This is a genomic window from Citricoccus sp. CH26A (assembly GCF_000224415.1).
Taxonomy (GTDB): domain Bacteria; phylum Actinomycetota; class Actinomycetes; order Actinomycetales; family Micrococcaceae; genus Citricoccus.
Map to the genome: position 1 here is coordinate 113,612 of NZ_AFXQ01000005.1, position 47,180 is coordinate 160,791.

45 protein-coding genes, 1 tRNA gene and 1 pseudogene (1 of these 47 cut by a window edge) are annotated in these 47,180 nt (G+C 71.7%); 10 read left to right on the forward strand and 37 right to left on the reverse strand.

Going from position 1 to position 47,180, the window contains the following annotated elements; all coding sequences use genetic code 11:
- From CITRI_RS0105160 to CITRI_RS0105175, 4 genes are all read right to left on the reverse strand, one after another.
- Positions 1 to 157: the 5' end (the start) of an ABC transporter permease gene (locus tag CITRI_RS0105160; RefSeq protein ID WP_010143587.1), read on the reverse strand. Its footprint begins 872 nt before the window's first position; 157 of the gene's 1,029 nt are visible here — the first part of the coding sequence; it begins with the start codon at positions 155 to 157; the stop codon falls past the left edge of the window.
- Positions 154 to 1,158 carry an ABC transporter permease gene (locus CITRI_RS0105165; RefSeq protein ID WP_010143588.1) on the reverse strand — a complete coding sequence of 335 codons (1,005 nt, stop codon included), beginning with the start codon at positions 1,156 to 1,158 and terminating at the stop codon, positions 154 to 156. The genes CITRI_RS0105160 and CITRI_RS0105165 overlap by 4 nt, the downstream gene beginning before the upstream one ends.
- Before the next feature lie 77 nt (positions 1,159 to 1,235).
- Positions 1,236 to 2,921: an ABC transporter substrate-binding protein gene (locus tag CITRI_RS0105170; protein ID WP_010143589.1), complete on the reverse strand. Its 1,686-nt coding sequence runs from the start codon at positions 2,919 to 2,921 to the stop codon at positions 1,236 to 1,238.
- Positions 2,922 to 3,137: 216 nt separating this feature from the next.
- Entirely contained in the window at positions 3,138 to 4,082 is a 945-nt protein-coding gene (locus CITRI_RS0105175; protein WP_010143590.1) for a glycerophosphodiester phosphodiesterase family protein, read from the reverse strand.
- A 95-nt stretch (positions 4,083 to 4,177) separates the two neighbouring features.
- Between CITRI_RS0105175 and CITRI_RS0105180 the strand changes: the two genes are divergently transcribed.
- Positions 4,178 to 5,533 carry a DUF445 domain-containing protein gene (locus CITRI_RS0105180; protein WP_010143591.1) on the forward strand — a complete coding sequence of 452 codons (1,356 nt, stop codon included), beginning with the start codon at positions 4,178 to 4,180 and terminating at the stop codon, positions 5,531 to 5,533.
- Positions 5,534 to 5,544: 11 nt separating this feature from the next.
- Here the strand turns inward: CITRI_RS0105180 and CITRI_RS16410 are convergent, their stop codons facing one another.
- On the reverse strand, positions 5,545 to 6,531 hold the full coding sequence (locus tag CITRI_RS16410; RefSeq protein ID WP_010143592.1) for a hypothetical protein: 987 nt from the start codon (positions 6,529 to 6,531) through the stop codon (positions 5,545 to 5,547).
- Positions 6,532 to 6,664: 133 nt separating this feature from the next.
- Here CITRI_RS16410 and CITRI_RS0105190 point away from each other — a divergent pair, with 133 nt between their 5' ends.
- Positions 6,665 to 6,919 (forward strand): DUF6458 family protein, encoded by a 255-nt coding sequence (locus tag CITRI_RS0105190; protein WP_010143594.1) that lies wholly within the window; start codon positions 6,665 to 6,667, stop codon positions 6,917 to 6,919.
- Here CITRI_RS0105190 and CITRI_RS0105195 read toward each other — a convergent pair.
- The 3 genes from CITRI_RS0105195 to CITRI_RS0105205 form a co-directional block, all read right to left on the reverse strand.
- Positions 6,913 to 7,653, reverse strand: a complete 741-nt coding sequence (locus CITRI_RS0105195) for an alpha/beta hydrolase (RefSeq protein ID WP_010143595.1) — start codon at positions 7,651 to 7,653, stop codon at positions 6,913 to 6,915. The two genes, CITRI_RS0105190 and CITRI_RS0105195, sit on opposite strands and share 7 nt — an antisense overlap.
- Before the next feature lie 7 nt (positions 7,654 to 7,660).
- On the reverse strand, positions 7,661 to 9,001 hold the full coding sequence (locus CITRI_RS0105200) for an endonuclease/exonuclease/phosphatase family protein (protein WP_157998903.1): 1,341 nt from the start codon (positions 8,999 to 9,001) through the stop codon (positions 7,661 to 7,663).
- A gap of 349 nt (positions 9,002 to 9,350) precedes the next feature.
- Positions 9,351 to 9,423, reverse strand: a tRNA-Lys gene (locus CITRI_RS0105205).
- A gap of 208 nt (positions 9,424 to 9,631) precedes the next feature.
- On the opposite strand from CITRI_RS0105205, the gene CITRI_RS0105210 reads away from it, so the two are divergent.
- The 3 genes from CITRI_RS0105210 (at position 9,632) to CITRI_RS0105220 (ending at position 12,149) form a co-directional block, all read left to right on the forward strand.
- A complete protein-coding gene (locus CITRI_RS0105210) occupies positions 9,632 to 10,306 on the forward strand; it encodes a hypothetical protein (protein ID WP_010143597.1) in 675 nt (224 codons plus the stop codon).
- Positions 10,307 to 10,498: 192 nt separating this feature from the next.
- Entirely contained in the window at positions 10,499 to 11,125 is a 627-nt protein-coding gene (locus CITRI_RS0105215) for a hypothetical protein (RefSeq protein ID WP_010143598.1), read from the forward strand.
- Positions 11,126 to 11,129: 4 nt separating this feature from the next.
- Positions 11,130 to 12,149 carry an inorganic phosphate transporter gene (locus tag CITRI_RS0105220; protein WP_010143599.1) on the forward strand — a complete coding sequence of 340 codons (1,020 nt, stop codon included), beginning with the start codon at positions 11,130 to 11,132 and terminating at the stop codon, positions 12,147 to 12,149.
- 67 nt (positions 12,150 to 12,216) lie between these two features.
- On the opposite strand, the gene pstB is transcribed toward CITRI_RS0105220, so the two are convergent.
- The 4 genes from pstB to CITRI_RS0105240 form a co-directional block, all read right to left on the reverse strand.
- Positions 12,217 to 12,996, reverse strand: coding sequence for a phosphate ABC transporter ATP-binding protein PstB (gene pstB, locus CITRI_RS0105225; protein WP_010143600.1), 780 nt, complete (start codon positions 12,994 to 12,996; stop codon positions 12,217 to 12,219).
- Positions 12,997 to 13,028: 32 nt separating this feature from the next.
- The gene (gene pstA / locus CITRI_RS0105230; protein WP_010143601.1) at positions 13,029 to 14,213 is read right to left on the reverse strand and encodes a phosphate ABC transporter permease PstA; all 1,185 of its coding nucleotides are present in this window, start codon (positions 14,211 to 14,213) and stop codon (positions 13,029 to 13,031) included.
- The gene (gene pstC, locus CITRI_RS0105235) at positions 14,213 to 15,181 is read right to left on the reverse strand and encodes a phosphate ABC transporter permease subunit PstC (protein WP_010143602.1); all 969 of its coding nucleotides are present in this window, start codon (positions 15,179 to 15,181) and stop codon (positions 14,213 to 14,215) included. Before pstC ends, pstA begins: the two co-directional genes overlap by 1 nt.
- A 162-nt stretch (positions 15,182 to 15,343) precedes the next feature.
- Positions 15,344 to 16,429 (reverse strand): phosphate ABC transporter substrate-binding protein PstS, encoded by a 1,086-nt coding sequence (locus tag CITRI_RS0105240; protein ID WP_010143603.1) that lies wholly within the window; start codon positions 16,427 to 16,429, stop codon positions 15,344 to 15,346.
- A gap of 352 nt (positions 16,430 to 16,781) precedes the next feature.
- On the opposite strand from CITRI_RS0105240, the gene CITRI_RS0105245 reads away from it, so the two are divergent.
- Positions 16,782 to 17,942, forward strand: a complete 1,161-nt coding sequence (locus CITRI_RS0105245; RefSeq protein WP_010143604.1) for an aromatic acid exporter family protein — start codon at positions 16,782 to 16,784, stop codon at positions 17,940 to 17,942.
- 70 nt (positions 17,943 to 18,012) lie between these two features.
- Positions 18,013 to 19,419, forward strand: coding sequence for a DNA repair protein RadA (gene radA, locus CITRI_RS0105250; protein ID WP_010143605.1), 1,407 nt, complete (start codon positions 18,013 to 18,015; stop codon positions 19,417 to 19,419).
- 9 nt (positions 19,420 to 19,428) lie between these two features.
- Here radA and CITRI_RS0105255 read toward each other — a convergent pair whose 3' ends face one another.
- Entirely contained in the window at positions 19,429 to 20,154 is a 726-nt protein-coding gene (locus CITRI_RS0105255) for a hypothetical protein (protein ID WP_010143606.1), read from the reverse strand.
- Between the two features lie 106 nt (positions 20,155 to 20,260).
- On the opposite strand from CITRI_RS0105255, the gene CITRI_RS0105260 reads away from it, so the two are divergent.
- A complete protein-coding gene (locus CITRI_RS0105260) occupies positions 20,261 to 21,202 on the forward strand; it encodes an A/G-specific adenine glycosylase (protein ID WP_369732105.1) in 942 nt (313 codons plus the stop codon).
- Between the two features lie 59 nt (positions 21,203 to 21,261).
- Here CITRI_RS0105260 and CITRI_RS0105265 read toward each other — a convergent pair whose 3' ends face one another.
- The 8 genes and pseudogenes from CITRI_RS0105265 to panC all read right to left on the reverse strand — a co-directional run bounded on the left by CITRI_RS0105265 (position 21,262) and on the right by panC (position 30,607).
- Positions 21,262 to 21,774, reverse strand: a complete 513-nt coding sequence (locus CITRI_RS0105265; protein ID WP_010143608.1) for an amino-acid N-acetyltransferase — start codon at positions 21,772 to 21,774, stop codon at positions 21,262 to 21,264.
- Positions 21,775 to 21,957: 183 nt separating this feature from the next.
- Complete coding sequence (locus CITRI_RS0105270; RefSeq protein WP_029139061.1) at positions 21,958 to 22,146, reverse strand: hypothetical protein; 189 nt, start codon at positions 22,144 to 22,146, stop codon at positions 21,958 to 21,960.
- A gap of 198 nt (positions 22,147 to 22,344) precedes the next feature.
- Complete coding sequence (locus CITRI_RS0105275) at positions 22,345 to 24,882, reverse strand: ATP-dependent Clp protease ATP-binding subunit (RefSeq protein WP_010143611.1); 2,538 nt, start codon at positions 24,880 to 24,882, stop codon at positions 22,345 to 22,347.
- A 137-nt stretch (positions 24,883 to 25,019) separates the two neighbouring features.
- Complete coding sequence (locus tag CITRI_RS0105280; RefSeq protein WP_029139062.1) at positions 25,020 to 25,319, reverse strand: Lsr2 family protein; 300 nt, start codon at positions 25,317 to 25,319, stop codon at positions 25,020 to 25,022.
- Positions 25,320 to 25,556: 237 nt separating this feature from the next.
- Positions 25,557 to 25,820, reverse strand: coding sequence for a hypothetical protein (locus CITRI_RS16415; protein WP_010143613.1), 264 nt, complete (start codon positions 25,818 to 25,820; stop codon positions 25,557 to 25,559).
- On the reverse strand, positions 25,820 to 27,376 hold the full coding sequence (gene lysS, locus CITRI_RS0105290; RefSeq protein ID WP_010143614.1) for a lysine--tRNA ligase: 1,557 nt from the start codon (positions 27,374 to 27,376) through the stop codon (positions 25,820 to 25,822). The genes CITRI_RS16415 and lysS overlap by 1 nt, the downstream gene beginning before the upstream one ends.
- Before the next feature lie 18 nt (positions 27,377 to 27,394).
- The gene (locus tag CITRI_RS0105295) at positions 27,395 to 29,527 is read right to left on the reverse strand and encodes a M13-type metalloendopeptidase (RefSeq protein WP_010143615.1); all 2,133 of its coding nucleotides are present in this window, start codon (positions 29,525 to 29,527) and stop codon (positions 27,395 to 27,397) included.
- Between the two features lie 172 nt (positions 29,528 to 29,699).
- Positions 29,700 to 30,607: pseudogene (panC, locus tag CITRI_RS16420) on the reverse strand (pantoate--beta-alanine ligase).
- A 152-nt stretch (positions 30,608 to 30,759) separates the two neighbouring features.
- Here panC and CITRI_RS0105305 point away from each other — a divergent pair.
- Positions 30,760 to 31,293 carry a low molecular weight protein-tyrosine-phosphatase gene (locus tag CITRI_RS0105305; protein ID WP_010143619.1) on the forward strand — a complete coding sequence of 178 codons (534 nt, stop codon included), beginning with the start codon at positions 30,760 to 30,762 and terminating at the stop codon, positions 31,291 to 31,293.
- Positions 31,294 to 31,401: 108 nt separating this feature from the next.
- Here the strand turns inward: CITRI_RS0105305 and CITRI_RS0105310 are convergent, their stop codons facing one another.
- The 16 genes from CITRI_RS0105310 to CITRI_RS16440 form a co-directional block, all read right to left on the reverse strand.
- The gene (locus CITRI_RS0105310) at positions 31,402 to 32,034 is read right to left on the reverse strand and encodes a DUF3618 domain-containing protein (RefSeq protein WP_010143620.1); all 633 of its coding nucleotides are present in this window, start codon (positions 32,032 to 32,034) and stop codon (positions 31,402 to 31,404) included.
- Positions 32,031 to 32,564 carry a phage holin family protein gene (locus CITRI_RS0105315; RefSeq protein ID WP_010143621.1) on the reverse strand — a complete coding sequence of 178 codons (534 nt, stop codon included), beginning with the start codon at positions 32,562 to 32,564 and terminating at the stop codon, positions 32,031 to 32,033. Before CITRI_RS0105315 ends, CITRI_RS0105310 begins: the two co-directional genes overlap by 4 nt.
- Positions 32,561 to 33,274 carry a hypothetical protein gene (locus tag CITRI_RS16425; RefSeq protein WP_010143622.1) on the reverse strand — a complete coding sequence of 238 codons (714 nt, stop codon included), beginning with the start codon at positions 33,272 to 33,274 and terminating at the stop codon, positions 32,561 to 32,563. Before CITRI_RS16425 ends, CITRI_RS0105315 begins: the two co-directional genes overlap by 4 nt.
- 121 nt (positions 33,275 to 33,395) lie before the next feature.
- Entirely contained in the window at positions 33,396 to 34,301 is a 906-nt protein-coding gene (locus CITRI_RS0105325) for a Rossmann-like and DUF2520 domain-containing protein (protein ID WP_010143623.1), read from the reverse strand.
- Positions 34,298 to 35,971, reverse strand: coding sequence for a PH domain-containing protein (locus CITRI_RS16430; protein ID WP_010143624.1), 1,674 nt, complete (start codon positions 35,969 to 35,971; stop codon positions 34,298 to 34,300). The genes CITRI_RS0105325 and CITRI_RS16430 overlap by 4 nt, the downstream gene beginning before the upstream one ends.
- The gene (locus CITRI_RS0105335; protein ID WP_369732106.1) at positions 35,968 to 36,609 is read right to left on the reverse strand and encodes a PH domain-containing protein; all 642 of its coding nucleotides are present in this window, start codon (positions 36,607 to 36,609) and stop codon (positions 35,968 to 35,970) included. Before CITRI_RS0105335 ends, CITRI_RS16430 begins: the two co-directional genes overlap by 4 nt.
- Positions 36,539 to 37,102, reverse strand: a complete 564-nt coding sequence (locus tag CITRI_RS0105340) for a DUF3180 domain-containing protein (protein ID WP_010143628.1) — start codon at positions 37,100 to 37,102, stop codon at positions 36,539 to 36,541. The genes CITRI_RS0105335 and CITRI_RS0105340 overlap by 71 nt, the downstream gene beginning before the upstream one ends.
- Positions 37,099 to 37,677 (reverse strand): 2-amino-4-hydroxy-6-hydroxymethyldihydropteridine diphosphokinase, encoded by a 579-nt coding sequence (folK, locus tag CITRI_RS16435; RefSeq protein WP_010143629.1) that lies wholly within the window; start codon positions 37,675 to 37,677, stop codon positions 37,099 to 37,101. Before folK ends, CITRI_RS0105340 begins: the two co-directional genes overlap by 4 nt.
- Entirely contained in the window at positions 37,674 to 38,048 is a 375-nt protein-coding gene (gene folB, locus CITRI_RS0105350) for a dihydroneopterin aldolase (RefSeq protein ID WP_010143630.1), read from the reverse strand. Before folB ends, folK begins: the two co-directional genes overlap by 4 nt.
- The gene (gene folP / locus CITRI_RS0105355) at positions 38,045 to 38,986 is read right to left on the reverse strand and encodes a dihydropteroate synthase (RefSeq protein WP_010143631.1); all 942 of its coding nucleotides are present in this window, start codon (positions 38,984 to 38,986) and stop codon (positions 38,045 to 38,047) included. Before folP ends, folB begins: the two co-directional genes overlap by 4 nt.
- A 104-nt stretch (positions 38,987 to 39,090) precedes the next feature.
- A complete protein-coding gene (gene folE, locus CITRI_RS0105360; RefSeq protein ID WP_010143632.1) occupies positions 39,091 to 39,699 on the reverse strand; it encodes a GTP cyclohydrolase I FolE in 609 nt (202 codons plus the stop codon).
- A 64-nt stretch (positions 39,700 to 39,763) separates the two neighbouring features.
- Positions 39,764 to 41,860 (reverse strand): ATP-dependent zinc metalloprotease FtsH, encoded by a 2,097-nt coding sequence (gene ftsH, locus CITRI_RS0105365; RefSeq protein ID WP_010143634.1) that lies wholly within the window; start codon positions 41,858 to 41,860, stop codon positions 39,764 to 39,766.
- Between the two features lie 247 nt (positions 41,861 to 42,107).
- On the reverse strand, positions 42,108 to 42,659 hold the full coding sequence (hpt, locus tag CITRI_RS0105370) for a hypoxanthine phosphoribosyltransferase (protein WP_010143635.1): 552 nt from the start codon (positions 42,657 to 42,659) through the stop codon (positions 42,108 to 42,110).
- Positions 42,660 to 42,735: 76 nt separating this feature from the next.
- On the reverse strand, positions 42,736 to 43,701 hold the full coding sequence (gene tilS, locus CITRI_RS0105375; protein ID WP_010143636.1) for a tRNA lysidine(34) synthetase TilS: 966 nt from the start codon (positions 43,699 to 43,701) through the stop codon (positions 42,736 to 42,738).
- Positions 43,702 to 43,844: 143 nt separating this feature from the next.
- Positions 43,845 to 45,047, reverse strand: a complete 1,203-nt coding sequence (locus CITRI_RS0105380) for a zinc-dependent metalloprotease (RefSeq protein WP_010143637.1) — start codon at positions 45,045 to 45,047, stop codon at positions 43,845 to 43,847.
- A 105-nt stretch (positions 45,048 to 45,152) separates the two neighbouring features.
- A complete protein-coding gene (locus CITRI_RS16440; protein ID WP_010143638.1) occupies positions 45,153 to 45,623 on the reverse strand; it encodes a hypothetical protein in 471 nt (156 codons plus the stop codon).
- A gap of 157 nt (positions 45,624 to 45,780) precedes the next feature.
- Between CITRI_RS16440 and CITRI_RS0105390 the strand changes: the two genes are divergently transcribed.
- The coding region (locus CITRI_RS0105390; RefSeq protein ID WP_010143639.1) for a VWA domain-containing protein at positions 45,781 to 47,180 on the forward strand (1,400 nt) is incomplete at its 3' end.

Here is a 47,180-nt window from a genome sequence, read left to right on the forward strand (position 1 = left end):
TCACGGGACCGCCATCGTCCCGCCCGGGCCCCGCGGCCACGACCGTCCCGGTCGTCCCGGGCAGCAGGCCCCCGGACGCCGGGTCGGGAGCGGGCGAACCGCCGGGCGTCAGGTCCCCCGTGGGACCGCCGGCGGCGGGAGGCAGGTTCACGCTCATGAGACACGCACCCTGGGGTCGATGAGGCCGTACGAGACGTCCACCAGCAGGTTGATCAGGGAGTAGATGACGGCGATGAAGATGATGAACCCCTGCAGCACCGGGAAGTCGAGGTTGAAGATGGCATCCCACAGGAAGCTGCCGATCCCGTTGAACGCGAACACCGTCTCGGTCAGCACCGCCCCGGAGATCAGCAGGCCCAGCTGGAGGCCCAGCGTGGTGGTCACCGGCAGCAGCGCGTTGCGCATCACGAACCGGTTGCGGATCAGCCGGGGGGCCAGGCCCTTGGCCCGGGCGGTGCGCACGTAGTCCGCGTTCTGCACCTCCAGCACCGAGGCCCGGGTGATCCGGGCGATGATGGCCAGCGGGATGGTCCCGAGTGCCACCCCGGGCAGCACGAGGTGCGTCAGGGCGTCCCAGGCGGCGTCGTACTCCCCGGTGATCATCCCGTCCCAGACGAAGAAGTTCGTGTAGTGGGTGGCGTCGATCCGGGGATCCTGGCGACCGTCGGTGGGCAGCCAGCCCAACTGGACGGCGAACACCCACTTGAGAATGAAGGCCAGGAAGAACACGGGCACCACCACGCCCATCAGGGACAGCAGCACGGCGGCCTGGTCCTGCCAACGGCCCACGTTCCGCGCGGCCCAGTAGCCCAGCGGGATCCCGAAGCCGACGGCGAAGAGGAGCGCGAACGCGGTCAGTTCCAGCGTGGCCGGGAACCGGGCCGCGAACTCCTCCAGCACCGGCCGGCTGGTCAGCAGGGAGTTGCCGAAGTCACCGGAGAGGATCCGGCCCATGTAGATGAAGTACTGCTCCAGGATCGGGCGGTCGAAGCCGTAGGCCTCGTTGACCCGGGCCACCGCCTCCGGGGTGGCCTTGTCCCCCAGCAGGGCGGTGGCCGGCCCACCGGGCAGCGCCCGGACCCACAAGAAGAGCAGGACGGACAGTCCGATGATGGTGGGGGCCAGCAGCAGCAGTCGGTTGCCGATGAGGCGGAACACTCAGCGTCCCTTCACGGTGGGCGGACGGACCGGGGCGGGACCGGGGTGGACCCGGTCCCGCCCCAGGGACGGTCGGATCACTTGTTCAGTTCGATCTGGTTGTAGACCTCGTCGTTGACCGGGCTGGCCGGGTAGTCGTCCAGCCGCTCGGCGAAGGCCAGCGAGGGGGCCGGGTGGGCCAGCGGGACGGCGGGGACGTACTCGGAGACCATCCTGTTGACCTCCTCGTACATGGGCGTCTGCTCCTCCAGCACCGGTTCCTGCCGGGCCTCGCTGAGGGCCGTGAACAGCTCCGGGTTGTCGAAGCCGAACTCCGGCTTCTGCTGGCCGAAGAACACGCCCACGAAGTTGTCGGTGTCGTTGTAGTCACCGGTCCAGCCCAGCAGGTGGATGCCGTGGTCGGCGGTGCCGTTGACGCGGTCCAGGTAGTCCGGGCTCCACTTCTCCGGGACCGCGTTGACCTTGATCCCGACCTCGGCCAGCTGGCCGGAGAGGTTCGAGAAGACCTGTTCGGGGGTGGGCATGTACGGACGCGAGACGCCGGTGGGGTAGTTGAAGTCCACCGTGAAGCCGTTCTCGTAGCCTGCCTCGGCCAGCAGCTCCTTGGCCTTCACCGGGTCGTAGTCGTAGGTCTCCACGTCCTCGGTGTAGCCGTTGACCGAGTCCGGGATGAACTGGGTCGCGGGCTTGGTGCCCTCCGGCAGCGTCTGCCGGATCAGGGCGTCCTTGTCGATCGCGTAGGAGATCGCCTGGCGGACCTTGGGGTCCTTGAGCTCCTCGACCTCCTGGTTCAGGCCCAGGTAGAGGATGGTGAACGGGTCCCGGGTGAAGATCTTGAACCCGGCCTGCTCCAGGTCGGCGACGTCGGCCGGGGCCACCAGGTCATAGCCGTCGATCTGGCCGGCCTCGAGGGACTGGCGGCGGGCCACCGGGTCGTCGATCACCCGGAAGGTGATCTCCTGGACGTCACCCTGCTCGCCCCAGTAGTCCGGGTAGGCGCTCAGGGAGATGTCCTGGCCCACGTTCCAGGACTCGAAGGCGAACGGGCCGGTCCCGGTGGGGTGCGCGCGGGCGTACTCGCTCAGTTCCGGGGACTCGGCGGTGCCACCGGCCTCGTCCGCCCCGAACTCCTCCATCGCGGACGGGGACTGCATGGCGAAGGCCGGCAGGGACAGGGAGGCGATGAAACCGGCGAACGGCTGGGCCAGGGTGATCCTGGCCTGGTGCTCGTCCACCGCCTCGCAGGACTCGTAGACCGCGTCCTCGGGGGAGTCCGCGAACCCGCGGAACAGCTTGCCGTAGTAGTAGGACATCGTCTCGGCCTGCTGGATGCCCGTGAAGTTGTACCAGCGGTCGAAGTTGGCGCAGACGGCCTCGGCGTTGAAGTCCGTGCCGTCGTGGAAGGTCACGCCCTGCTTGAGCTGGAAGTCGTAGGTGAGCCCGTCCTCACTGGTCTCCCAGGACTCCGCCAGCAGCGGTGCCGGGTCCGGGGTGCCCGGTTCGGTGCCCACCAGGCCCTCGAAGATCTGGCGGGAGACCCGGAACGTCTCGCCGTCGTTGGCGAAGGCCGGGTCCAGGGACTTGGGGTCGGAGGAGGCGGCGAAGATGAACTGGCTGTCCACCGAGGACGCGTCGCCCTCGCCCCCGCTCGCCTCCGCGCCGGAGTCGTCGCGCTGGCTCTGCGCACAGCCGGACAGGACCAGGGCGACCGCGGCCCCCGCTGCGGTCACCGCGGCGATGCGTCGCCGGAGGAATGAGGACATGGCTGCTCCCGAGGGTGTCGAGTGATCATCGTGACAGGGATCACGTCACGAGGGATAGGGGAGAGCATAACCGCATCGCCCCAGATCATGCACACGTCCCGCGGGGCCGCGCCCCGCGGAGCCCCACCCGCGGACGCCCGCGAAGGCCCGCAGGCGCCCCTCATTGACGTCTCCACCACCCGCCCGCAGCGCGGTGGCGACCGGCCCGGACCCGCCTCAGCGCGCGGCGTACGCCGGGACGGGCGCGCCGCGCCGGGTCACCTGGGCCAGCACCGGTCCCGGCCGGTTCGTGGTGATCTCCTGGACGCCCACGGCCCGCAGCAGCTCCACGTCCTCGGGCCGGTCCACGGTCCACACCCGCAGGGTGCGGCCGGCGGCGAGCCAGGCCTTCACGTCCGCCAGGTGGTGACGGACGTAGTCCACGCCCGGGCCCGCCATCCCGGCCCGGCCCTCCCAGATCAGCCGCTCGGCGTCGGCCACGGCCTGGCGCAGGGTGGCCCGCAGTGCGGCCCGGCTCAGCGGCCCGAGGCCGAACCGGCCGGCCACCGGCGCGTGGGGCACGGTGGACACCAGCGGGCAGAGGTGGTCGGTGTCCACCACCGGGGCCAGGTACTGCAGGGACCCGGCGTAGAAGCTCATGAAGGAGACCTCCACCGTCCCGATCCGGGAGGTCTCCGGATCCCAGCCCGCCTGCAGCAGCCAGGACAGGGCGCGCTCCTCCAGCTCGTGGCCGAACGGGCTGGGATGCTTGAGCTCCAGGGCCAGCCGCACCGGGCGGCCGGCCGCCGCGAGCAGCTCGACCAGCTCCGGCAGCGTGAGCAATTGCGCCGAGGCCGGACCGTACTCACCGGGAAGGCGCGCCCCCTTCCAGCCATGGAAGTCCAGCCGGCGCAACTGGGCCAGCGTGTGGTCGGCGACCGGTCCGGAACCGTCGGAGGTCCGTTCCAGGGTCGGGTCGTGGAGGCAGACCAGGTGCCGGTCGCGGCTGAGGTGGACGTCCACCTCCACGCCGTCGGCCCCCTCGGCGAGCGCGTGCAGGAACGCGGCACGGGTGTTCTCGGCGAAGGCGGCGGAGGATCCGCGGTGGGCGATGACCAGGGGTCGGTGATCCGTAGGATGAGGGTGTTCCGGGCCGGTGACGTGCATCGAGGTGTCGGACACGGGCCCAGCCTAGGAACGGCGGGCACGCGCCGGCCCGCCAGCAGGCGACCTGCTGGTTAACTTGTGCTGACACCTTGACCCCGGCCGGAGGATCCATGGACCAGAACCTTCCCGACGCCGGCCTGCCCGCCTCCGCGCCCGGCCCCGCCCGGACACGGCACCGGGCCGACGTCGCCCCCGGGCCCGCCGTCACGCCGGGCCCCGCCGGGGCCGGTGAGGCCGAACGCGAGGCCGCCCTGAAGCGGATGAAGCTGGTGGCGACCGGGCTGCTGGTGGTCATGGCCGTGATCTTCGTCCTGGCCTTCGCGCTGCAGGAGAGCTATCCGTGGCTCGCCTACGTCCGGGCGGCGGCGGAAGGCGGGATGGTCGGCGCGCTGGCGGACTGGTTCGCGGTGACCGCCCTGTTCCGGCACCCGATGGGCCTGAAGATCCCGCACACGGCGATCATCCCGCGCAAGAAGGACACCATCGGCGAGTCCCTGGGGACCTTCGTGCAGGAGAACTTCCTGGCCGGGGACGTGGCCCGGGAGAAACTGGAGGGCCTGCGGGTGGCGGACCGGGCGGGCGCCTGGCTGCGCCAGCGCCCGAACGCCGAGCGGGTGGCGCGCGAGGTCTCCGCGACCGCGGAGGGCATCCTGGACGCCCTGGACGACGTCCTGGTCCGGGACGTGCTGGCCGGCCTGGTGCAGCGCCACATGGTCGAGCCCGACTGGTCCCCGACCCTGTCCACCGTGCTGGGCAAGGTGGTCTCCGAGCGGCACCATGACCGGGTGGTGGACCTGGTGGTGGCACGCACCGGGGACTGGGTGGCCCGCAATCCCGAGTTCTTCGTGCGCAGCGTCCGGCGCCGCTCCCCGCAGTGGGTGCCCGAGGTGGTGGACCAGCTGCTGGCCGAACGGATCCATGCCGAGGCCCTGAAGTACCTGGCCTCGGTGCGGGCCGAGCCGCAGCACGAACTGCGCCGTTCCGTGGACCAGTGGCTGGACGAGCTGATCCGGGACATGCGCGAGGACCCGCTTACGCGTGACCGGGTGGAGCAGGCCAAGCGGGACCTGTTCAACGACCCCAGGATGCGCGAGTGGGCCGGACAGGCCTGGGCGACCACGAAGGAGGCCCTGCTGGCCCAGCTGCGCGACCCCGCCTCGGACCTGCACCAGGCCATGGTGGCCGCCCTGCAGGACCTCGGGGGGCGGCTCCAGGAGGATCCCGCCCTCGCGGACCGGGTGGACGGCTGGGCCTCGGACGCGGCCCAGCACCTGGCCCAGGCCTACGGCCCCGAGGTGGTGGGCGTCATCGGGGAGACCATCCAGCGGTGGGACGGCCGGCAGGCCTCCCGGACCATCGAGCTCTACATGGGCAAGGACCTGCAGTACATCCGCATCAACGGCTCGATCGTGGGCGCGCTGGCGGGCCTGGCGATCTACACCGTGGCCCACGCCGTCTTCGGCTGAGGCGGGCCGCCCTACCGGTCCCCGCGGGCCCGCCGGTGGGCCTCACGGGCGGCCTCGACCTCAGCGGCGAAGGCCTCCGGGTCCTCGCGCCGCAGGTCCTCGAGCGTGCCGTCCGCCGTCAGCTGCTCGAAGTCGGTCTCGATGTCCTCCGCCAGCAGCTCGCCGAATTCCTCCGCGTCACCCTCGGGGCCGGCGTCGTCCCTGCGGCCCTTCCGGCCGGCCGGCAGGGCCTTGAGCTCGCTGGCCAGGGTCCCGGGGATCGTGGCCGGGAGCGGGCCGAAGAGGTTCTGCGCGGCCCTGACCACGCCCTTGCCCATGACCCGGTTGGCGAGGCCGCCGACGACGGCCCCCACCCCGAAGGGCACCACCCGTCCGAGCATCCCGGCCCCCTGCCGGACGATGAAGCGCTTGATGAACATCCTCTTCATCTGGTTGAACAGCACCTCGGAGACGCCGGCGGAGCCGCTGACCAGCGAGAGCGGCCCGGCCAGCGGGCCCATCCCGCGGCCGTTGGCCTGGCTGGAGAAGTCCCGCAGCATCCGGCGGCCGTCCTCACCGAGCATGACGGCCATGACGAGGGTCTGCGCCCGCTGGGGGTCGTCGGTGGGGATCCCCATCAGCTCGGCCACGGACTGGGCGTAGAGCGCGGTGGCCTCGAGGAAGCCCACGGTCGCGGCCGCGGAGAGTCCCAGCGCCGCGGCCGTTCCCACACCGGGCACGACGGCGGTTCCCCCGACGGCGGCCCCGCTACCGGTCACCGCCGCCAGGTACTGCCTCCCCAGCCGTTCCGCCAGCTGGGCGGGGGTGTCCTCCGGGTGCTGGCGGCGCAACCGGTTCAGGTTGCGCAGCACCAGCGGCCGCTGCACGTCGAGGGCCTTGAGCACCACCTTCTGGAAGGCGGGCGTGGGGTTGCCCTGCTCGTCGACGACGCGCTGGATCGCGAAGTCGGCGGCCTTCTGGCCCGCCACGCCGGCGATGATGGACTTCTTCTTAACCATGGCTGCCTCCTGCACGTCGGTGACACGATGGGCTGCGCGATCTGGTCCCGCGCGGCCGTGGTCCTCCATGAAACACTACGCTGACAACGTCCGACCGCGCCCGCGTCCGGACGACCGACTGGAGGAGACCCCCATGCGCTTCGGCACGTCCATCGCCCTGATCGCCATCGGCGCGATCATCGCCTTCGCCGTCCAGGACGTGATCCCGGGGATCGACCTGACGATCGCCGGCTACATCCTGATGGCCGCCGGGGCCCTGCTGCTGGTCCTCTCCCTGGTCCAGATGGGCGCCTCCGGTTCCGCCAACCGTCGGGTCACCGAGTCCCGCAACATCCAGGACCCGCACACGGGTGAGTCCATCTCGCGCAAGGAGACCCGCGACTACTGACCTCGGCTCATCGCCAGGGCGTGCTTCAGGAAGATCCGCACGTCCCGGGCCTCCTCCGCGCTGGTGCCATGGCCCATGCCCTCGTAGGTCCGGGCCGTCAGGTGCGTGTGCTCCTGGAGCCAGGCCGCCGTGTGGGCGATCGCGTCCGGGTTGATGACCAGGTCCTCGACGTCACGTCCCCAGAAGAACGGACGCGGCCCGGGGCCCTCCGGCGGGCTGTCCAGGGTCGCCAGCAGGGGATTGGACAGCACGAAGCCGCTGAGCCCCACCACGCAGTCGAAGGCCTCCGGACGCAGCCGGTACACCGTGGAGGCCATCGCCATCCCCTGGGAGTGGCCGAGCAGCGCCACCGAGCGGAATCCCGCCCCGGTGACCTCCTCGGCGTCGAGCACGTCGAACACCCGGTGTGCCGAGGCCACCACCTCGGCGAAGTCGTTGGTGAGGAAGTAGTCCAGCAGGAACCAGCCCCACGCCCCCGGGTCCGGGCCGCCGGGGCCTGAGCCCAGTCCGTCGACGCCGTCGGCCACCGGGTAGGCGCCGGCGTCGATCTCGAAGCCGCCGCGCACGGCCAGGCCCGTGGTCCCCTCCGGAAGCATCCCGAAGTAGGCCTGGGCGGCCCTCACCTCGTTCGCGCCGTAGCCGTGGATGACCACCACCAGGTCGGTCCCCCGGCGTTCGCGAGCCGGACGGGACCAGACGACGTGATGGCCGCTGGAGAGGGTCTGTCGTTGCACGGCGGGGTCAGTCCATTCCCAGGTCGGTCCACACCAGGCGGCGCTCGGTGACCCGGTGGTCCTCCCCGTCCCCGGCGGAGTCGGTGATCCGGGTCAAGTGGGAGCCCAGCTGCCCGTTGGCGGGCCAGAACACCCCGGCGGCCGTGGCCTCCAGCGTCGCGGACGGCAGCACGTAGTCGGAGCGCAGCAGTTCCACCCCGTCGCCGTTGCGGGCGGCCCGGGTGGCCGTCGCGGCATCCGGGTCCGCGGCCAGGGCGCCGGCGGACCGGGGCGCGGGGTCCTGGATGACCTCCGACTCCAGCAGGGAGGCGATGGCCGCGGGATGGTCGCCGTCGAGCGCCCGCTCGGCGCGCGGGCCGAAGTCCCCGACGAGCACGAAGTCACTGCCGGCGGGCAGTCCACCGGCACGTCCCTCGTCGTCCTCGAGGTACCCGGCGTCCCCGGCGATGTAGTCGGCCCAGAAGCGCATCTCGTCGTGGTGCCGTTCGACCGGGGCGGTCCCGGACCCGGGATCCTCGGACTGCGCGGCGAGGACGTGCACGGTCCGGTCACCGACCCTCACGGGGATGTCCCAGTGGGCGGTGGAGGACAGGCGCAGGACGGACCGCTCCAGCTCCGTGTACCTCCCCTCCGGGATCGCGTTGCCGGGCACCGTGTCCCAGCGCAGGTCGCGGAACGTCCGGATCCCGTCCTCCTCCAGCGGGTGCCGGGAGAACAGGACCATGCCGTGCTGCCCGGCGAACTCACCGGGACCGAACGAGTCGCCCGGACCGCCGATCACGCCGTCGTTGTCCAGGTCGGCCCCGGTGTCCACGCCGTTGTTGACCTCCGCGGTGTAGACGTACGGGTAGTCGATCCCCTCCTGCCCGCCGGTACCGACGGCCAGGTAGTTCGTGCGGAAGGAGCGCGCGGCGGCCTCGCCGCTGTCCACGTCGAAGTCCGTCAGCAGCACGACGTCCGGGGCGGCACGCTGCACGGTCTCCGCGACCCGCCGGGCCTGGACCGAGCCGGGTGCGGAGAGCTCATCGGCCAGCAGGCCCGGGGCGGACCGGGTCAGCCCGGCGGAGAAGGTGGCCACGCGCAGGTCACCGGCGGTGGCCGCCGGCACCTTCCCGGAACGGGACCACAGCATGTGCCGCAGCAGGTCGGGGTTGGTCGGCAGGGACTCGTCGACGCCGAACAGGGCCATCGGCCCCACCCTCGAGTGCATCGCGGCGTGGGTGGCCAGCCCGCCGGCCGGTGCCGCCGACGCCGCGGGTACGCCGATGACCGCTGCCACGACGGCAGCAGGCACGAGGGCGCCGCCACGCAGAAGTCGCTGACGGAGCGCCCGAGGGGAAGCACTCATGCCTACCAGCGTAGGCAGGGGCCCGCGGTCTACGCAGCCCTGTCCGGATGACGGCTGGAGGACCGATGCTCCGCCGCCCGTCCCGGCGCCAGGTCGGTGGGGACGCCGATCGCGGCGGGGAATCCGCGCGGTCACGCGGGATCGGGGCACCATCACGGCCTGCCCCGAGGGGTGCTTGGGGCCGAGGACGCCGCCCCCTCGGGTTATCGAATCTTGATCATCCGTGGGGGCTCGAGACGTTCCTGAGACCAATTCGGCTCGGCGAGGTTCCGTTCCCCGGGCCACCGGGTCCACGGTGGAGACGGCGAAGGCCCCCGGCACGCGTCCCGGCGCCGGGGGCCTTCCCAGGTGGGCCCTGTGGGGATCGAACCCACGACCCGCGGATTAAAAGTCCGATGCTCTGCCAACTGAGCTAAGGGCCCACGGCCTGCAGGAGGCCGCAGTCCATGCTAGCGGACGGCGGCCGTGGGTTCAGGGGGATCCACCATCGCGGAGCGAGGTTCCACCGGCCCGGGCAGCGGGCCCGCGCCGCACCCGGGTTCCCCGGACGCCCCGCACGCGCGCCCGCTCAAGGCGTACCGTAGAAGGGCAGCATCTTCCCTTCCCCTTTCTCCAGAGAGGCACCCCGCCGTGACGTCCCCCCGGAGGCATTCCGGCCGGTCCCCGAGCTCGACGGCGGCCGGCACCGTCCGCCACCATCGGCCTCGCCAGTTCGCCCCCGAGCAGTTCGCGGCCTTCGAGGGGGGCCCGGACCCGGCGCAGACCGCGGAGGGCGCGGCCCTGCTCGCCCACGCCCTGCTCGACGGCGGCCGGTCCGGTGCCAGCGAGGCGACGGTCGGGCGGTTGGTCGCACTGGTCGAGGACGCCGGCATCGACACGGTGGCCCGGCTGTGGGCCGACGCTCCCGCCGTGTCCCTCGGCGGTGCCCTGTGGCGCCTGTATGCCCTGCGGACGGCGACCACCCGCAATGGCCAGCTCTGGGCCTCCTGGTACCGCTCCGGTCATGACGCCCACGTGGCCCGCGCCATCGCCGGGGCGATCGAGCCCCCCGGGGCGCGCGAACTGCAGCTGCTCACGGACCACATCCTCACCGGTGCCTTCACGGGGGACTTCGGCGTGGCGCTGGAGCGCGCGGCCGCCTACTGCCGCGTGGTCTGCCTGGGCCAGGCGCACCACGCGGAGGCGCTGGACGCGGCCCAGCCGGCACAGGCCACGGCCCTGCTGCGCCAGGCCAAGCGGTTGCTGGGCACGGCCGAGGACCTCGAGGCCGCCGCCGCTGCCTGGCGGGCCGGAACCCTCGACTGAGTATTCCGCGTTCAGCGGCGGGCTGATCCCCGCGCCCGAGGTGGACAGCCCGGGGCCGGGGCGCGCACACTGGATACCGGTGCCGGACCGCGGTAACCCCGGGCTCCAATATTCTGCCGCCATGAGCGGCCACTCGCCGAGAGGCGTTCCCGGTCCGGCACCGCCCCACCCTTCGGGATATCCTGCACGGTGATGAACCTTTCTCTCTCGCGCCTGCTGGCACCGGACCCGGCCAGCCTCGAGCATCTCGCCGCCCTCGCCCAGGGGATGCGGGCCGCCGTCGACCGCGTGGCCCAGCTGATGGCCGCCCCCACGGCGCCCGCGGCCGGGGCCGACCAGGAGCTGACCGTGATCGACACGGAGGCCACGGCCCGGCACATGGCCCTGCTGACCAGCCTGCGCAGTGCCTTCATCACCCCCCTGCCCCGGCAGGACCTGTACCTGCTGGCGGACGGCATGAACGACGCCGTGGAGAAGTTCTGCAACGCCGGGACCCTCATCCTCTTCACCGAGCAGTACCGGCTTCCCGAGGCTCCGCTGGACATCCTGGAGATCCTGGGCCGGCAGGCCGACCTGTTCCGGGACGCCACCGGGCAGTTCCGTGACCTCGACGAGCTCGAGGAGACGTGGATCCAGCTCCAGCGGCTGTCCAAGCGGTCCGAGCGGCTCATGACCCAGTGGGTCGCCGGCATGAGCGACGACCTGTTGCAGCGCAACTACAACCGCCAGCGGGAGACCGCCCACGCGCTCAACGCCGCCCTGGCCAGCGTGCGCGGGATCATCGCCCATCTCGGCAGCATCCTCGTCCGGGAGTCCTGAGCCCGTGCCCACGGTCATGACGATCATGCTGGTCGTCGTCCTCGCACTGTCCGTCGTCTACGGGCTCGTCAACGGCATGCGTGACGCCCCCAACGCCGTCGCCCTCCCCGTGCGCCAACGGGCCCTGACCCCCGGGGCGGCCCTCCTGCTCGCCGCCGTCATGAACCTGGTCGGCGGGGTGCTCTCCGGGGGATTCATGACGGCCGCCTGGCAGGGCCTCCCGGAGGAGCTGCACGGGGGCGGGCAGGGACTGCTGCTGGCCGGCGTCGGGTTCCTCGTGGCGGTGGGCTGGGGCCTGTTCGCCTGGTCCCGTGGCATGCCGGTCTCCATGACCCACTCGATCATCTCCGCGGTCCTCGGCGGCAGCCTCGCCCTGGCGATCACCGGAGACCTCGGGCTGTACGCCGGCTGGTCGGCCGGGCTGCTGGTCGCCATGATGCTGGGACTGGTCCTGAGCGTCCTGTTGGCCTGGTTCCTGTCCTGGCTGCTCGTCACCCCGGCCACCTGGCTAGCGCGGGACGCCGCGCCCGGCACGGTGAACCACGGATCGCGGATGGCCCTGGCCGTCAGCGCGGCCGCCAACGCCCTCGGCCACGGCGTGCAGTCCGGGACGCGGATGACCTTCGTGCTGCTCCTGGCGTTCGCCGGCACCGGGGCACCGTCCGCCGTGGGCTGGTGGGTCCCCCTGTCCGTCGGGACGGTCCTGGCGGCCGGCACCCTGTTCGGGGGATGGCGCATCGCCCACACCCTGACGGAGCGGATCGTCGACCTCGATCCCCTGCGGGCCGGCATCGCGTCACTGGTCAGCGCCGCGCTCCTGTTCATGGGCGCCTATGCCCTCCACCTCCCGCTGTCCTCCACGCACGCCACGGTGGCCTCCATCGTGGGGGCCGGGCAGAACCAGCCCTACACCTCGGTGCGCTGGCCCGCGGTGTCCCGGATCGCGGCCTACTGGGTGGCCACGCTGCTGGTGTGCGCCGGTGCCGCCCTGCTGATCACCGCGGCCGGCTCCCCACTGCTCTGAGCGGCCGGCGGACGACGACGGGGCGGGATCCCTCCTGGGTCCCGCCCCGTGGCGCGTCGCGCCCGGATCAGCCGAAGCGGCCGGAGACGTAGTCCTCGGTCTGCTTGTTCGAGGGGTTGTTGAAGATCACCGAGGTGTCGTCGTACTCGATGAGCTTGCCCGGCTTGCCGGTTCCGGCGATGTTGAAGAACGCCGTCTTGTCCGCCACGCGCGCCGCCTGCTGCATGTTGTGGGTCACGATGACGACGGTGTAGTTGTCCTTGAGCTCGTTGATGAGGTCCTCGATCGCCAGGGTGGAGATCGGGTCCAGCGCCGAACAGGGCTCGTCCATCAGGATGACATCGGGCTCCACCGCGATCGACCGGGCGATGCACAGGCGCTGCTGCTGGCCGCCGGACAGACCGGAGCCCGGCTTGTCGAGGCGGTCCTTGACCTCGTTCCACAGGTTGGCACCGCGCAGCGACTTCTCCACGATCCCGTCCGCGGTGGACTTGGACATGCGGGTGCCGTTCAGCTTGTAGCCGGCCAGGATGTTGTCCCGGATGGACATGGTGGGGAACGGGTTGGGCCGCTGGAAGACCATGCCGACCATGGTGCGGACGGTGACCGGGTCCACGCCCGGGTCGTAGATGTCCTCCCCGTCCAGCAGCAGCCTGCCCTCGGCCCGGGCCCCGGGCAGGACCTCGTGCATGCGGTTGATGGTCCGCAGGAAGGTCGTCTTGCCGCAACCGGAGGGCCCGATGAACGCGGTCACGGACCGCGGCTCGATGTTGATGTTGACGCCCTCCACAGCCCGGAAGTTGCCGTAGTAGACGTTCAGGTCGACGGCGTCGATGCGCTTGGACATGTGTCTTTCCTTCTCCTTGTGGTCTGCTCGGCTCAGCGGCCGGTCTTCTTCGGCGCGAAGGCCTTGGCGACGATGCGGGCGATGAGGTTGAGCAGCATCACGATGACGATGAGGACCAGGGCCGCGGCCCAGGCACGCTCAGCGGACGGGTCGGCCGCGGCGGGCGCGGTGGGATTGATGAGCTGGCGGTAGATGTACACCGGCAGGGCGGTCATCCAGCCGTCGAAGGGGTTCCAGTTGGTGGTGGCGATGTACCCGGCCGTCACCAGGATCGGGGCCGTCTCACCGGTCACGCGGGCGATCGACAGCGTCACGCCGGAGGCGATGCCGGACATGGCCGTCGGCAGGACCACCTTGAAGATGGTCCGCCACTTGCGCACGCCGAGGGCGTAGGAGGCCTCCCGGAGCTCGTTCGGCACCACCCGCAGCATCTCCTCGGTGGAGCGGACGACCACCGGGATCATCAGCACGGACAGCGCGATGGCCGCGCTCAAACCCATCTTGACCATCTGGAGCTGGCGCGGCCCGTCCCCGATGAACGTGGTGATGACCAGCTGGACGGCCGCGAAGGCGAACAGGCCGGCCACGATGGAGGGAATGCCGGTCATGACGTCGACGAAGAACACGATGGCCCGGGAGAACCAGCCGCCGCGGCCGTACTCCACCAGGTAGATGGAGGTCAGCAGGCCGATGGGGACGGAGATGATGGTGGCCAGCAGGGTGATCATCAGGGTGCCGACCAGTCCGTGCAGGAACCCGCCGGCCAGGGGGGCGCCTTCGGTCTGGGTGGCGATGTCGTCCGATCCGGTGACGCCCTGCATGTCCCGCCACAGCAGTTGCGGGGTCTCCAGGAGCGTGGGCAGTCCGTTGGCAGCGACCGTCCAGAGCACCGAGATCAGCGGGATCAGCGCCAGGAGGAACGCCGCCCAGACCAGGTTCCGCCACAGTCCGTCCGTGGCCCGCCGGGAGTTCTCGATCACCCGGGTGGCCAGGTACATGCCGAGGACGTAGAGGACCGCGGCGATGACCAGCCATCCCACCCAGCTGAAGCTGCCACCGCCCAGCAGCGCGGTGATGCCGGCGGCGACCACGAGGGCACCCGCCAGCACGGCGATCCAGGTCCAGCCCGGTTTCTGCCCCGCGGTCAGGGAGTTCTTCTTCTTCCCACCGGGCACGGAGGTGCGCTGCGGTGCGGCCGTGTCATTCGAGATGGTCATCAGTTCGCTCCCGAGAATTCCTTGTGGCGGCTGACGATCCAGCGGGCCACCATGTTGACCGCGAGGGTGATGATGAACAGCATGAGGCCGGCGGCGATCAGCTCAGACTGGCGCATGCCGAAGGCCTCGGGGAAGTTCAGGGCGATCTCCGAGGGGATGGTCGCATTGCGACCGGACTGGATGAGGCTCCAGGAGAAGATGCCCGGGGACAGCACCAGGGTCACGGCCATGGTCTCGCCCAGGGCGCGGCCGAGGCCGAGCATGATCGAGGAGACGATGCCGGCGCGGGCGAACGGGAAGACGGTCATCTTGACCATCTCCCACCGGGTGGCACCCAGGGCGAGGGCGGCCTCCTCGTGCAGCTTCGGCGTCTGCAGGAAGATCTCCCGGCACAGGGAGGTGATGATCGGCAGGATCATCACGGCCAGGACGACGCCGGAGGTCAGCAGGGTGCGTCCGGTCGTGGTCGGGGTCCCCCCGAACAGCGGGATCCAGCCGAGGTACTCGTTCAGCCAGGCGTAGATCGGCACCATCGCCCCGGCCAGGACCGTCATGCCCCACGCGCCGAAGACCACGGAGGGGATGGCGGCGAGCAGGTCGATGACGTAGCCGACGGGAGTCGCGATGGACCGGGGCGCGTAGTGGGAGATGTACAGGGCGATGCCGACGGCCACGGGGGTGGCCAGCAGGATGGCGATGATCGAGGCGATCAGGGTGCCGGCCATCAACGGCCAGACGTATTGCCAGAAGGTGTCGGCGCTCTCGATGGTGTCCTGGTCGGAGAAGGCCTCGGGCCACAGGGCCGGGAGCGACTCGATGAGCAGGAAGACCGCCACGAAGGCGAGGACCAGCAGGATCACGATCCCGGCGGTGAGCGCCAGGCCAGAGAAGACGCGGTCGCCCGCCTCGCCGCCGCGCGAGCCCTTGAGCGACGTCCTCCTGGACGGCTCGGTGGCTGTGTCAGTCACGGTGACTCCCTTCGGAGTTCGTGGTGCGGGCGGTGCTCCCGCATCCCGGGGGTGGATGTCCTATGAGGAAATGGCGTTCACAGCATGGCACAGCCGCCGGCCCTCACGAAGAAGGACCGGCGGCCGCAGCACGTGCTACCCACGTCCGGTGTGAGTGGGATGTCAGCCCTGGACGGTGATGCCCTGGATGTTCTCCATGGCGGCCTCGCGGGTGGCGTCGGAGATCGGGGCGTTGCCCGCGGACTCCGCGGCGGTGGCCTGTCCGTCCTCGGACACGACGTACTCGGCGAAGGCCTTGGCCATGTCCGCGGTCTCCTGGTCCTGGTACTGGTGGCAGAAGATCTCGTAGGTGACCAGGACCACCGGGTAGACGCCGGCCTCGGTGGTGGTGCGGTCGAGTTCGAGCGCCCCGGCGAGCCCCTCTCCGGCGGTCTCCACGGCGCGGGCGGCGGCCTCGGAGGAGTACGGCACGTACTCCTCGCCAACCTTCACGGCCACCGTGCCCAGGTTGCCGATCTGGGAGGCGTCGGCGTAGGTGATGGCACCGTCGGTGGACTGCGCCAGGGAGACGACACCGGAGGTCTGCTGGGCGGACTCGGCGGTGATCTCGGTGGGCCAGGTCTCGACGACGTCGTAGGTCCAGGACTCCGGGGCGGCGGCGGCCAGGTAATCGGTGAAGTTCTCGGTGGTGCCCGAGTCATCGGCGCGGTGCACGACGGTGATCTTGGTGTCCGGCAGCTCGGTGTCCGGGTTCTGCTCGGCGATGGCCGGGTCGTTCCAGGTGGTGATCTCGCCGGTGAAGACCTTGGCGATGGTGTCGGCGTCCATGTTGACCTGGTCGACGCCCTCGAGGTTGAAGGCCACGGCGACCGGGGAGATGTAGGCCGGGACGTGGAAGACACCCTCCGGGCCGCAGACGGACTCCGACTGGCTGATCTCCTCCTCGTCCATCGCGGCGTCGGAGCCGGCGAAGGAGTACTGGCCGGCCAGGAAGCCCTCGCGTCCGGAGCCGGAGCCCACCGGGTCGTAGGAGACGGTGAGGTCCGGGTGGACCTCGGTCACGCCGTTGGTCCACGCGGTCATGCCCGCTTCCTGCGAGGAGGCGCCACCGCCGATCAGGTTGCCCGCGACGGAGCCGTTGCCCTCGGCCGCGGTGTCCGAGGAACCGCCGTTGCCGCCACAGGCGGTCAGGGCGAGAGCAGCGACGGAGAGGACCGCAGCGGAGCGGCCAAAGCGAAGAGCCTTCACAGAATTGCCTCTTTCAGGATGGATGACAGTGCCGGAGAGGACCTACCCCCGGCTACCAGTGGTCACATGGCGCGGGATTCGGGTGCCGCAGGCCTCGTTCCGCGGTCGAACCTATGGGGGGAAGGTGAAGCACTGGGCGGTCGAAGATTAACGCCACGTTAACGAGACCCCGGGCCCCGGGGCCGCACACGGCTGCGGGACCGGCGAATTCACGAGATGACAGGGCCGGGACCGTCAGTCCGTGACCCATCCCTCGCGGGGCCGTGAGAAACATCACCGTGCAGCGTCCGTGGTTCCGCACCGGCCGCCGGAGCCCGTCGTCGGTGGACGGTCCACACCCTACTCTGGTCTCATGCACCAGCAAGCGACCGGTTCTCCCGGCCCCACCGCCCTGCGGCGGGGCTGGTCCCGGGCCCGGTCCTTCGTCGCCCGGCGGGCCCGCACCGGGGCCGCGCGGGCGCGCGCGGCGGTGGTCCCCGCGGCCCTGAGCGCGGTGTGCGCGGTCCTGGCCTACGCCTTCGCCGAGTTCGTCCTGGGACACGAGGACCCGCTGTTCGCCGCCACCGCCTCGCTCATCGCCCTCGGCTTCAACCGCGAGCCCAAGGTCCGCAAGGTGCTCGAGGTGGCGGCCGGCTGCACCCTGGGCATCCTCGTCGGCGACCTCATGCAGGCCGTGCTCGGCCAGGGGTACTGGCAGGCCGTCCTGGTGGTGTTCACCTCCATCATGGTGGCCCGCTTCCTGGACTCCGGGGCCGCCTTCACCCTGCAGATGAGCCTGCAGTCCATCCTGGTCGTCCTGTTGCCCGCCGCGGAGGGCGGCCCCTTCACGCGCAGCGTCGATGCCGTGGTCGGGGGGTTCATCGCCCTGCTGGTGACGCTGCTGTACCCGAAGAACCTGCAGAAGGAGGCCGCCACCGGGCTGCGAGACCTCTACGCCACCGTGACCCGGGCGCTGCGCGACTGCTCGGAGGCGCTGCGCCACCACGAGTCCCGCACGGCCTGGATGGCCCTGGTGGCCTGCCGCGGGACCCAGTCCGCCGTGGACAACCTGCACAAGGACGTGCGCAACGCCCAGGAGGTCGCGACCTTCTCCCCCACCCAGCGCCACTCCCGGCCCGTGCTGGAGTCCACCGCGCAGACCGTGGAGAAGTCCGACCTGGCGGTGCGCAGCCTGCGCATCGTGGCCCGGCGGGTCATCAGCGTCATCGACCACGACTCCCTCGACGAGCAGGGCACCCTACTGCTGGCCGACTGGTTCGACGAGGCGGCCGATGCCGTCGAGATCCTCGGCCGCTCCCTCGGCGAGCCGGCCGCGCGCGGCCGGCACAAGTCCCTGTCCGTGGCCCGCGAGGCCCTGGGCGGCGCCGCGGGGCGCCTGGATCCCCCGGAGCTGGGCGCCACCTCCCTGCACGGGGAGGCCCTGGTCATGCTGCTGCGGCCCATGATGGTCGACCTGATCGAGGCCACCGGTTCCTCCCACGACGACGCGGTGGCCTACCTGCCGCCCCTGTGAGACTCCTGCGCCCCCCCACGGCCACCGGGTGCTCCCCTAGCGCGTCCGTGAGCGCCATTAGCCTTGGTCCATGGCTACCAAGACCGCCAAGCGCGTGAACCCCGGCTACCGCTGCAGCGAATGCGGATGGACCACCGTCAAGTGGGTCGGCCGCTGCGGGGAGTGCCAGGCCTGGGGCACCGTGGTCGAGACCGGTGCGGACGCGACCTCCGGCCGCACCCCGGCGGCCACCATCGCCGTGCCCGCCGTGCGCATCGGTGACGTGGACGCCTCGCAGGCACGCTTCCACACCACCGGCGTCTCCGAGCTGGACCGCGTGCTGGGCGGGGGACTGGTACCGGGTGCCGTCGTGCTGATGGCCGGCGAACCGGGCATCGGCAAGTCCACGCTGCTGCTGGACGTGGCGGCCAAGGTCGCCCGGCACCGCCGCCCGGAGGGCGACACCCGTACCGTGCTCTACGTGACGGGTGAGGAGTCGGCGGCCCAGGTGCGGTTGCGCGCCGACCGCATCGGGGCGGTGGCGGACACCCTGTTCCTGGCGGCCGAGACCGATCTCGGCCGGGCACTGGGGCAGATCGAGAAGGCCGACCCGGATCTGTTGATCGTGGACTCCGTCCAGACACTGCAGTCCCAGTCCGTCGAGGGCACCGGGGGCGGTGTCACCCAGGTCCGGGAGGTGGCGGCCAGCCTGATCAACGAGGCCAAGTCGCGGAACATGACCACCGTGCTGGTCGGTCACGTGACCAAGGACGGCTCCATCGCGGGGCCGAGGCTGCTCGAGCACCTCGTGGACGTGGTGTGCCAGTTCGAGGGCGAACGGCATTCGCGGCTGCGCCTCGTGCGGGCCGTGAAGAACCGGTTCGGCCCCACGGACGAGGTGGGCTGCTTCGACCTCGGTGAGGCCGGCATCCACTCCCTCGAGGATCCCTCCGGGCTGTTCCTGTCCGGCACCAAGGAACCGGTGGAGGGCACCTGCGTGACCGTCACCCTCGAGGGACGACGGCCCCTGGTGGCCGAGGTGCAGTCGCTGCTGACGCCGTCCGGACAGGGAGCGGCCCGGCGCACGGTCAGCGGCCTCGACTCGGCACGCATCACCATGATCCTGGCCATCCTGCAGCGGCGGGCCAACTTCCCGCTCACGGACGACGACTGCTACGTGGCCACGGTCGGCGGCGTCCGCCTGACGGAACCGGCCTCAGACCTCGCCGCAGCCCTGGCCATCGCCAGCGCCAAGCTCCAGGCGCCCGTGCCGCCGGGCATGATCGCCTTCGGCGAGCTGGGCCTGGCCGGGGAGGTGCGGCCGGTCCCCGGCATCGGGCGGCGGATCCGCGAGGCGGCCCGACTGGGCTTCCGCCGGGCGGTGGTGCCCGTCTCGCCCGAACCGCTGGGTGATGTGCCCGAGAACGTCACGGTCTCCGAGGTGACGAGCCTGAACGAGGCGCTGGGCACCATGCGCGCCTGGGTGAACGGGACGTGACGGACCGCGTTACTGCAGCGTGAAGGACACCGGTTGGGCCTGCAGCTCTCCCAGGGACACCTCGAGGCGGTAGGTCCCGCTGCGCGGTTCGGACCCCACCTCAGCGCACCCCGGTGCCGAGCGCACGCGGGGCCACGTGAACCGGGAGCGCTCCTGGTCGTCCGGGGAGATCTCCATCATCGCGTCGTCCCCCTCCACCTGGCAGTCCTGCGTGGAGAAGATCCGGTCCGATCCGGAGTACACGGTGAACACCTGCTGGCTGGTCCCGAGGTTGGCCGCGCAGGGTTCATCCCCCGTGTTGTCCACCCGCAGCTCGAGCACCGGGTCCTCGCCCTCCGGGTACGACTGGCGGTCCGTGGCCGCCGAGATCACCAGGTCGCCCGGTTCGCACGCGGTGGCGCCGAGGGATGCCTCCGTCGCGGACGGGGAGGCCGAGTCCGAGGGGTCCGCCGTCGGCTCGTCGCTCGCCGGGTCGATGGTGCCCGGGGTGTCCGTGCCCGTGGCCTCGGTGGGCGAGGCCGGGCCGGGGGTGACCGTGGCCTCGGTGGGCGAGGCCGGGGCCGTCACGGACGGGCTGGCGTTGCCGCCGGGGTTCCCCGACTGCTCATCGCCCGCGGGCCGGAACAGCGAGATGATCCATCCCACCAGTCCCACCACGAGCGCGAGCACGAGCACGAGCAGCACCAGGGCGACGATCCGGCGACGCCGGTACACCTCGGGGGACTGCGGACGCATCAGATCGCTGTTTCGAGGGTCGCCGGCCATGCCACCAGCTTAAGGACCATCCCCCGTGGACCGGACCGGCCACGCCGGACGGGGCCCGGACAGTACAGTGGATCGCATGCCTGATCCCCGCTCCGCGATGTCCACGCCGGAGATCACGGCCACCCTGCACCGCAGGATCAACGACTGGTTCGCCGACCACGGCCGGGACCTGCCGTGGCGCGCCGCGGACTGCAGCCCCTGGGGCATCCTCGTCAGCGAGATCATGCTCCAGCAGACCCCCGTCAGTCGCGTCCTGCCGGTCTGGACCGACTGGCTCGACCGTTGGCCCGCCCCGCGCGACCTGGCGGCGGCACCGGCTGCCGAGGTACTGCGCGCCTGGGGCCGGCTGGGCTATCCCCGCCGTGCCCTGAGGTTGCAGGCCGCAGCGGCCGCCATCGCCGCCTCCCCGGACGGGGAGGTACCTCGGACTGCGGAAGGACTGCTGGCCCTGCCGGGCGTCGGTGCGTACACGGCGGCCGCCGTCGCCTGTTTCGCCTTCGGCCGTCCCGAGGTGGTGGTGGACACGAACATCCGGCGGGTCCACGCCCGGCTGGTGTCCGGCCGGGCGCTGCCGGAGAAGTCCCTGACGGCAGCGGAGACGGCGCTGGCCCGCGACCTCATGCCCATCCAGCGCGAGGAGGCCTGCCGGTGGAACGCCTCCGTCATGGAGCTCGGGGCACTGGTCTGCACCGCCCGCTCCCCGCGTTGCGGCGAGTGCCCCGTGGCCGATCTCTGCGCCTGGCGCGCGGCCGGCATGCCGGAGCCCCACTACCGGCCGAGCGGCCAGGCCTGGTCCGGCACCGACCGTCAGGTGCGAGGCGCCGTAATGGCCGTGTTGCGCGAGCAGGGCTCCGTCCCCGTCGCCGCCCTCCCCCAGCACCCGACGGCGGCCGGCCGGCTGGGTGCCCACCTCCCGGCCGAGGCTCAGTGGGAGCGCTGCGTGGCGGGTCTCGTCGCCGACGGCCTGGCCCGCAGGGACGACGACGGCCCGGAGGCCACGCTCAGCCTGCCCGGCTGAGGGCCGCCCGGGTCGTCGGACCGGGGCACCATCCCTGCCTGCGGCGGCGGGGCGAGCCGTCAGAGGTGGTGGATCATCCGGGTGTTGCCGAGGGTGTTGGGCTTCACGCGCGCCAGGTCGAGGAACTCGGCCACGCCCTCGTCGTGGGAGCGGAGGAGCTCGGAGTAGACCTCCGGATCCACCGCGGACTGGTCCTCCATCACCTCGAACCCGTGGCGGGTGAAGAAGTCGACCTCGAAGGTCAGGCAGAACACGCGGCTCACGCCCACGTCCCGGGCCCGGTCCAGCAGCCGGTCGAGGAGCTTGTGCCCCACCCCGTGCCCGCGCCAGTCCGAGGCCGTGGCCAGGGTGCGGACCTCGGCGATGTCCTCCCAGATCACGTGCAGGGCGCCGAACCCGGCCAGTGAGCCGTCCGGTGCCTCGGCCACCACGAACTCCTGGATCGACTCGTAGTAGGCCACGGCCTCCTTCTGCAGAAGGACCCGTCGTTGTGCCAGGGGCTCCACGTGGTCACGGATCGCCGGGACGTCCTGTGTCCGTGCGGGCCGGATGAGCAGCTGCGTGGGTTCCATCGGTTCAGTCTAGGACCGTGCGGCGATCAGCCGTCGGCCATGCCCGTCCCCCCGGGTACCGGCGGCGCCGCCACCGGGACGGCCGGGCGATGGAGCCGTCGTGGACCCGGACGGCGAAGGACCCGCCCCCTGTCCGGGAGCGGGTCCTTGCACGTCGATGGCGACCGGGGCGGCCGGCGGGGCTCAGTTGCCCTGTTCGCCCTGCTGGTCCTCCCCCTGGCCGCCGAGGAACTTCTCCTGGGCGCCGTCCACGCCCTGGTTGCCCTGGTCACCGAGCTTGTCCCCGTGCTGCTCCTGGGCCTGGTCGATACCCTCGTTGATCTTGTCGCCGTGCTGGTCCTTCAGGTTTCCGAGGTTCTCTGCGAACGACATGCGCAACTCCTTGATCGGGATGGTGGTGACGGCCGCCGGGGCCCTCACCGCACCGCCGGTCCCGGCGGCCGTCCCAACGTACGCACAGATCAGCCGCGAGTGCCACCCCCAGACGCCCGTGGGCCCGGTCCGACGGATCGTCGGACCGGGCCCACGGGGCCGATGACGCCTGCCCGGCAGGCCGGCGTCGTCGAGGTGTCACTGGCCGGTGGTCTGGGCCTCGATCTCCCCGGCCACCGGTGTCGCCTCGATCGCCTCGGGACGGCTGGTCGTGGAGAAGGTGAGCTTGGCCGCCTCACCCTCACCCTCGAGGTCCACGGTGATGCTGGACCCGGGGGTGATCTCCCCGAAGAGGATCTTCTCGGAGAGCTGGTCCTCCACCAGGTGCTGGATGGTGCGGCGCAGCGGACGGGCACCGAACGCGGGGTCGTATCCGCGGTCGGCCAGGAACTCCTTGGCCGGCTTCGTGATGGTGATGGTCAGGTCCTGGTCGTCCAGCCGCTTCTGCAGGCGGGCCACGAACAGGTCGACGATCTGCACGATCTCGTCCTTGGACAGCTGCGGGAAGACGATGACGTCGTCCACGCGGTTGAGGAACTCGGGCCGGAAGTGCTGGCGCAACTCCTCCTGGACCTTGCCCTTCATCCGGTCGTAACCGGTCTGGGTGTCCGCGGCGGACTGGAAACCCGTCATGACGCCCTTGGAGATGTCCTTGGTGCCGAGGTTCGTGGTCATGATGATCACGGTGTTCTTGAAGTCCACCACGCGTCCCTGGGAGTCGGTCAGGCGACCGTCCTCCAGGATCTGCAGCAGCGAGTTGAACAGGTCCGCGTGGGCCTTCTCGACCTCGTCGAAGAGCACCACGGAGAACGGCCGGCGGCGGACCTTCTCGGTCAGCTGGCCGCCCTCTTCGTAGCCGACGTAACCGGGAGGGGCACCGAAGAGCCGGGAGACCGTGTGCTTCTCCTGGAACTCGGACATGTCCAGGGTGATGAGGGCGTCCTCGTCACCGAACAGGAATTCCGCGAGGGCCTTGGCGAGCTCGGTCTTGCCGACGCCCGTGGGCCCGGCGAAGATGAACGATCCCGAGGGCCGGTTCGGGTCCTTGAGGCCGGCACGGGTGCGCCGGATCGCCTGGGACAGGGACTTGATGGCCTCGTCCTGGCCGATGACCCGCTGGTGGATCTCGGCCTCCATGTTGCGCAGGCGGTCGGTCTCCTCCTCGGTGAGCTTGAACACCGGGATGCCGGTGGAGGCGGAGAGCACCTCGGCGATCAGGTCCTCGTTCACCTCGGCGATGCCCTCGGTGACGCCCGTGCGCCACTCCTCTTCCTTGCGGTTGCGCTCGTCCGTGAGCTTCTGCTCCTGGTCGCGCAGGTGGGCGGCGCCCTCGAAGTCCTGGCCGTCGATGGCCGCTTCCTTCTCGGCGCGGACCTCGGCGATCCGGGAGTCGTACTCCTTGATCTCCGGCGGGGTGGTCATGCGCTTGATGCGCAGCCGGGCACCGGCCTCGTCGATCAGGTCGATCGCCTTGTCCGGCAGGAACCGGTCCGAGACGTAGCGGTCCGCGAGCGAGGCCGCGGCCTTGAGCGCGTCCTCGGTGATCGAGACCCGGTGGTGGGCCTCGTACCGGTCCCGCAGCCCGCGGAGGATCTCGGTGGTCTCCTCCACGGTGGGCTCGTTGACCTGGATCGGCTGGAACCGGCGCTCCAGCGCCGCGTCCTTCTCGATGTGCTTGCGGTACTCGTCCAGGGTGGTGGCACCGATGGTCTGCAGTTCGCCGCGAGCCAGCATCGGCTTCAGGATGGAGGCCGCGTCGATCGCGCCCTCGGCCGCACCGGCGCCGACGAGCGTGTGGATCTCGTCGATGAACAGGATGATGTCCCCGCGGGTGCGGATCTCCTTGAGCACCTTCTTCAGGCGCTCCTCGAAGTCACCGCGGTACCGGGAGCCGGCCACGAGGGACCCGAGGTCCAGGGTGTAGAGCTGCTTGTCCGTCAGCGTCTCGGGCACGTCGCCGCGGACGATGGCCTGGGCCAGGCCCTCGACGACGGCGGTCTTGCCGACGCCGGGCTCGCCGATGAGCACCGGGTTGTTCTTGGTGCGGCGGGACAGCACCTGCATGACCCGCTCCATCTCCTGGGCGCGGCCGATCACCGGGTCCAGCTTGCCCTCGCGGGCGGCGGCGGTGAGGTTGCGGCCGAACTGGTCCAGGACCACGGAGCCGGCCGGGGCGCCCTCGGACTGGCCGCCGGAGGACACGCCGGCGCCCGCGGTCTCCTTGCCGCCGGCACCGCCCTGGTAGCCGGACAGCAGCTGGATGACGGTCTGGCGGACGCGGTTCAGGTCCGCACCGAGCTTCACGAGGACCTGGGCGGCGACGCCCTCGCCCTCGCGGATGAGGCCGAGCAGGATGTGCTCCGTGCCGATGTAGTTGTGGCCCAGCTGGAGGGCCTCACGCAGCGACAGCTCGAGGACCTTCTTGGCGCGCGGCGTGAAGGGGATGTGGCCCGAGGGCGTCTGCTGGCCCTGGCCGATGATCTCCTGGACCTGCTCGCGCACGGCCCCCAGGGAGATGCTGAGCGACTCGAGGGCCTTGGCGGCCACTCCCTCGCCCTCGTGGATCAGGCCGAGCAGGATGTGCTCGGTACCGATGTAGCTGTGGTTGAGCATCCGCGCCTCTTCCTGCGCGAGTACCACCACCCGCCGGGCACGGTCCGTGAATCTCTCAAACATGGGCACACTCCTTGCTGACTGTGCCTCCGATGCTACGCACCGGGGGACGAGTTCGGGCGGCTGTTCGCCGTAGGGAGAACAACCGCCCGGCACCGCCGCGGGGCCTCGGTTCCGTCAGGCCCGCGCGCCGCCCCGCGTCACTTCTTGGCGTTGCGGTAGGCCTCGACGATGTCCCGGTGCAGCCGGCCGCGCTGGGAGACCTCGTAGCCGTTCTCCGCGGCCCACTCCCGGATCTTGGCGGCCTCGTTCCCCGGGGTCGGCGGGGCGACGGCCCGGGCCTTGCGGAGGTAGGGCTTGAGCGTGGACCGCAATTCCTTCGCGTGCTCGGACGAGAGGTCGATCTCGTAGTGCCGGCCGTCCAAGGCGAACTGGAGGGTCTCGTCGGCCGGTGTTCCGTCTAGATCGTCAACCAAGACCACTTCTACTTTCTGCGCCACGGCCATTCCCCTTCGATATGTCAACGGAGCTTTCGGAACGGATGTTCCCGGCACCGACAGTCCGGATATCCTCAACCAGGGAATCCCTATTGCCTTCTTCCGATCCGGCGCCCAGTTCAGAGTATCCCGGATCCCTATTATGTTTACCAACTGAAGGTCGACGCGCGCTCTGTTCTCACGGCGAACTCACAGCTTGGGAATCTGGATATCCCCTCGATGAAATGCGGGAAGGGGCCGTCACGAAGCGGTCGTGGGGCCGGCCCCACGACCGTCACCGGCATCGTCGGCGGTCGTCTCGCCGGCGGTTCCACCGGCACCGTCCAGGGAGCCGCGCTCCGCCCGCAACCGGGCCCATTCCTCCGCCTCGCGCTCCTCCAACTCGGCACGCGCGTTCCGCTCGCCGCTGTCCGCCCGGAACAGGGATCGCATGACGAGCCAGAAGATCAGCCCCAGGCCCACGGAGGGGGCCAGGACGGAGAAGTATTCCCAGAACGTGTCCATCAGCTGCCCGACCCCTGGGCCTCCGGCTTGAGCAGCGGGAACAGGATGGTCTCGCGGATCCCGGCCCCGGTGAACAGCATGACGAGGCGGTCGATCCCGAGCCCGATGCCACCCATCGGCGGGGCGCCGTACTCCAGGGCGCGCAGGAAGTCGTCGTCCAGCTGCATCGCCTCGTCGTCACCCGCGGCGGACGCCTCCGACTGCGCGGTGAGCCGATCACGCTGGATGACCGGGTCGATCAGCTCGGAGAAGGCCGTGCCGCGTTCCATGCCGCCGATGATGAGGTCCCAGGCCTCGATCACGCCGGGCTTGGACCGGTGCGGGCGGGCCAGCGGCTGGGCGGCCGGGGGGTAGTTGTAGACGAAGGTCGGATCGATGAGCGTGGGCTCCACGATCTCGCCGAACAGCTCGATGACGAGCTTCTCCGCGTCCCAGAACGCGTCATAGGCCACCTCGTGCTCCTCGGCGAGGGCGCGCAGCTCCTCCACCGTGGTGTCCGGCGTGATCTCCCGGCCCACGGCCTCCGACAGGCCGGGGTAGACCTCCAGCCAGCGCCATTCCCCGTCCAGGTCGATGGTGCCCCGGGGCGTCTCGATCCGGCGGCCCGCACCGATGGCGTCCGCGGCATTGAGGATCATCTCCTGCATCCGCTCCGCCATGACGTGCATGTCCGCCCACGCCTCGTAGGACTCCAGGGTGGTGAACTCCGGGGAGTGGGTGGAGTCCACGCCCTCGTTGCGGAACACGCGGCCGATCTCGAAGACCCGGTCGATCCCGCCGACCACGGCACGCTTCAGGTAGAGCTCGGTGGCGATGCGCAGGGTCATCCCCTGGTCGAACGCGTTCAGGTGGGTCTCGAACGGACGGGCATGGGCCCCGCCGTGGATCAGCTGCAGGACCGGGGTCTCCACCTCCACGTACCCGCGGTCCTCGAGGGTGCGGCGGATGGAGCGGATGATGGCGGCCCGGGTGTGGACCATCTGCCGCGCCTCGGGACGCACGATGAGGTCCGCGTAGCGCTGGCGCACCCGGGTCTCCTCGTTGAGCCCGGCGTGCAGCACGGGCAGCGGACGCAGCGCCTTGGAGGCCATCTGCCAGCCGTCGGCCATGATGGACAGCTCCCCGCGGCGGGAGGCGATCACCTCGCCCTGGACGGCGATGTGGTCGCCCAGGTCCACCAGGTGCTTCCAGTCCGCCAGGGACTCCTCGCCCACGTTGGCCAGCGAGACCATGACCTGCAACCGGGTGCCGGCGCCGTCGTCGCCCCCCTCCTGCAGCGTGGCGAAGCAGAGCTTGCCGGTGTTGCGCAGGAACACCACGCGCCCGGCCACGCCGACCCGCTGGCCGGTCTCGGCGCCCGGCTCCAGGTCCGGGAAGTCCGCCCGGACGCGTGCCAGGGAGTGGGTGCGGTCCACGACGACCGGGTAGGCCTCGCGCCCGGAGGCCAGGATCTCGTCGCGCTTGTCCTGGCGGACCTGCCGCTGGTCACTGGTCGTGGGGTCGCTGGGCTGTCCGTCCACCGTTGCCGGCTGGACCGGGGAGTTCTGGGTCGTCACGGTCAACCAGTCTACGGCTCACCAGATGGTGACGCGCTCGGCCGGATCCAGCCACATGCCGTCGCCCGGCCGGGTCCCGTAGGCCTCGTGGAAGGCGTCGAGGTTCCTCACCACCTGGTTGCAGCGGAACTCGTTGGGCGAGTGCGGGTCGGAGGTGATCCGCGTGATCGTGGTCTCCGGGCGGGACAACTGGCGCCAGCACTCGGCCCAGGACGCGAAGAACGCGCGGTCCTGCTCCACCTGGGCCTCATCCGCCGCGGAGGCCTCCACCGGCCCCCCGGCCTCGGGGTGGGCCCCGACCGGGCGGCCGGTCGCCTCGGACCGGGCGGCCGTCCCCTCGGCTCCGGCTGCCCGGTCCGAGCCGGCGGTGTCACCGGTGCGGTCGGCGGCGGCGTTCTCCTCGCGCCAGATCTCCAGCGCCTTGTAGGCGATGCCCAGCCCGCCCAGGTCACCGATGTTCTCGCCCAGGGTGAGCCGGCCGTTGACGCAGTGCTCCGGGGCCTCGCTGGGGCGCAGCACCTCGAACTGTTCCACCAGCCTGGCGGTGCGCTCCTCGAAGGCGGTGCGGTCGGCGTCGGTCCACCAGTTCCGCAGGGTGCCGTCCCCGGTGTACTGGGAACCCTGGTCGTCGAAGCCGTGGCCGATCTCGTGGCCGATGACGGCGCCGATGGCCCCGAAGTTCTCGGCCGGGTCCCGGCCGGGGTCGAAGAACGGCGGCTGCAGGATGGCCGCGGGGAAGACGATCGCATTCTCCAGCGGGGAGTAGTAGGCGTTGACCGTCTGCGGGGTCATGTGCCATTCCTCGGGATCCGGGCCGGTCTCGATCTTGGTCAGGTCCCGTTCGAACTCGAATGCGGAGGCCGCACGCACGTTGGCCACCAGGTCGTCGGGATCCACCTCGAGGGAGGAGTAGTCGATCCACTTCACCGGGTAGCCGACCATGGGCTTGAACATGGACAGCTTCTCCAGCGCCCGCTGCCGGGTCTCCTCCCCCATCCACTCGAGCGTGGAGATGGACCGGCGGTAGGCCTCCAGCAGGGTGGAGACGAGCTGGTCCATGGTCGCCTTGTGGCCCTCGGGGAAGTGCCGTGCCACGTACAGCCGGCCCACGTCCTCGCCCACGGCCCCGTTGACGAAGGCCACCCCGCGCTTCCAGCGGGGCTTGACCTCCTCGGTGCCGGCGAGCTTGCGGCCGTAGAAGGCGAAGTGCTCTTTGACGAAGGCCTCGGTCAGGTAGGGGGCGGCCGAGCGCAGCACCTGCAGCTGCAGCCACAGCTTCCAGTCCTCCAGGTCCTCGGCGAGCAGCAGCTGCTGCATGGCGGCCAGGAAGTCCGGCTGCCAGGCCACCACCTCGGCGCTGCGGGAGTCCTGCGCCCCGATGCCCTCCAGCCAGCGCTCGGCCAGCGGGAAGGACTCGAGCAGGGCCGTGCGGTCCAGCAGGTTGTAGCGGGCCACCGCGTCCCGGCACTTCACCACGTCCCAGTGGGCGGCGGCGATCTTCACCTCCAGGTCCACCACGCGGTCCGCGTACGCCCGGGTCTCCGGGGTGTCACCACCGATGCCGGCCAGCTGGAAGAGGTTGGCCACGTGCTGCCGGTAGTCACCCAGCAGCTCGGCGAACTTCTCCTCCCGGTAGTAGGACTCGTCCGGCAGGCCCAGTCCGTCCTGGAGCAGGTGCAGCAGCATGCGCTCCGGGTTCCCGGCGTCGTTGAGGGCACCGGTCTGGATCAGGCCGCTGACGCCGGTGCGCTGCAGCCTGCCGGAGAGCTCGAGGAACTCCTCGACGCCCTCCACGGCCTCGATCTCGGCCAGGTCGGCCACGATCGGCTCCAGTCCCCGGTCCTCCACGCTGGACTCGTCCATGAAGGAGGCGTAGAGCGCGCCGATGCGCCGGCGGGCGCCCTCGTCATCGGCACCGGCGGTGAACGGGCCGGACTCCCTGCCGGCCCCGGGGCCGGACCAGAAGTGGGCGGCGGCGTCCTCGGCCAGCCGGCGGACCGCGGCCTCGGAGGCGTCGCGCAGCTCCATGAAGGCACCGTAGGTCCCCTGGTCCGCGGGGATGGTCGTGGACTCCATCCAGGCGCCGTTGACGTGCCGGTACAGGTCCTCGCGGGCGGTCGGCTGGCTGGTGGCGGTCACGGTCTGGCTCACGCGGGCTCCTGGGGCAGTCGGGGGTCGACGGCGGCGCCGGGGAGCGGGTGCCCAGCGGCGCCGGGGTACCGGTCCGGTGGGCACCGGACCGCAGCTTGCGTCCGATCCTATCCGGGGCGGCGCCCCAGCGCCGCCCGGTCCGGGATCGGGGCGGAGGCCGCCCACCGTGCGCTCAGGACGAGGCGGGCAGCACCATGTTGTCGATGAGCCGGACCGGGGCGAACTCCGCGGCCACCAGCGCGAGGGCCTCGCGCTCCAGCGGGCGGCCCCATTCCTCCGGGGTCAGCGGCTCGAGGGTGGCATGGTCCACCACCTCGAGGTAGTCGAGCCCGGCCAGCGGTTCGGCCTCGATCATCGCCCGGGCCGCGCCGACGTCGAGCGGCCGGCCCTCCTCCGCGGCCCGCCGGAGGGTCCCCAGCGAGCGGTGGAGCACGAGGGCCGCCTCGAGCGCCTCCGGGGACAGTCGCGTGTTGCGGCTGGACAGCGCCAGCCCCTCCGGGGAGCGCACGAGCGGCACGGCCCGGATCTCCAGGTCGAAGTCCAGGTCCGCGCGCATGCGGCGCAGCACGGCCAGCTGCTGGGCGTCCTTCTGCCCGAAGTAGCTGAGCAGCCGCGCCGGGGCCGGGGAAGGGCGGTGTGCCAGAGCTTGGCGACGACGGTGCAGACACCGTCGAAGTGACCGGGCCGGCTGGCTCCTTCCAGGACCTCGCCCATGTGCCCGGCCGAGACCCTGACGATCGGGGCGTCCGGGTACCCGGGGTACATCTCCGCCAGGTCCGGGGCGAACACCAGCTCGCACCCCTCCGCGCCGAGGATCTCCCGGTCCGCCTCGAGCGTGCGGGGGTAGTTCTCCAGGTCGGCGGGGTCGCCGAACTGCAGCGGGTTGACGAAGACGGAGGCCACCACGATGTCGGTCTCGGCCCGGGCCTGCCGGACCAGGGCGGCGTGCCCGCCGTGCAGGGCACCCATGGTGGGGACCAGGCCCACGGTGGGCGCCGGCACCCCGGAGAGGACGGCCGCGTGCACCTTCTCCGCGAGCGCCGCCCGGAACCCGGCCCGGGTGCGGTGCACGGCGGGCAGGTCCTGGTCGCCCGTGGCGTGCCGGGCGGTGTCCTCCAGGGTCAGGCCCGTGCCGGGGGGACGGGGGTGCGGTCGGGGACGCGGTCGAGTGGGCTCACGCAGGCGAGTCTACGAAAGTGGAGACCCCTCGGCGGACCGGACAGACTGGGGGCATGCACCTCATGACCGTCTGCCTGGGAAACATCTGCCGCTCGCCCGCCGCCGAGGCGGTGCTGGTCCACCGGTTGCGCGAGGCCGGCCTGGATGACGTGACCGTCAGCTCCGCGGGGACCTCGGACTACCACCTGGGCGAACCGCCCCACGTCATGAGCAGCACCGAGGGTGAGGCCCGCGGTTACGCGTTCACCTCCGTGGGCGCCCAGTTCGCGGTGGAGGACTTCGACACCGCCGACCTGATCCTGGTGATGGACGCCGCCAACGATCGCGACGTACGGGCGCTGGCCCGGGGCACGGCCGACGAGCGGAAGGTGGTGCGCCTCGGCGCCTTCGCCAGTGACGTGGCCGACCGGGGCGTCCGTGACGTGCCGGACCCCTACGGCCTTCCCGAGAGCGCGTTCGTGTCCATGTACGACCAGATCGAGGACGCCGTCGACGGCCTGGTCCGGTCCCTGCGGGACGGCACGCTGCAGCAGGTCCTGGGCACCCGGTGCGCCGGGAGCCTCCGGAGCGGGCACCGCCCGGTGTGAGATCCGGCCGCCCCCGTCCGCCAGGATCGTGGACCCGCCCCGGGGCACCGGCGCTGATACGTCGATGACCCGGGGTGGGTGGGACGAGCCATACGGCTCAGGGGCGGATCAGTAACGCTCCGTGGTTCCCTGGACGTGGCGCGCCGACTGGGCGGACTCGTCCTTGAGTTGGCCCGCCTTGTCCTGTCCCTCGGCCTTGACGTGCTCCACGCCGGTGGTGGCGGTGTCCTTGACGGACTCCATGGCCTCCTGGGCCTGTGGCTTGAGGTTCTCACCCATCTCCTGGGCCGCGGACTTCGCCTCATCCACCAGGGGCGCGGCCTGGTCCTTGACCTTCTCGGCGGCCTCCTGCTCGGCCTGCGAGGCGGGAATGAGCGAACCGACCAGCCAGCCGGCACCCAGCGCGATCAGCCCGGCCGCCAGCGGGTTGCCCCGGGTGCGACGGCGGACCTGCGCCGGAGCTTGCTGGAGCCCGTGCACGGCGTCCTCCGCCCGGTGCTGGACGTCGTGGGCCACGTCCTGGGCACGGTCCTTGAACCCGGGTCCGGACCTGGCGGCGTACGGGTCGGGACTGCCCATGATGGACTCCTTGACGGTGGTCATGCGCTCGCGGACGCGGTCACCCTGCCGGTGGACGGCGCGGGTCGGGTTGGCCTTCTCGGCCAGCGCGTCCACGTCGCGGCTGAGCTCGTGCCGGGTGCGCTCGATGTCGGCGCGGATCTCATCGGGGTTGTTGCTCATGGGGTCTCCTTGTTCGGGTTCAGGGTCGCCGGGATCTCCTGAACCGTCTCCTGGGTCTGGGGCAGACCCTTGATCCGATCGAAGTACTTCTTGCCCATCACGCCGAGCACGGCGGCCGCCACGCCCCAGAGCACGGTGACGATCAGGGCCGCCCAGCCCAGGTGCATCACGGAACCCAGGGCCCACATCAGGGCCGTGGACAGGAACAGCAGCACGAAGACGGCGGCCAGGGCCGCACCGGCGAGCAACCCCGCCCCCGTACCGGCCTTCTTCGCCTCCACGGTCGCCTCGGCCTTGGCCAGCTGGATCTCCTGCCGCACCAGGGTGCTGAGGTTCTCGGAGAAGCTGGCGAACATCTCGCCGAGGGTCTCGGTCCGGGCCCGGTACTCGGCCTCCGGCATCGGGGCCTCGGTGGATCCCGAGCCCGACGCCGGCCGGCCGGTCCCCGCAGTCCCGGTCCCGGGCCCGGGCGCAGCACCGGCGGCACCTCCGGCCGAGGTCGGCCCGTACTGAGAGGGGTCGGTGGTCACGGCCGGCCTCCGGGCTGACCGGTGCCGAACGGATCGGGGTCGAGGGGCGTCGTCCCCGGCACGCTGGTCGTCCCGGGTGCGCCCGTCGTGCCCGGGACCCCCGGTGTGCCCAGCACGTCCGGCATCTCGGTACCGGTCACCGTGGGAGGCTGGGGTGGGAGCGGTGGCGCCTGGGCGGTGAACCGGTGGGCCCGCCTGTCATCGTCGTCGTCGTGGGCGTCCTTCAGGCCCCGTGTCATCCGGCCGGCGACCAGGCCGATGCCGGCGGCGATGGCCAGGAACGTCCCGGGCCGGCGGGCCGCGAACCGGCGCACGTCATCGAGCAGGTCCAGGGGCTCCCGGGACTCCAGGTGGTGGGTGACCCGGCGCGCCCGGTCGGAGAGCATCGAGACGGCCTGGTTGACCAGGTCGGATTCGGGCCTCTCCCCGCGGGAGATGCGCTCGAGGTCCTCGGAGATCCCGCGCGACTGGACGGCCAGCCGGTCCTTCTGCGTGGACAGCTGCGAGGTGGCCTCCTGCTTGGCCGACTCCGCCAGGCTCCTGGCCTGGCCCACGGCCTCGTCCTTGACGTGCCGCGCCTCGTCCCTGGCCGTGCCGGCCACGTCACGGGCGGCGCCCTGGGCCTCGGCCCCGAGGCGCCCGGCCTCCTGTTTCGCCGTCTCCGCGGTGCCCCCCTCGGAGGTCGTCGGATAATCCGGGTTCAGCGTCATGGGGTTTCCTTCCCGTTCACGGCCGACGTCCTGGATGTGGACAGGCCCCGTGGGCGCGACTGTAGCCCGGGGCCCCCCGGGCGTGGGTACCCCTCATCGGCTGCGGGACGCCCGGGTGCGCTCAGTCCCCCAGCGCGTCCAGCAGCTCGGCCACCGTCGCCTCGGACAGGGCACCGCGTATCAGGGCGCGCACCGCCGTCGCCCGCGCCATGGCCCGGTACGCCTGCCCGATGTCGGCCGGGACGCCCTCGGCGCCCAACACCTCCAGGTGCCGACGCACGGTACCCACGTCCCCGCGGGCCACCGGCCCGGTCAGGGCGCCGTCCCCGTTGGCGAGGGCATTCTCCAGGGAGGCGTGCAGGAGCGGCGAGAGCATCCGGTCGGTCTGCTCCACGCCGATCGAGGCCAACAGCTGGGCGGACTGGGCGGTGAGGGTGACGAGGTGGTTCGAGGCGTGCGCCAGCGCCGCGTGGTAGGTGCCGCGGTCCGCCTCGGCGATGACCGCGGGCTCCCCACCCATCTCCACGACGAGCGCCTGGGCGACCGGCAGCACGATGGCGTCCGCCGTGACCCCGAACATGCAGTCCGCCAACCGGGCGATGTCCAGGCTCAGGCCGGTGAAGGACATCGCCGGGTGGATGGCCAACGGGATCGCCCCGGCGGCGCGCACCGGGTCGAGCACGGACACCCCGTGCCGTCCGGAGGTGTGGACCACCAGGTGGCCGGTCTGGAAGTGCCCGGCGTCGGCGAGCCCGGAGACCAGCTCCGGCAGCACGTCGTCCGGGACGGCGAACAGCACCAGCTCCGACCGGCGCAGGATCTCCGGGATCTCGAGTATGGGCACCTCGGGCAGCAGGGACTCCGCACGGCTCTGGGAGGCCTCGGAGACCGCGTGCACCCCCGTGACGGCGTGTCCGGCATTGCGCAGGGCGGCTCCGAGCACGGCACCGACCTTGCCGGCGCCGATGATCCCGATCCCCAACCGGCCCGGACGGCCCGCGGGCGCCCCGCTGAACGGCGAGGTCATTCGACGGCCTGCCGGGTGCGCTGTTCGAACCGGGCCAGCTCGTCCGGCCGCATCCACTCGTTCCGGTCCCGCAGCCGACGGGCCTGCGCGGCGACCTCGCGTTCTGCGCGGAACAGGTCCATGGCCACGGCCGCGTCCAGCTGGTCCACCCTCGGGCTGATCGGGCCGGGTGGGATGTGGAACGTCACGGTGGCCGCTCCGCGCCAGCGTTCGATCGGCCCCTGGAGCAACTGCAGAGACTGGATGCGCTCGTGGGGCAGCAGGACCAGTTCGCGGTTGAGCCGTCCCGAGCGGATCATCAGCAGGGACCGCGTGGAACGGAAACCGTGCCGGCGCCAGACCAGGGGGGAGAACCAGCGCATCCGCGGGGTGGTGGTCACGAAGCCGTGGTCAGCACCGGAACCGTCGAGACCCGCGTGCACCAGATCCCGGGCCTCCTCGGCCGTCCCCACCCCGGGATCCGGTGCCACCACCGTGAGGACGCGCAGCACGTCGTCGAAGGTGCCCACCGGCAGCAGCCTGGACTTGCCGGTGGTGCCGTCGAGGGACTCCCCGTACCCGGCCACCGTCACGGCCATCCGGTACCAGCCGAACAGCCTCCAGAGCAGGGGGCGGCTCACCTTCACGGCCTGGATCCGGCCCGGGGGGACGGTCTGCGAGGTGGTGTCCAGCAGGCCGTAGCGCAGGCGCAGGCCGTCCGGGATCGAGGCGACGGTGAAGTTCCACCCACCGTTGACGGAGGACCAGATGCTGCTGCCGACGCCGAACAGGATGCCGAGCAGCGCCGGCACGCTCAGGGCTGAGCCCACCTCGGCGAAGAACTCCTGTGCCACGCTCTCGGGCATCCACCAACGGATGGCCAGCAGGCCGGCCCCGTAGAGGATCCCGAAGACCAGTACGGCCGAGACGAGACCGGATCCGGTCAGCGTCGCACCGATCAGCCGGCCGGGCGGCACCCGCAGCATGACCCGCTCGGTCTCCTCCTCGTAGTCGTAGCCGATGCCGGCCGCGACCACGGGGACGGGCGCGTCGGAGGGGTGCGACCCCGCAGACGGTACTGACGGCCGTGCCGGTGGTGACGGTATCACCGGGTCCGCGGCACCGGGGCCGAGGCCCGGTCCCTCATCCGCCGGGGCCTGGGCGGCCTCGACCGGGTCCTGTCCGGACTGGATCCCGGCGGCCCGGCGCATGATCTCCTGACGCAGCATCCGGGCCTCGTCCATCCGCAGGAAGGACAGGCTCATCGCCGAGTCACCACCGTCGGCCGTCTCGAACTTCAGCTCGGCCAGCCCGACGATCCGCGCCAGCAGGGGCTGCTTGATGTCCACCGCCTGGACCCGGTCCAACCGGGCGTGGCGGTGCTGCCGGAACACGACGCCGGACCGGACCTCGACCTTGTCCGCGCCCATGCGGTACCTGGTGAACCGCCAGGACAGGAAGAACCCGCCGAGGATGAGCAGGAAGACTCCCCCGACGATCGCCGCCCCCAGTCCGAGGGCACCGGTGTTCGCGAACAGGGCACCGGTGGTGGCCGCCCGGTAGATGTCCTCGAAGGCGTTCTGCCCGATGATGAAGAGCACGGCGACGAGCGCGACCCAGCCCCGCACCAGGGGACTGACGGGATGGACCCGGTGCCAGTCGCCGTCGACGGCCGCGGGCCGCGGAGTCACAGCCCCGCCAATCTCGCCTGGCCGCGGGCCATCAGCTCCTCGCGCAGGCGGTCGCTCTCGGTGGGCTCGATGCCGTCGATGCTGGCGTCGGTGCTGCCCGAGGCCGTCTTGATGGTCAGCGTCCGGATCCCGAAGCGGCGCTGCAACGGACCCTCGTTCACGTCCAGGTACTGCAGCCGGCCGTAGGGCACGGCGGTGATCTGGCGGGAGATGATCCCCGAGCGCAACAGCAGTTCGTCGTCCTGCTCGGAGTAGCCCAGGGCCCGGACCCGGCGGGGCACCAGGGCCAGGTCGATGACGGCCCAGAACAGCATCACCGCGGGCAGCAGCCAGGCCAGCCAGCCCGGATACCCCTCCCAGACGCCGCTCAGGCGCAGCACGAGGGGGACGGAGACGATGGCCAGCCACACCACCCAGCCGATGGTCTTGCTGATCAGCCTGACCGGGACGAGTCGCGGGGACACCGCGGTCCACTCCACCCCGGCCGCCTCGATGGGGGCCAGGCCGCGGCCGTCACCGGCCGGGGCACGGCGGTCGGCCGCCGGGGACGCAACCGCGCCCGGACGGTCACCGGCGGGCCGGACCGGGCCGGGAACGGCCCGGTCCGGCACCTCGGCCGTAGACGGGTCCGGTGCCACGTTCGGGTCCATTGATCTCCTTGTCCGGGCCGCCGTTCGCGGACGGCCCGTCTGCTCCGTCCTCAGGGGGGAGGCGGCAGAACTGCTCCACCACGAATCCCACGATAACCAGTACCAACCCGCCGATGATCATCAGCAGGGCGTCGTTGACGGTGGGCGTGCCGAATCCGGTGGCCGAGACCAGGTGCACCAGCACCCCGGCGTGCCAACCGGCGATCAGCGCTCCCGCATACGCCCCGGCCTGGGCCAGCACCAGGGTCCGGGCCGAGGCCACGGGATTCATCCGGGCGGCCGGCGGGCGCTTCTTGTCCCGCTGCACGCGGATCCCCAGCGCCAGCACCAGCACCGCCACCGCGGCCACGGTGATCGCCGAGGACGCGGCCAGCACCGGCGAGACCAGCCCCGCGCCGGCGGCCACCAGCGCGGACAGCCAGCCCACCACGGCGGTCCCGGCGAAGACCAGCAGCAGCCACAGCGGACGGATGGAGGTCACGGCGTCGGCGCTCCCGTCCCGGCCTCCGGTGCACCGGGCAGCCGGCGGACCGTGCAGGCGTCGGCGGCCCGCGCCGCGAGCCCGGCCACGCTCACACCACCGAGGGTCGCCTGCGGATCGAGCCAGGACCACGGCGCGAGCACGAACGCCCGCTCGTGGGCCCGGGGGTGGGGCAGGGTCAGTTCCGGGTGATCCGAGGAGAGGCCGGCATAGGTGATGACGTCCACGTCCAGGGTGCGCGGCCCCCAGCGCACCTCACGGGTGCGGTCATGGGCCTGCTCCACCGCCTGGCAGGCGGCGAGCAGCTGCCGCGGGGTCAGGGTCGTCTCCACGGACAGCACCAGGTTCAGGTAGTCCGGCTGGCCGGCCGGTCCCCCGACGGCGGCGGTCACCGCGACCGGCGAGACACCGGTCAGCTCGATGCCCGCGTGCTCCGCCAGCTCCCGCACCGCGGCCTGCAGGGTGGCCGCGGGATCGCCGAGGTTGGCGCCGAGGGCCAGGACGGCCGGGACGGGCGCCGCGGGGACGCGGTCCAGGGGATCCGCGGCCGGCTCACCCGGTTCCGGCAGGCTCATGCCCGGCTCCGGTGCACCGTGACCGCGACGTCGGCGAAGTCGGCCTCGATCGGCGCCCCCGGCTTGTGCACGGTCACCTCGACGGCGGCGGCCACCGGTTGCGCGTCCAGGACGGACTGGGCGATCCGCTCCGCGACGGTCTCGATGAGGTCGAACGGCTCGCCGGTGACCACGGCGAGGACGGCGTCCGCGACCTCGGCGTAGTTGACGGTGAGGGCCAGGTCGTCCGTGGCGGCGGCCGGGGCGGCGTCCAGGTGCACGACGACGTCGGTGATGAACTCCTGCCCGTCGCGCTTCTCCGCGGGGAACACCCCGTGGAAGCCGCGGGCCCGCAGGCCGGTCAGCGCGATGCGGTCCGGCACGGCGGTCACGCCCCCGGGTGGCGCCGGGACGGGACCGCGGCGGGTCCGGCCCAGGCCTGGGCCGTCTTCACGGCGTGCAGGGAGGGCTCCACGTCGTGCACGCGCACCCCCCACACGCCGTGCGAGGCCGACAGCGCCGAGACGGCGGCCGTGGCGTGGTCGCGGGCCGTGGCGACCGGCTCGGCCCCGGAGTCGGTGGCCAGCAGCGTGCCCAGGAAGCGCTTGCGCGAGGCGGCCACCAGCACGGGCAGGCCCAGGGCCATCAACCGGGGCAGGCCCCGCAGCAGCTCCCAGTTCTGCTCCCCGGACTTGGCGAAGCCCAGGCCGGGGTCCAGGATGAGCTGCTCGGGCTTGACCCCGGCGGCCAGGAAGGTGTCCTTGAGCCGGGTCAGCTCCTGGATGACCTCCTCGACCACGTCGTCGTAGACCGCCAGGGAGTCCATCGTCTGGGCGTTGCCGCGATTGTGCATCAACACGTAGGGGGCGCCGGTCCGGGCGATCAGCTCGGGCATGTCCGGCTCGTGGTTGAGCCCCGAGACGTCATTGATGATGACGTCGCCCAGCTTCAGGGCCGCCTCCGCGGTGGCGGTGTGCATGGTGTCCACCGAGACCACGGCACCGGCCTTGAGCAGTGCCTCGATGACCGGCAGCACGCGGTTCTGCTCGGTGAGCGGCTCGATGGGCTCCGCGCCGGGCCGGGTGGACTCCCCGCCGACGTCGATCAGGTCCGCGCCCGAGTAGTGCAGGCGCAGGCCCTGTTCGATGGCGGTCTCCGTGTCCAGGTAGTCGCCGCCGTCCGAGAACGAGTTGTGGGTGACGTTGAGGATGCCCATCACCAGGGTGCGGTCCGTGGGCAGGTCCGCCAGTCGCCGCCGCCGCACCTTCCGGATGACGGTGAGTGGTCCGGTGGCCGGCCCCGTCCCTGCCTGTGCTGCCATCGAGTCCATCGGTGGTCCTTTCGTCTGCGGTCGGTCCGGGCGTGGCCGGGTGTACCGGGCGGTCGGGCAGGCCTCGTCCGGGACGAGTGCCGCACGGCCGTCCGTTCCAGGGGTCAGCCGTGGAGGATCAGGCTCATCGCCTCGGCCCGGGTGGAGGCGTCGCGCAGTTGTCCGCGCACCGCCGAGGTCACGGTCTTGGCACCGGGCTTGCGCACGCCGCGCATGGACATGCACAGGTGCTCGGCCTCCACCACCACGATCGCCCCGCGCGGGTGCAGGTGCGTCATGAGCGCCTCGACCACCTGGGTGGTCAGCCGCTCCTGGACCTGGGGGCGCCGGGCGTAGATCTCGACCAGCCGGGCCAGCTTGCTCAGTCCGGTGACGCGGCCCTCCAGCGAGGGGATGTAGCCGATGTGCACGGTGCCGTGGAACGGCACGAGGTGGTGCTCGCAGGTGGAGTAGAACGAGATGTCCTTCACCAGCACGAGTTCCTCGTGGGAGATGTCGAAGGTGGTGCCCAGGACCTCGGCCGGGTCCTGCCGGAGCCCGGCGAAGAACTCGGCGTAGGCCTTGGCCACCCGCGACGGGGTGTCCTGCAGGCCCTCGCGGTCCGGGTCCTCGCCGACGGCCTCGAGGATCTCGCGCACCGCGGCCCGGATGCGTGCCTGGTCCACGCCGACCGGGGGCAGTTCTGCCTCAGGGTCTGCCGCCAGCACGGCCATGTCAGCGGGTGGTTGGCTCACCGTCTCGGGTGCGCGTTCAGGGGAAGTGTCCACGGTCCCGATCCTAGCGGTGGGGCCCGGCGGGCACGTCCGTGGGTCCGGCCCCCGGACCACCGCCGGAACCACCGGGGCTCTCCCCGGGGAGCTGGCTGCCCGGCGTCGGGTCCACGGTGGGGGTCAGGGAGTCGGACGTCGACTCCGGATCCACGGGGCCGGCGTCGTGCCCGTTCTTCGCGGCGAGGGCCCGGCGCTCCGCCGGGGACAGCACCGGGGGCTGGTCCGAGACCGGCCGGTCCTCGCTGGAGAGCCAGATCTCACGAGCCTCGCGCTTGCGGATGCCCGCGAAGATCTCGGCGATCTCGGCCTGGTTCAGCGTCTCCCGCTCCAGCAGCTCGTAGGCGAGCCGGTCCAGGATGTCCCGGTTCTCGTTGAGGATCCAGTAGGCCTCGTCGTGGGCCTGGTCCAGCAGTCCGCGGACCTCCTCGTCCACCACGGCGGCCACGCGCTCCGAATACTCCCGGCCGCTGCCCATGTCACGGCCCATGAAGGGCTCACCGCTGCCGGAACCGAGCTTCACGGCGCCCACGCGCTCGCTCATGCCGTACTCCGTGACCATCTTGCGGGCCGTCTCCGTGGCCTTGGAGATGTCGTTCGAGGCGCCCGTGGACGGGTCGTGGAAGATGATCTCCTCGGCCACCCGGCCGCCCATCGCGTAGGCCAGCTGGTCCAGCAGCTCGTTGCGGGTGACGGAGTACTTGTCGTCCTCCGGGACCACCATGGTGTAGCCCAGGGCACGCCCGCGGGGCAGGATGGTGATCTTCGTGACCGGGGCCGAGTTCCGCAGCCCCGCGGCCACGAGGGCGTGTCCGCCCTCGTGGTAGGCGGTGACCTTGCGCTCGTGCTCCTTCATGAGCCGGGAGCGCTTCTGCGGGCCGGCCATGACGCGGTCCACGGCCTCGTCGAGGGCGCGGTCGTCAATCAGCTGGGCGTTGGAGCGCGCCGTGAGCAGGGCCGCCTCGTTGAGTACGTTGGCCAGGTCGGCGCCGGTGAAACCGGGGGTGCGCTTGGCCAGGGAGCGCAGGTCCACACCGGGCGCCATCGGCTTGCCCTGGGCGTGCACCTGCAGGATCTGGTTCCGGCCCTCCAGGTCCGGTGCCTCCACCGGGATCTGGCGGTCGAAGCGGCCGGGCCGCAGCAGGGCCGGGTCCAGGACGTCCGGGCGGTTGGTGGCGGCGATCAGGATGACGTTGGTGGTCGCGTCGAAGCCGTCCATCTCCACCAACAGCTGGTTGAGGGTCTGCTCGCGCTCGTCGTTGCCGCCGCCCACGCCGGCACCGCGGTGGCGACCGACGGCGTCGATCTCGTCGACGAAGATGATGGCCGGGGAGTTGTTCTTGGCCTGCTCGAAGAGGTCGCGCACCCGGGAGGCACCGACGCCGACGAACATCTCCACGAAGTCCGAACCGGAGATGGAGTAGAACGGCACGCCGGCCTCACCGGCCACGGCCTTGGCCAGCAGGGTCTTGCCGGTGCCGGGAGGACCGTAGAGCAGCACGCCCTTGGGGATCTTGGCGCCGACGGCCTGGAACTTGGCGGGCTCGGAGAGGAACTCCTTGATCTCGTGGAGTTCCTCCACGGCCTCCTCGGCGCCGGCCACGTCCTCGAAGGTCACCTGCGGCATGTCCTTGGAGATCAGCTTGGCCTTGGACTTGCCGAACTGCATGACCTTGCCGCCGCCGCCCTGCATCCGGGACATCAGGAACCAGAAGACCAGGGCGATGAGCAGGAACGGGATCATGAACCCGAGCAGGGACAGCAGCCAGTTGTTCTGCACCGGCTGGTCCGTGAAGCCGTCCAGGGACGAGGCGTCGATGGCCTCCACGACCTTCTCGGCGCGGGCGGTGGAGTAGTAGAAGTACACCTCCGTGCCGAGCTCGCGCCCGTCCTGGGTGTACGGGTCCCGCAGCGTCAGGTCGACGCGCTGGTCGCCGTCCTGGATGCGGGCCTGCTCGGCCTTGTTCTCCTGCAGCAGCGCCAGGCCGACGTTCGTGTCGACGCGTGCGCTGGAACCCTGGGTGAGGGCCGGGATGATCAGCACCAGGAACAGGGCGGCCAGGACGATCCAGATGACCGGGCCCTTGAAGACCTTCTTGGCTTTCAACAACTCTCCTGACTGTGGCCTGCGGCGCGGGCGTGGCGTCCGCGGCGGTGTGGCTGGCCCGGGGCACAGCCGTACGCTTCAACGGTACCGGGCGCCGATCTATGCCGGGGGTCCGGGAGGCCGCTTTTCGCGAGCGGTGGAATGCCCGCGGCGACCCCGGCCCCCGGTCCTGCCCGCCCGTCCGGCACGAGGCGACGGATCCGGCTCCGGGGGTGCCGGAGGAGCGGGGTCTCCCCGCAGGCCGGGGTCAGGAGTAGACGTGCGGGGCGAGGGTGCCGATGAAGTCCAGGTTGCGGTACTTCTCGTCGAAGTCCAGCCCGTAGCCGACCACGAACTCGTTCGGGATGTCCTTGCCGACGTACTTGACGTCGATGTCCACCTTCATGGCCTCGGGCTTGCGCAGGAACGCGCAGATCTCCACGGAGGCGGGACCGCGGGACTCGAGGTTGGTCTTGAGCCAGGACAGGGTCAGGCCGGAGTCGATGATGTCCTCGACGATCAGCACGTGCCGGCCCATCAGGTCGGCGTCGAGGTCCTTGAGGATCCGCACCACGCCCGAGGACTGGGTCCCCGAACCGTAGGAGGACACGGCCATGAAGTCCAGGGTGACGTGGGACCTCAGGGCCCGGGACAGGTCCGCCATGACCATGACCGCGCCCTTGAGGACGGCCACCAGCAGCACGTCCTTGTCCTGGTAGTCCCGGTCGATCTGGGCTGCCAGGTCCTTGATGGTGGACTGGATCTGCTCTGTGGTCATGAGCACGTGCTCCAGGTCGCCCTGCACGTCCTGTGCTTCCATGCGGTCTGCTCCTGCTGGGTGTCTGATACCGGTCGGACGCGGCGGACGGGACCGCTCCGCCGGTCGGCGGCGGTGGCTACCGGCCAGCGTCAAGGACCAGTCTCGCACACCCGGCCTCACGATGACGGCGTGCGGTGACGCCCCCGGGCAGCTCGACGGGACCGGCCGATCCGCCGCCCACGGACCGGGTGGCGACCAGCCCCTCCACGGCCAGGACCCGCTCCCGGCTGGGGCGCCCTCCACCGGCCGCCACGACGGCCAGGCCGATCACCCGCAGCCGGACCGCCGTCGGCAACGCGGCCAGCTCCTCCAGGGGGAGGCTGACGTGACCGATCCCACGCGTGGAGGAGGGTTCCGCCCTCACGGTGTCCGCGAGCCGGTCGTACTCCCGCCGGCTCCACTGCTCGAGGGCGTCGGCGTCCTCGGCCGCGATCTCCGCGCTGCGGGCGAGGGCGGCCGCGACACCGGGGCCGATCCCCGCCACCGGGTCCTCCAGCAACGGCATCACGCGGGTGCGGACGCGTGAGCGCAGGAAGGCCGGGTCGGCGTTGGCCGGGTCCTGCCACCACCGGATGCCGGCCCAGCGGCAGATGGCCTCCGTGTCCTGGCGGGCCAGCCCCAGCAGGGGCCGCACCAGCAGTCCGCGGCTGGCGGGCATCCCGGCCAGGGAGCGCGTCCCGGAGCCCCGGGCCAGGCCGAGCAGGACCTGCTCCGCCTGGTCGTCGCGGGTGTGCGCGAGCAGCACGGCCTGGGCACCTGCACGCCGCGCCGCGGCCCGGAGCGCGGCGTACCGGGCCGTGCGGGCGTCGGCCTCGGGACCGGCACCGGTCCCGAGGACGTCGACCCGCTCGACGGTCACCGGGTCCAGTCCCAGCCGCCGGGCGATCCCGGCGGCGCGCTCGGCCACCGCGGCGGAACCGGGCTGCAGGCCGTGGTCCACGACGACGGCACCGGCACCCTCGGCCGGCGACGTCCCGGTCCGCCGGGCCTCGGCGGTGGCCACGGCCAGCGCCAGCGAGTCGGCACCGCCGGAGAGCGCCACGAGCGGTCGCGACCGGCTCTGGACCGCGGCACGGACCGAGGCGACGGCGCGGTGCAGGGGCTCGGGCCAGCGGACCCGCGGGGGCCAGGCGTCCGGGCCGTCCGGGAGCCCACCCTCCCCCGGCGCCGGGTCCGTGGGCCCGGTCAGCCCAGTCCCCGGATGCGTTCGACCCAGCGCTCGGGCTGGTGCAACTCGGGCTCGGAGGGCAGGTGGTCGGCGGACTCCCAGACCACGTTGAAGCCGTCCATGCCCAGTTCCTGCACCACGTGCTTCACGAAGCGCTGGCCGTCCCGGTACTGGCGCATCTTGGCGTCCATGCCCATGAGCCGGCGGATCCAGCGGTCCAGCGAGGACCGGGTGGCGGCGCGGTGGTCGAAGCGCTGGCGGATGGTCTTGACGGTGGGGACCACCGAGGAGTCGATGGCGTCCATGACCACGTTGGCGTGTCCCTCCAGCAGGGACATCACGGCGGTGAGCTGGGCCAGCCGCTCCTTGTCCTCCGGGTCCTGGACGAGCTCCAGCAGTCCCAGGGACGCCGGGTGCGACTCCGTGCCCAGTTCGGCGGCGCCCTCCCCCGCGGTCCCGGACTCCGGATCGGCCCCGGGCCCGCGCACCAGGGCACGGACCCCGGCGGAGAGACGCTCGGGCAGGGTGTCCATCTTGTCGAACATCCCGGAGACCAGGTCCATGATGTTCTGCTGCAGGTGCTGGCGCAGCCACGGGGCCGCCGCGAACTGCACCCGGTGGGTCTGTTCGTGGAGGCAGATCCACAGGCGGAAGTCCTCCGGGTCCACGTTGAGCTCGACCCGCACCTCGGCGATGTTAGGTGCCACCAGGAGCAGCCGGCCGCCCTGGGGCCCCGGGGGCGTCCCGTCCGGGCCGGGCAGCGCGCAGAACGGCTCGTACTGGCCCAGGACCTTCGAGGAGAGGAAGGCCAGCACGGTCCCGGCCTCCACGCCGGTCGCCGTGGGGGCGAAGCCGCTGGTCGCGCGGGCGTACTCGTCCGGACGGGACGCGCGGACGTGGTCGAAGGCCGGTCCGAGCAGGGTGGAGAACGCCTGGGTGTTGGCCCGGGTCCAGGTGGGCCGGTCCACCACCAGCACCTCGGAGTCCCGCAGGTCCCGGGCGGCGTCCAGGCCCGTGAGCCGGTGCACGTGATCCACCGCGGCCTCCGCCGCTCGGCGCAGCCCCTCGGCCTCCCGTTCGGCCTGGTGGCGGGTGAACCGCGGTCCGGCGGCGCACACCCTCGCCGCGGTGGAGGCGGCCACGTCCCAGTCCACGGGGTGGGACAGGGCCTGGGCTGCTGCGGGGGCTGCGGGCTGGGACGGCGACGCGGAGGAGTCCATGGCCCCATCCCATCACACGGGCGCGCCGCCGCGCAGCGGTCCCCGGGGCGTCCGGGCGGTCATCATGACGTGGCGTCGCGGTGGTCCCGCCGCCGCCCCGTCCGGTCAGCCGTGGTGTGCGGCGGCCCGCTCGAGCACCTCTGCCAGGGCCTGCCCGCCGGCCATCCGGGCGGCCTGCGCCGCGGCCAGCAGCGCCTCGGGGCCGGCGTACAGGGCGAGCTGGACGGCGACGTCACCACCCTCAGGGGTTCCGGCGAGACCCTGGCGTCCGCGGGAGGTGTGCGTGGTGAGGACCGGGGCCGAGGCCTGCACCTCGGCCAGCACCCGCTCGTGGTCCGGTTCGTCCTGACGCTCCTCCAGCATCACGAGGCGCTCGTAGACGGCCGGATTGCCGATCTTGATGCGCTGGGCGTTGATCAGTTGGGAGAGCATGGGCGCGGACAGCCCCAGCACGCGGGCCAGGGACCGCTGGCTGAGCCGGTAGACGTTCATCAGGGCCCCGAACCGCTCTGCCAGGGGCGTGCCGTAGATGGCGCGCTGCTGGGCCAGGCGCTGTTCCGTGACGGGGGAGGACATGCATCGATCCTAACCGTTCATTTGCGAAGGCAAAGATACGCCCCTGCGCCGGTGGGGAGTTCTCCCCACCGGTCCGTGTTGCCCAGGCCCAGGCCAGTCTGTACATTTGCATCCGTAAACAGCGCAGGCACCCGCTTATCACTCGTACAGGGGACACATGATGGACACCACCTCCCGCCCGAGGCACCCGGGCACCGCCCACGGGCGCCGGCGCGGCCCGGCCCTTCCCGGCCGGACCCTCGCCCTGGTCACGGCCCTCGCCCTGCTCCTGGGCGGCCTGCTGGCGGCCCCCGCGCAGGCCGCCCCGTCGGCCAGCCCCTCCGGTGCCGCCCAGGACGGACAGCGCGCCCTGCAGCCCGTCGTCGTGGTCATGGACTACTCCTCCTCCATGCTGGAGAAGGACGCGGACGAGTCCGGCACCACCCGGCTGGCCGCCGCGCAGGAGGCCACCTCCACCCTGCTGGACAACGCCCCCGACGGCGCGGACCTCGGCATGGTGGTCTACGGCGCCAACACCGTGGGGGACTGCAAGGACATCACCACCCTGCAGAAGGTGGGCCCCACCGACGTCGGCGGGCTCAAGAAGAGGATCGCCGGCCTGGACGCGGTCGGTGAGACCCCGATCGGGGCGGCGCTGCTGCACGCGGCACAGGAACTCGAGGGGATCGACGGGGAGAAGTCCATCATCCTGGTCTCCGACGGTGAGGAGAACTGCTCCGAGCCACCGGCCTGCGAGGCGGCCCAGGACCTGGCCGGGAAGGGCATCGGCCTGACCGTGCACACCATCGGCTTCAAGGTCAACGACGCCGCCCGCGAGGAGCTGACCTGCGTGGCCGAGGCCACGGGCGGCACCTACGTCCAGGCAGACAACGCGACGGAGCTGGAGACCGAGCTGCAGACGAAGACGGTCCGGGCCTTCCAGGGGTACGTCGCCTCCGGGACCCCGGTCACCGGTGGGGAGACGCTGCACTCATCCCCCCAGCTGGCCCCCGGGCAGTACCTGGACGAGTACGAGCGCGGTGAGACCAAGGCCCATTCCAGCGCCGACGGGACGCTGAGGTTCTACAACCTGGGGACCATCGAACCGGGTGAGCGGGCGCACCTGTCCGCCCTGTTGCTGCCGGACCAGTCCCAGCCGACGGCCACGGGTGATCCGTTCGCCGGAATCGAGGTCCAACTGGTCAACGGCCAGGGCGAGAACTGCTCCTCCTCGGACCGGGAGTACTCCCATTCCAGTGACGGTGGCAAGCCGATCGTCGGTTACGTGCGCAGCCAGGAGTACACCGAGCCCGGCAGCCACGGCTGCTTCCAGGACGGCACGGGCCAGCTCTTCGCCAAGGTCCAGCGATTCGGCGAGCACCAGGCGGAGGAGCCGATGCCGGTCGAGCTCAAGTTCGTGGTCGAGCCGGCCGTGGACGAGAGCACGCTCGGTCCCCACGCGGACGAGGACGAGGCACCCCGGTCGGTGACCCTGTCCGGCGCGGCCGCCGCGGTCGCCGGCGGCGGCAGCTTCAACGAGGCCGCCGAGGTCGAGAACCGGACGGTGCTCTCCGACTC

Bases quoted from the DNA above. Each gene is read 5' to 3' on its own strand.
- CITRI_RS0105170 (WP_010143589.1), bottom strand. From the start codon at position 2,921: ATGTCCTCATTCCTCCGGCGACGCATCGCCGCGGTGACCGCAGCGGGG.
- CITRI_RS0105180 (WP_010143591.1), top strand. From the start codon at position 4,178: ATGGACCAGAACCTTCCCGACGCCGGCCTGCCCGCCTCCGCGCCCGGC.
- CITRI_RS16410 (WP_010143592.1), bottom strand. From the start codon at position 6,531: ATGGTTAAGAAGAAGTCCATCATCGCCGGCGTGGCGGGCCAGAAGGCC.
- CITRI_RS0105190 (WP_010143594.1), top strand. From the start codon at position 6,665: ATGCGCTTCGGCACGTCCATCGCCCTGATCGCCATCGGCGCGATCATC.
- CITRI_RS0105200 (WP_157998903.1), bottom strand. From the start codon at position 9,001: ATGAGTGCTTCCCCTCGGGCGCTCCGTCAGCGACTTCTGCGTGGCGGC.
- CITRI_RS0105215 (WP_010143598.1), top strand. From the start codon at position 10,499: ATGAACCTTTCTCTCTCGCGCCTGCTGGCACCGGACCCGGCCAGCCTC.
- pstB (WP_010143600.1), bottom strand. From the start codon at position 12,996: ATGTCCAAGCGCATCGACGCCGTCGACCTGAACGTCTACTACGGCAAC.
- pstA (WP_010143601.1), bottom strand. From the start codon at position 14,213: ATGACCATCTCGAATGACACGGCCGCACCGCAGCGCACCTCCGTGCCC.
- CITRI_RS0105245 (WP_010143604.1), top strand. From the start codon at position 16,782: ATGCACCAGCAAGCGACCGGTTCTCCCGGCCCCACCGCCCTGCGGCGG.
- radA (WP_010143605.1), top strand. From the start codon at position 18,013: ATGGCTACCAAGACCGCCAAGCGCGTGAACCCCGGCTACCGCTGCAGC.
- CITRI_RS0105255 (WP_010143606.1), bottom strand. From the start codon at position 20,154: ATGCGTCCGCAGTCCCCCGAGGTGTACCGGCGTCGCCGGATCGTCGCC.
- CITRI_RS0105260 (WP_369732105.1), top strand. From the start codon at position 20,261: ATGCCTGATCCCCGCTCCGCGATGTCCACGCCGGAGATCACGGCCACC.
- CITRI_RS0105265 (WP_010143608.1), bottom strand. From the start codon at position 21,774: ATGGAACCCACGCAGCTGCTCATCCGGCCCGCACGGACACAGGACGTC.
- CITRI_RS0105270 (WP_029139061.1), bottom strand. From the start codon at position 22,146: ATGTCGTTCGCAGAGAACCTCGGAAACCTGAAGGACCAGCACGGCGAC.
- CITRI_RS0105275 (WP_010143611.1), bottom strand. From the start codon at position 24,882: ATGTTTGAGAGATTCACGGACCGTGCCCGGCGGGTGGTGGTACTCGCG.
- CITRI_RS16415 (WP_010143613.1), bottom strand. From the start codon at position 25,820: ATGGACACGTTCTGGGAATACTTCTCCGTCCTGGCCCCCTCCGTGGGC.
- CITRI_RS0105305 (WP_010143619.1), top strand. From the start codon at position 30,760: ATGCACCTCATGACCGTCTGCCTGGGAAACATCTGCCGCTCGCCCGCC.
- CITRI_RS0105310 (WP_010143620.1), bottom strand. From the start codon at position 32,034: ATGAGCAACAACCCCGATGAGATCCGCGCCGACATCGAGCGCACCCGG.
- CITRI_RS16425 (WP_010143622.1), bottom strand. From the start codon at position 33,274: ATGACGCTGAACCCGGATTATCCGACGACCTCCGAGGGGGGCACCGCG.
- CITRI_RS0105325 (WP_010143623.1), bottom strand. From the start codon at position 34,301: ATGACCTCGCCGTTCAGCGGGGCGCCCGCGGGCCGTCCGGGCCGGTTG.
- folK (WP_010143629.1), bottom strand. From the start codon at position 37,677: ATGAGCCTGCCGGAACCGGGTGAGCCGGCCGCGGATCCCCTGGACCGC.
- folP (WP_010143631.1), bottom strand. From the start codon at position 38,986: ATGGACTCGATGGCAGCACAGGCAGGGACGGGGCCGGCCACCGGACCA.
- folE (WP_010143632.1), bottom strand. From the start codon at position 39,699: ATGGCCGTGCTGGCGGCAGACCCTGAGGCAGAACTGCCCCCGGTCGGC.
- hpt (WP_010143635.1), bottom strand. From the start codon at position 42,659: ATGGAAGCACAGGACGTGCAGGGCGACCTGGAGCACGTGCTCATGACC.
- CITRI_RS0105380 (WP_010143637.1), bottom strand. From the start codon at position 45,047: ATGGACTCCTCCGCGTCGCCGTCCCAGCCCGCAGCCCCCGCAGCAGCC.
- CITRI_RS16440 (WP_010143638.1), bottom strand. From the start codon at position 45,623: ATGTCCTCCCCCGTCACGGAACAGCGCCTGGCCCAGCAGCGCGCCATC.